This window comes from Nocardia sp. NPDC003693, assembly GCF_053981095.1.
This window is the reverse complement of sequence record NZ_JBSFNO010000014.1, coordinates 56,251-113,921: the sequence shown is the minus strand read 5'-3', so window position 1 is coordinate 113,921 and position 57,671 is coordinate 56,251. Positions and strand designations below refer to the sequence as shown.

Here is a 57,671-nt window from a genome sequence, read left to right as displayed (position 1 = left end):
AGCGGTGTCTCAACGAGGATCCGGCCGCGGACGTGCTGGCTAAGCTCGACACCGGGCTCGAATGGCCTTCGGACACCGCGGATTCCATCCTGCGCGGCACCGAGCTCGCGCGCGCCTGAGCGATTCACGTCCGGGTATCCGGACATCGTGCCGGTCGAGAGCCCGACGACGCGCGGCATCCGCGCCTCGGGCTCGAGGCAGCGTCACCCAGTGATCCCAGCCCCCGATCCGCCCTCCCGGGCGCGTCGGGGGCTCGACCGCGTTCAAACCCGTGACGTCAAGACCGATCGATCGGGTGGGTGCCGCGTTAGGCGTGCCGGAAGCGGGCAAGACCCTCGGCCGACGCGAAATCCACAGCATCGGAAACCGGGCAACGGTGTCCACGATCGCCCCCGACTGCGCGTGATAAAACTGCTCATTCGGTGAGCACTTTGCACGGAATCATGATTTCCATGACCGATAGCAACTACCTCGAGCCGATGCGATTCGAAACCACCGCGCAGTGGGAAACCTGGCTGACCGAACACCACGGCGACCCCGGCGGCGTCTGGCTGCTGATCGCCAAGAAGAACTCGGGGCTGCCGCTGCTGAGCATCGAGGACGCCGCCTACGCGGGCCTCTGCTTCGGCTGGATCGACAGCCACCGCCGCGGCTTCGACGATCACAGCTTCCTGCAACGGTTTTCGCGGCGGCGCCGCAACAGCCCGTGGTCCCGGATCAACGTGGGCCGGGTGGAGTCGCTGATCGCCGCCGGGCGGATGCGCGCACCCGGCCTGGCCGAGATGGCGGCCGCGCAGGCGGACGGGCGCTGGGCGCGGGCGCTCGGATCGGGGATGGCAGCTTCCTGACAAGGTCGGCAGCTTCCTGCCGGATGCGGATCTTCCGGGCGGGGATCGGGACTGACAGGCTCGTTCGCACTGGATGCGCGGCCGCCGAAGTCCAGGAAAATCCCTGCTCCAGAACGGTATTCCCATGGCCTTCACCATCGCCGACCTCTTCGAACACGCCGTCGACGCTGTACCCGACCGGACCGCGGTCATCTGCGGGGACCGCCGGGTCACCTATCGCGAACTCGACGAGCGCGCCAACCGGTTCGCGCACCACCTCGCCGCCGGGGGTATCGGGCGCGGCGATCACATCGGCATCTACTCCCGCAATTCCATCGAAGCCCTCGAGGTCATGCTGGCGACCTACAAGCTGCGCGCGGTCTCGGTGTGCGTGAACTACCGATACGTGGCGGAGGAGGTGCGCTACATCATCGACAACGCGGATCTGAAGGCGCTGGTGCACGAACGGCGGTACGCGCCCGTCGTCGCCGCCGCGCGCACCGCGCCGTCGCGACTCACCCAGGCGGTGGTCATCGACGACGGCACGGACGTGGAATGCGAAGGCACCCGGTACGAATCGGCATTGCTCCAGCACTCCGCCGCCCGCGACTTCCCCGAGCGCAGCGGCGACGACCTCTACATCCTCTACACCGGCGGCACCACCGGCATGCCCAAGGGCGTGATGTGGCGGCACGAGGACGTGTGGCGCGCGCTCGGCGGCGGCATCAACCACGTCACCGGCGAATACGTCTCGGACGAATGGGAATTGGCGAACGGCGCGGCCGCGGCGCCCGCGGGTATCGTCATGGCCCCGCTCTCGCCGCTCATTCACGGTGCGGCCCAGTGGGCGGCGTTCATGATGCTGAACGCCGGTGGCACCCTGGTCTTCCTGCCGCAGTTCGATCCGGCCGAAGTGTGGGCGGCCGTGGCCCGGCACGGGATCAACGTGCTGACCGTGGTCGGCGACGCCATGGCCAAACCGCTGCTCGAGGCGTATCGGGAGGGCGAGCACGACATCTCGACGCTGTGGGCGCTGAGCAGCCACGCCGCGCTGTTCTCCCAGTCGCTCAAACAGCGCTACGTGCAACGGTTTCCGAACCTGTTCATCACCGACGTGGTCGGCTCCTCCGAGAGCGGCGGCAACGGCCTGGCGGTGGTCACCGTGGACACCGATCACTCGCGGGGCCCGCGGGTGCGGTTCAACGCGCAGACGGTGTTGATCGGAGAGGACGGTGAGATCCTGGACCGGGTGCCGGGCGCCACCGGCCGGGTCGCGCGGTCGGGGCACGTGCCGCTGGGATACTACCGGGATACGGTGAAGTCCGACAGCATCTTTCGCGAGATCGGCGGGGTGCGCTACGTGATCCCGGGCGACTACGCGCGCTACGAGGACGACGGCACGGTGACCCTGCTCGGGCGCGGATCCGAATGCATCAACACCGGCGGGGAGAAGGTCTTCCCGGAGGAGGTGGAGGGCGCGCTCACCGCGCACCCGCGGATCGCGGACGCGCTGGTGATCGGTGTCGCCGACGAGCGGTTCGGTCAGCGCGTGGTGGCGCTCGTGCAGCCGCGTCCCGGTGCGGATCTGGACCTGCGCGAGATCGACGCGCACGTGCGCACCGCCGTCGCCGGTTACAAGGCGCCGCGCGGATATTGGCTGGTGCCGCAGGTCATGCGCCAGCCCAGCGGTAAAGCGAACTACGCCGCCGCCAAGCGATACGCGGCCGAACACGAAGGCGCGCTGCGGGTTCCCCGCTGAACCCGTAGCGGAGAACCCGCGAGAACGCTCAGCCCAGCAATCCCAGCTCGGCGGCCCGGACACCGAGCTGGAAACGACTGGGCGCGTGCAGCCGCACCATCAGGTCGGCGACGTGCCGGCGATAGGTGCGCAGCGACATCGACAGTCGCCGCGCCGCCGCCTCGTCCTTGAGCCCGGCGGCGAGGCACTCGAGCACGGACTGCGCGGTGGCGTCCGAGAGCTGTACGCGGGCACGGTGATCGCGGAACACCGGCGCGGACGACCATGCCCGCACCGCGAATTCGTGAATCGCGCCGAGCAGCATCGGTTCGGTGACCAGGTAGCCGCGGGGCGAGCGCGCGGTCGCCCCGGTCCACAGGACCGCGACCCGGCGGTCGATGACCATGGTGTTGCAGAAGTCCGCGGCCGCCACCCGGACCTGCGATTCGAGCGGGTACGCCGTGGAATACAGGTCGGGTTCCCGGGTTTCGGCGTAGCCGGGCGAGAGCAGCAGGCGCACCTGCTTGCCCGCGCCGTGCAACTCGTGCAGCAGGGTGCCGCCCGTCGCGTAGCTGTGCCGCCGGCGGATCGGACTGGATATGGCCAGGGTGGCCTCGCTGCGCGCGTCACCGAGCATCCGCTGCAACCGGCCCGCCCAGTCCCGGCCGGGATCGACGGGGGTGATGCCCGCCGCCGCGTGCCGGGACTCGGCCACCGCGAAAAGCGCGGTGTCCAAGAGCCTTCGGGACTCGGCGAGCAGGGCGCCGATATCGGCGCCGGGCGGAATCGAATCGTCCATGCCGCCCCCTCGCCGAACCCTGCCGAATCACAAGCTACCCAGCGGGATTCGCCCGGACAAGAGCGAACCCCGCCGGTGCGGTCAGCTCAGGCGGATCGGCAGGGCCGCCACGTCGTTCTGGGTCAGGACCGGGAGATTGCCGATCTCGCTCAGGGGCGCAGCGAGATTCAGGCCGGGGAAGCGGTCGAAGAGCGCCGGCAGGCCGATGGCCGCCTCGAGGCGCGCGAGGGCGGCCCCGGGGCAGATGTGCGGGCCGTAGCCGAAGGAGATGTTGCGGGACGCGGTCGGGCGGGTGATGTCGTACGCGTCGGCGTCCGCGCCGTGGATCTGCGGGTCGCGGCCCACCGCGCGGTAGGAGATCACCACGCCCTCACCCTTGTCGATCACGGTGTCGCCCACGGTGATGTCCTCGGTGGCGAAGCGCATGAGCAGGTGGGTGACCGGGCCGTCGTAGCGCAGGGTCTCCTCGATGGCCTGCTTCCACTCGACATCGCCCGAGCGCAGCAGCGCGAGCTGTTCGGGGCGGGCCAGCAGCGCCCGGGTGGCGTTGATGATGAGGCTGACCGTCGTCTCGTGCCCGGCCGCGACCAGCGCCTTGAGGTTGCCGACGACCTCTTCCTCGGACAGCGGCTCGCCGCCCTCGTCGGCCAGGATCAGCGCGCTGGTGAGATCGTCGCCCGGTTCGGCGGTCTTGCGGCGCACCATCTCGGTGAAGTAGACGTCCAGCTCGTCGATCACGCGCAGCCGCTCGTCCTGCGGGGTGAGCATGGAGAAGAACGCCTTGTACCAGTCCAGCAGCATGGCCTGGTCCGAGCGCGGCACGCCCATGAGCTCGCTGACCACCTGCATGGGCAGCGGGTAGGCGAAGACCTGCTTGAGATCGACCACCGCGCCGTCGCGGCCCGCCTCGTCGAGATCGTCCAGCAGTTCCTTGGTGAGCCGTTCGATGGTCGGCCGCAGCGCCTCCAGCCGACGTGGAGTCAATGCCTGGGTGGTCTTGATGCGCAGGCGGCGGTGCTCGGCGCCGTCCGCGGTGAACATCGAGGTACCGGCGTCGATCATGCCGATCAGCGGCCACTGCCGGGTCACCACGCCCGAGGTCCACAGTCCCCAGGCGTTGATGTCCTTGATCAGGCGGGTGTCGGTGAGCAGTTGCCGGGCGATGCTGTGATCGGTGACGGTCCAGGCGGGTACGCCGAGCAGTTCGATGCGGCTGATGGCGCCCGCCTCGCGCAGGCGGGCGGTCTCGCCATCGAGGTCGCTCACCATGAAGTCGATGGGCATGGCATGGGGGCATGAAGTCACTGGAAACCTCCGACGGCACGAACTGGGCTGAAAACAACTGGCAGGGAAGTCATTCCGCGCAGGAAGGGTGACGGCCGCCGGACCAGCTGCGTGACAGGCACCGCCAGGTCGATGTCCGGCAGCCGGTCCAGCAGCACCTCGATGCCGGTCCGGGCGATCACCTCGGCGATCTCCTGCGCGGCGAAGGGGCAGCGGTATTCGCCGTGGCTGAACGCGAAATGCGCGCTGTTGCCGTTGTGCACCGCGGAATCGGTGACGCTCTGGCGCACGTGCGGATCGGCGTTGGCCGCGGCCAGGCCGAGCAGCAGCAGGTCCCCGGCGCGAATCGTCCTGTCGCCCAAGCGGGTGTCGCGGGCGGCCCAGCGGCCGGCGAGGATCTGGGTGGGGGTGTCCTCCCACAGCACCTCGTTCATGGCCTGCCCCACGCTGCGGCGGCCGCCGCCCAGCGCGGCCGCGAAGCGATCGTCGGTGAGCATGAGCCGCACCGAGTTTCCGATCCAGTCGGAGGTGGGCAGCTGCCCGGCGGCGACCACCGCCATGAGGTCCAGCACGTATTCGGTGTCGGTGAACTGATCGTGGTGCGCGAGCATGCGCGAGACCAGGTCGTTGCCGCGCACGGCCTTGCGCTCCATCAGCAGCTGCTGCATTTCGCCCATGAACACGGCGTAGGCGGACTGCGCGTCCGCGCCGCCGTCGGCGAGGGTCTTCATGACCCGGGCCAGATGCGGGCCGCGCTCGTCGGGCAGGCCGAGCAGCCAGGCCAGCGCCAGCACCGGCAGTGGAACGGCGAAGTCCGCGACCAGGTCGGCATGCCCGCGACCGCAGAACTCGTCGATCAGGCGATCGGCCAATTCCTCGCAGTGCCTGCGCAATTCGAAGGGATCGACCGATTCCAGCGCGGGTTCCACCATGGCCACGTGCCTGCGGTGCTCGGCCCCGGCGGTGCTGTAGATGGACGGCATGGGCGGCCCGATCATGGGCAGCAGCGGCCAGTCCTCCGGGATGTTGACCCACTGGTTCCACAGGCTCGCGTCGCGCGGGAACAGCTCCGGGCTGTTGGTGACCTGGTGGATCTCCCGGTAGCCGATGACGAGCCAGGCCGGGATGCCGCCGGCCAGCTCGACGGCCGCGACCGAACCGTGCTCGCGGCGCATGTCGTTGTAGAGCGCGCGGGGATCGGTGTGGAAGCGCGGCCCGCTCAGCGGCACGACCCCGGGCGGGGTGGTGATCGGGCAGCCCGAGGCGGTCATGACGGGGTCTCCGAGCTGTAGAGGTACTCGACCAGGCTGATCAGCACGCGCTTGGACGAATCACGTTGACGGGCGTCGCAATCGACGAGCGGGACCCGAGGATCGAGGTCGAGGGCGTCGCGCACGTCCTGATCGGTGTGCGGGGTGTCGCCGAAGTTGTTGCAGGCCACCACGAACGGCGTGCCCTGATGCTCCAGGCGGTCGATGGCGTACCAGGAGTCCGAGATTCGATGCGGATCCACCAGCACGATCGCGCCGAGAGCGCCGGTGAAGAGCCGGTCCCACAGGAACCAGAACCGCTCCTGGCCCGGCGCGCCGAACAGGTACAGCACGTGCTCGTCGTCGATGGTGATGCGCCCGAAGTCGAAAGCCACGGTGGTGGTGGACTTGTCGGGCGCGCCGGTGGGGTCGTCGATGCCGTGCCCCACCTGCGTCATGGTGGCCTCGGTGTCCAGCGGGCGAATCTCGCTGACCGAACGCACCATGGTGGTCTTGCCGACGCCGAACCCGCCGACGATGACGATCTTCAAACCCTGGCTGGCGGAGGCGTGCAGGGGTGCGTCGGCCCGCGCGGGACGGGGATCAGAGATTGCGGAGTCCAACGAGTACCTTCTCGAGGGTGGTGGAGTCCGGCAGCGAATGCCATTGCGCGGCAGGGCTGTGCCGCGGATGCCGGACAGTGATCTTGCCCGCGAGCAGCAGGTCGGAGAGCAGAATCGTGGTGATGCCGACCGGGAGCCGCAGTTCGGCGGCGATCTCGACGACCGCGGCCGGGGTGCGGCAGATCTGCAGGATCGCCGCGTGCTCGGATTGCATGCCCGGCGCCGGATCACATTCGCTGACAACGAGGGTCACGAGATCGAAGGCGTCCGAATCGGGCCGGCTCCGTCCGCCGGTAAGGGTGTAGAGCCGGTCCGGATCCTCCTGTGGCCTGGTCACGACACGCTCGCGCCCCGGACCCGCGGAGCGGCGGCCAAGTGCTCGCCGAGCTGCTCGACCAACTCCTTCATGTTGTGGCCGACCAGCCCCGCGTCGGCGTCCTCGGCGGCGACGACGGCGATATGGGCCCCCACCCCGGCCTCGACGATGAACAGGATGCCGCCGTAGAACTCGGTCATCGACTGGCGCACCCCACCGCGCCCGTCCCCGAACTCGACCGACGCGCCGTGCGAGAGACTCTGCATGCCGGCGGCGATCGCGGCCAGCTGATCGGCGCTGTCGTTGCCCAGCTCGGAGGTGTGGCAGATCTTCAGCCCGTCACCGGACAGCAGCAGGGCGTGCCTGGTGCGCGGGGTACGGACGAGCAGCTGCTCCAGCAGCCAGCCCAGCTGCGTTGCCGAGAGGGTCATCGATCGGTCTCCAAGGGCGGGGGTGGGTTCGCCGGACCGGCGTTCTCGCGCCCGGTCACCGCACGCTGGAAGGCGCCCAGCGCGGCGGGTGAGGGGGTACGGGACGAGATCGGATACGCCGGTGCGGCGGGTGCGGACAATCCCTGCGGATGAGCCGCGGCCAGCGCACTGCCCCGCTGCCGCTTGGGCAGCCGGGTGGTTGCGGAAGCCGGTGGGCTCGCAGGGTTTTCGTCACCGGCCGGATCGCGTCCGGGCAGCGGCGCGGTGCTGCCCGAGAAGCCGGCGGTGGGGTTCGGGGGCGTATTCGCGGCCGGGGAGCTGTTCGCGGCGTGCGAATCCGGGACCGGGGACTGCCAATAGTCCTGGGCCGGTGCGGGGTCGGCGGTCCGGGGCGGTTCGAGCGCCGGCGGGGCCGCCGCGAAGCGTTCGGGCGCGGAACCGGCCAGGGCGGCGGTGGAGCCCAGCATGCCGGTGGTGTTGTCCGAGAGTGCGCGCGCGGCGGCGGTATTGGCGGCGGGCTCGGCCGTCAGCGCGGCGGGCAGGGTGAAGAAGTCGTGCGAGGCGCCGGGCGGCAGCGCTTCGGGTTCGGCCGCCGACGCGAGGGCGGTGCGCCGGGGCAGGACGATGGGCAGGCCCGGGGACGTGGTCGTGCCGCCCGCGAGCACGGGGATCGACGGACCGGCGGGGCGCGCCGGCTCGGGTGCGGGCGGGCGGGGGCGCTCGAGCCGGGTGGTCAGTTCGCGGGGGACGACCACGACCACGGCGGTGCCGCCGATGGCGGACGGGCGGAACGACACGGTGAGATCGTGTTTGCGGGCCAGGTGGCCGACGACGGGCAGGCCGAGGCGGGTGCCCGAGAGCGAGGACAGATCCGACTGCTCACCGCGACCGCCGGACTTGGATTCCCCGCCGACCGCGAGTTCGGCTCGGCGCAAAGCGGATTCGCTCATGATGAGCCCGCTGTCCTCGATGGTGATGACCACGCCCGCGGGCACCTCCGCCGCGTACACGTGCACCTCGGTGGTGGGCGGGGAGAAGTTGCAGGCGTTGTCCAGGAGTTCGGCCAGCACGTGCATCACGCCCTCGGCCGCGTGCCCGGCGACCGCCAGTTCGGCGACCGCGCGCAGGCGCACCCGCTGATAGCCCGCCACGCGGCCCATCGCACCGCGCAGAATCGATTCCATGGCAATGGGTTTGGCCCAGCGGCGGCCCGATCGCGCGCCACTGAGCACGGCGATGCTGTCCGCCAGGCGGCCGGCCTGCGCGGTGCGATGATCGAGTTCCAGCAGGTCTTCCAGCACGCGGGGGTCGGCGTGCCGGTGCTCCATCTCGCGGAGCTCGGCGAGCATGCTGGTGCTCATCGCCTGCATGCGGCCGGCGGCGCCCGCGAAGGCGGCCATGGCGGCCGCGCGCCGGTTCTCGCTGTCCCGCACATCGCGCGCCCGCTTGGCCAGGGACTCCTCGAGTGCCTGAGCGCGGTTGTGCACCTCGGTGATTCGCGCGTTGGCGCCCGCGACGCAGTCGGCGATCCGGGCCCGGGTGTCGGCGATCGCCGCGGCCTCGCCGAGCCTGGCGCGCTGGGCCTGGAGCCGGAAGTAGACCGCGGTCGTGACCGCCGCGCACAGCAGTGCCCCGGCGATCGATCCGCCGATGGTGAGGACGGTGCGTGATTCTTCGGGTGCGGTGAACACCACCGCGACCACTCCGGCTGCGGCAATCGCCGCGCACGCCAACAGCGTTCCGACCAGCTGCCCGATACCGCGAACGGTATCCGGCCGGCCGCCCGGCGGATTCGATGACTCCGACAAGCTTCGCACTTCCGCACTCACGTTCACCGAGGCGAACGCCCCGGCGCGACCGAGCCCCGCGGCGGTGCGCACGAAATGCGCCTACCGGCAATCGGATTCGGATCTCGCGGAGGAGCATAGGCGTCTGAGAAAGTTGGCGCTACCCGAGAGCGAACGCCCCGGCAAACGGCTGTCCCGCTCAGTGACGGGGCGCTGGCGGCGGGGCGAAAGCTACTGGGGAGTAGGGGATCACACGAGGTGGGGACGGCTCGCTGCCGGATCTATCGGCTCCTACTCGGCCGGTGATCGCGTCCCGCTCGGTTCGCCGCCGCGCCTTCGATGGGGACGCCCCGAGCTCGCCCGTCCCGGCGTCGGGTTCGGCCGGCTGCGACGTTCACCCGTCGCTCCCGGATGACGCCGCCCTGCGGGCATCCAGCACTCGCTGCGAGCCCGGCGCAACGTTCTCCACGACAACGGTATTCGCCCCCGGCGTGATGTCGGCGCTGCGTGACGGCTCTGCTTGCGGGCGATCGGGGCGTCGAACCGCCGCAGGTCGCGGCGGGACAACGCTGTTGGCGTGCGCGGCTATCTACGCGGCCGGAGTGGGGACCGGATCGGGTTCGGCTCGGCGTGCTACGGGTTAGGTTCTGGCGGGTGAGTCGCACGGTAGGTGCCCGCCGACGGTGATTCCGCAGGCGGAGCTCGGTCGCTGCACTCGTACACGCCGTCTCGAGGTCCGGGGCGATCGTGCAACGGGCCGCCGGAGCACGGGGCCGGGGCAGTGGCGTGCGGAGACCGTTCTGACCGGCGGGACCGTTCGTGGAGTGCCGGGCGACCGCGGCTCGGTGTGCCGCGTTCGGCGTGTCGGAGGTGCGCGGGCGGGTCTCGCGGGCGAAAAGGGGGGAAGCTGGGGGTTTGCACGACGTCCGACGCGGAGGTGGCTGTGGGCTATCGAGCAGGGTTGATCGGGGCAGTGGTGGCGGGCGCGTGCCTCGGGGTCGCCGGGGAGGCGGCGGCCGCGCCGGAGATGCCGCAGGGGGAGGTGCCGTCGCGCACGTCCATCTCGGTGCGGTCGGTGGTGCCGGGGGTGCAGTGGGGGACCGCGAACGAGCGCGAATCGCGGGGCGGGCTGTCGATCGTCAAGCTCTACATGGTCGACTACGCGCTGCGGCACGGGGACGGATCTGCCGAGGATAAACAGTTGGGGGAGCGCATGATTCGCTACTCCGACGACGGGGCCGCCGACGCCATGGCGGCCAAGTATCCGCAGGCGATCGACGCGGTGGCCGCGGAGTATCAGCTGTCGGCGACCCAGGGGGCGGGCGGCTGGGCGGTCTCCTCGACCAGCACCGCCGACGTCTCGGATTTCCTGGCGGACAAACAGCGCACCGATCCGGAGAGCCCGGTGCTGACGTGGATGTCCGAGGCGAGCCCGGTCGCCGCCGACGGGACCGTGCAGGACTGGGGCACCTCGCGGCTGCCGCAGGTGCAGGGCAGTAAATGGGGCTGGGCGGACGTGGGCGTGCCCGAGGTCGCCTCGGCCTCGTACGGACCGGGATTCACCGTCGCCGCGCACACCTACGGCACCGCGGACGAGCAGACCGAGGACGTGCTCGGGGCGGTGACCGGGCTCGTCACCGAACTCTGGACGGCCAACTCCACGCCGTGCCTGCTGCCGCAGATCGGCTGGTGCGGTCCGGCGTGAGCGGCGTGCCGGTTGCCGTGACCGCGGACACCCTTGCCCGCGCGATGCTTGTAGTTTCACAATAGTTGCATGACGACAACCATCGGCGAGCTGAGCGGGCGTCGCAAGACGATCATCCTGGTGACCTGCTGCCTGAGCCTGCTCATCTCCTCCATGGACGCGACCATCGTCAATGTCGCGATCCCTGCGATCCGGTCGGATCTCGGCGCGTCCATGTCGAGCCTGCAGTGGATCATCGACGTCTACACCCTGACCCTGGCGAGCCTGCTCATGCTCTCGGGTGGGCTCGCGGACCGCTTCGGGCGCAAGCGCTTGTTCCGGATCGGGCTGCTGATCTTCGCGGCCGGCTCGCTGCTGTGCAGCCTCGCGCCCAGCATCGAGGTGCTGATCGGCGCGCGGTTCCTGCAGGCCATCGGTGGGTCCATGCTCAATCCCGTCGCCATGTCGATCATCACCACGGTGTTCACCGGGCGCGTGGAACGTGCTCGCGCCGTGGGTATCTGGGGTGCGGTGGTGGGAATCTCCACGGCCCTGGGGCCGCTCGTGGGCGGTGGGCTGATCGATTCCCTCGGCTGGCAGTCGGTGTTCTGGATCAACCTGCCCATCGTGGCGGTGGCCTTCGCGCTCACCACGCTGTTCGTGCCCGAGTCCAAGTCCCTCGTGCCGCGCGGAATGGATTGGCCGGGGCAGCTGCTCGCCATGGTCGTGCTGTTCACGCTGGTGTTCGGCCTGATCGAGGATCAGCCCCGCATGCTGATAATCACCGCGGTGGCGCTGCTCGCGTTCCTGTGGCACGAGGCGCGGCACCGCACGCCGTTCATCGATCTGCGCTTCTTCCGCAGCGTGCCGTTCGCCTCGGCCACCGTCATCGCGGTGTGCGCCTTCGCCGCGCTGGGTGCCTTCCTGTTCGACATGTCGCTGTATCTGCAAGGCACACGCGGATTCTCGGCCGCGCATACCGGGCTGCTGTACCTGCCCATGGCGCTGGGCATGCTCGTCTTCTCGCCGCTGTCGGGACGGCTGGTCGGGCAGCGCGGGACGCGGCCGTCGCTGCTGGCGGCGGGCGCGCTCATGGCGGTGGCGGCGGCCGGGCTCACCCGGCTGACCCCCGACACCGCGCTCTGGCAGCTGGTTATCCTGTTCGCGCTCTTCGGGATCGGCTTCGGCATGGTCAATGCCCCCATCACCACCGCCGCCGTCAGTGGCATGCCGCTGGACCGGGCCGGCGCGGCCGCGGCGGTGGCCTCCACCAGTCGCCAGGTCGGTGTGAGCCTGGGTGTGGCGCTGTGCGGTGCGGTGAGCGGCGCCGGACTGTGGTGGACCATAGCGGCTTTCGGGATCGTCATCCTCGGCTTGGGGGTCGCCGCCAATACCGAGTGGGCGTACCGTTCCCGGGATCGCGTCGCCCCGCTGCTCGAACAGAAGGTTTCCGCCCATGCCGGATGATCCGAACCCCGACGAGGTCTGGCAGTCGCTCGCCCAGGTCGTCATGGACACGCGGGACGGGTGGAAGCGGGCGGTCATCGAGCGAACGGGGTTGCCGTTCAGCAGGATTCGTATCCTGCGGCGGCTGCGGTCGGGGCCGCTGACGGTCAAGGGGCTGGCCGACGCCGCGACCATGGACGCCCCGGCGACCACGGTCGCGGTCAACGATCTCGAGGAACGCGGTCTGGTGGTGCGCGAGGTGGACGCGGGCAATCGCCGGCGCAAGCTCGTCTCGCTCACCGCGGCCGGGCGGGAGGTGGTCGCGGTCGCGGTGGCGACGCCCGATCCCGCGCCCCGCGCGATCGCCGAACTCGGGCCGGACGAACTGCGCGTACTGCGCGATCTGGTGCGCAAACTCGAGCAATGAGGCGACCCCGTCGCCCGGCCGCCGTAGGGTGGCCGGGTGCGATACCGACATCTCCGGGCTCTCGCCGTGGTCTGCGGCGCATTCCTGATCGGCGGTAGCGGGCAGGTCGCCGCCCCGGTCGCCGCCGCCCGCCCCGCGGCCGATCAGCTCGCCGGACTCACCGAACTCGCGGCGCGGGACCCCGGCACGCGCTGGCCCGCGGTACCGGGGTTCGCGCGCACGGTGGTTCTGGATCCCGGCCACAACGGCGGCGGCGCCGCGCATCCCGAGGTGATCAACGCCCAGGTGCCCGACGGCCGCGGCGGCAGCAAGCCCTGCAACACCAGCGGCACGAGCGCGAACGACGGCTACACCGAACACGAGTTCAACTGGGATGTCGCGGTCCGGGTTCGTGATCTGCTGACCGCGCGCGGAATCCGCGTGGTCATGTCCCGCGACAGTGACGACGGCGCCGGCCCCTGCGTGGACGAACGCGGCACCCTGGGCAATCGCGTGGATGCCGCCGCGGTCGTCTCGATCCACGCCGACGGCAACACCGCCGCCGACGCCCACGGCTTCCACGTGGCGCACTCCTCACCCCCGCTCAATCCCGCCCAGGCCGAGCCCTCCACCCGCCTGGCGACGGCCCTGCGCGACGGCCTGCGCGGCGCGGGCTTCACCCCCTCCACCTACATGGGCACCGACGGCCTGAACCCCCGCCCCGACCTGGCCGGCCTGAACTTCGCCGAACGCCCCGCCGCCCTGGTCGAGTGCGGGAACATGCGCCACCCCGGCGACGCGGCTCTCCTCGAATCCCCGGACGGCCGGGCGCGTTTGGCCGTCGCCCTGTCGAACGCGATCGTGGCGTATCTGGGCTGACCGCCCGGTCGTAGCGGCCCGGTCCGGGTGCTGGCAGCAGCGGTCCATCGCCACTCCAAGGGGAGACTCGCCCGCGCCGAATCTCGCGTATCGAGGGCTCCGGCGCCGTGCCGACCGTCGGGCTGGTCCAAAGTCGTTCAGGCTGAGGGAGACTTGCTGACATGGCAGCGGATGAACTCGTAGACGTGTCGATCGCGGGGCCCGACGAAGAGCAGCTCGCGGCGTTCACGCGGCTGCTTGTTGAACAGGGGCTCGCCGCGTGCGGGAACATCATTCCCAGGATCCGATCGATCTATCGGTGGCAGGGGGAGATCGAAGACGAGGGCGAGGCGCTGGTAATCCTGCACACCCGGCGTTCGCTAGTTCCCGCCATCATCGACGCCGCTAACGAGCATCATCCGTACGACGTGCCGCAGGTGATCGCGGTGCCTATGGTCGGCGTGCACGACGGATACGCGCGGTGGGTCATGGATTCGACCCGCCCCGACGGGCACGCCTAGCGCGCAGTTCCACGAAGTAGTCGGCCGGGATCACCCCCGTCTGTAATCCGGACGACGGCGTCCTTCCCCCCGCGACTCGCGAGGTGAAACACCCTCCGCTCCGGCGTCGCGTGAGAGCATTTGCCTCAACGTTGCCGAGTCCGGGACGCCGGGCCAGTGGGTGCGGAGGGCGCTGTGACCACGACCGACGGCCGGGCGCGCGGCCGGTTCGCCAACTGGCTGCTGGCCGACATCAGTGAGCCGCACTCGCAGCTGCCGGGGCCGCTGGCCAAGCCGGCGCCCAAGGACCAGCGGCATCCCTGGTGGAAGGTCATGTGCCTCACGGGGGTCGACTACTTCTCCACGCTCGGGTATCAGCCGGGCATCGCCGCGCTCGCCGCGGGAGTGCTCTCGCCGCTGGCCACGCTGGTGCTGGTGGCGCTCACCCTGCTCGGCGCGCTGCCGGTGTACCGGCGCGTCGCGGGGGAGAGCCCGCACGGCGGCGGGTCCATCGCCATGCTCGCGAGCTTCCTGCCCAACTGGTGGGGCAAGATCCTGGTGCTGGTGCTGCTCGGCTTCGCCGCCACCGACTTCACCATCACCATGACCCTGTCGGCGGCCGACGGCGCGGCCCACATCGTGGAGAACCCGCTCGTCCCGGACGCCCTGCACGGGCACAACCTCGCCATCACCCTGGTGCTGCTCGCCCTGCTCGCGGCGGTCTTCCTCCGGGGCTTCTCCGAGGCGATCGGCATCGCCGTCGTCCTGGTCGGGGTGTTCCTGTCGCTCAACGTCGTGGTCGCGGTGACCGGCATCGTCCAGGTCATCGAGCATCGACACCTGGTCAACGACTGGGCGCACGTGCTCACCGCCCAGCACGGCAACCCCTTCCTCATGGTGGCGGTCGCGCTGCTGGTGTTTCCCAAACTGGCGCTGGGCCTTTCGGGCTTCGAGACCGGCGTCGCGGTCATGCCGCAGATAAAGGGCGGCCCGTCGGACACCGAGGAACACCCGCGCGGGCGCATCGTCGGCGCGCGCAAACTACTGACCATCGCCGCGCTCATCATGAGCGGGTTCCTCATCGTCACCAGCTTCATCACCACGATCCTGATCCCCGAGGCGGCGTTCGAGCCCGGCGGCGCGGCCAACGGGCGTGCCCTGGCGTACCTGGCGCACGAACACCTCGGCACCGTCTTCGGCACGATCTACGACATCAGCACCATCGCCATCCTGTGGTTCGCGGGCGCCTCGGCCATGGCCGGCCTGCTCAACCTGGTGCCGCGCTACCTGCCGCGCTTCGGCATGGCGCCGGAGTGGGCGCGCCAGATCCGGCCCCTGACAATGGTTTTCGCGGCCATCGCCTTCCTGATCACCTGGTACTTCGACGCCGACGTCGACTCCCAGGGCGCGGCCTACGCGACCGGCGTGCTGGTGCTCATCACCTCGGCCGCGGTGGCGGTGACCCTGTCGGCGGCGCGAGCGGGCGAGCGCCACAAGGTCGCCGGGTTCGGCGTGGTGTCGGTGATCTTCGTGTACACCACCATCGACAACATCATCGAGAAGCCCGAGGGCGTGCACCTGGCCGTGCTCTTCGTACTCGCGATCGTGCTGGTGTCCTTCACCTCCCGATTCCGGCGGGCGTTCGAGCTGCGCGCGATCGAGGTCCGCTTCGACGACGAGGCCGGGCGGCTCATCGACGCGCTGGCCGCGCGCGGCGAGGTTCGCATCGTCACCCACGAGATCGGCCGGCGCACGCCGCGGGAGTACGCGGAGAAGGAAGCCGATCAGCGCCGGGAGAGCCATCTGCCCCCGGACGAGCCGATCCTGTTCCTCGAGGTCATCGTCAAGGATCCCTCCGAGTTCAGCACCGATCTGCTCGTGACCGCGATCGCGGTGGATCAGTACGACATCCTGTCGGTGGAGGCCGCGGCCGTCCCCAACTCCATCGCCGCCATCCTGCTCGCCATCCACGATCGCACCGGCCGGCCGCCGCACGTGTACTTCGAATGGTCCGAGGGCAGCCCGCTGGCAAACCTCGCCCGCTTCTGGTTCTTCGGCGAGGGCGAGGTCGCCCCGGTGACCCGCGAGGTCCTGCGCCGGGCGGTCCCGCGCCGTTCGCAACGGCCGCACGTACACGTCGACAGCTGAGTCCCGCGCGGATCACCCCGTCGTTACACATACGGCCGCGAACCGGGCAAGATCGTCGTTCGGCAGGTCGTCCGGCGTGTCCGGCCGGTGATTCATCGGTCGCCGAATCTAGATGTAACTAGCAGTCCCATGTATGCGTAGAATTTTGCTACGCTCATGCAGCAATCCGTGGGACCCATCACAACGGACCCAGCACGACGCTGTGCCGACAGAACAACCAGGAGTATCGATGAAGCTACTTCCGAAGCGGGGCCGCCGACCGGTGACCGAACCCGGTGAGGTGGCGCTTCATGCCCGTAACGTGCGATTCGACTGGTCCAACACCAAGCCGGTCTGGATGGCCGAGGAACCCATCGCCTCCCACGTCCTCAATGCACTGAGCATGCTGCTGCCCGAGGGCGAGCGCATGTTCCTGGTGACCTACGGCGAGGCCCTGGAACTGGTGCGCGACGAGAAGCTGCGCGAAGCCATGATCGGCTTCATCGGCCAGGAATCCATGCACGCCGAGAGCCACCACGGCGCCCTCGAAGAGGTGCTCGAAGCACACGGCATCGACGTGGAACCCTATGTGCGCCAGGCGGAATACCTGTTCCGCAAGACCCTGGGCCCGCGCGAGGGCGACTCGGAGGCGCGGCGGCAGCAGGTGCTCGTGGAACGACTCGGCGTCATCGCCGCGCTCGAGCACTTCTTCGCCTTCCTCGGCGACTGGATCCTCAACGCCGACCTCGAACAGTTCGACGCCGATCCCCAGATGCTGGACCTGTTCCGCTGGCACGGCGCCGAAGAGGTCGAGCACCGCATGGTCGCGCACGACGTGGCCGAGTACTTCGGGGTCGGCTACGTCCGGCGCGGGGCGCTCATGCTGATCATCTTCCCGGTGTTCATCGCGCTGCTGCTGCGCGGCACGAAGTACCTGGTGCACCAGGACCCGGCGCTGCCCAACCACAGATATCCCATGCTGGTCGGGCGGATCTTCGCCTCGATGTGGCGCGGCGCCGTCCCCGGCATCCCGTCCTTGCTGATCAGCGCGCTGTCCACCTTCAAGCCCGGCTACACCCCGGAGCCGGTGGGGTCGAGCGCGCAGGCCATCGCCTACCTGGCCCAGTCCCCGGCGGCTCGGATCATGGCCTCGTGACCATGACACGACCGGTCCCGCTCGACCCGCCGCGCGATCTCTACGGCAAGGCACGGCCCGACCGCACCACACGGGTTTTGGACGCGATCGCGGAAACGCGGCTGCGCTGGACCACCCTGGTGAACCGCAAGCAACCGCCCGCCCCGATCGACGACCGGCGCATACCGCTGGTGCTGGTCGAGCGCCGGATCGAGGCACACGACAACGACGTCGTCAGCCTCATGCTCATCGCGCCCGACGGCCGCGCGCTGCCGCCGTGGCGGCCGGGTGCGCACCTGGACGTGGAACTGCCCTCGGGACGGGTGCGCCAGTACTCGCTGTGCGGTGATCCCGCCGATCGGCACAGCTACCGAATCGCGGTGCGGCGCATACCGAACGGCGGCGGCGGATCCATCGAGATCCACGACGCGCTGGCGGTCGGCACCCGGGTCACCGTGCGCGGGCCGCGCAACGCGTTCCCGTTCGTGCTGCCCGGCTACGGATCCTCCGCCGCCCGAGTGCATTTCGTGGCCGGCGGCATCGGCATCACCCCGATCCTGCCCATGATCCGGATGGCGGAATCGCTCGGCGTGGACTGGTCCATGGTGTACGCCGGGCGCTCTCGCGACACCATCCCGTTCCTGTCCGAGCTCGAAGCCTTCGGCGACCGGGTCACCATCCGCACCGACGACGAGCACGGTCTGCCCACCGGCGCGGACCTGCTGCCCGGCGTGGGCGGCGACACCTCGGTGTACTGCTGCGGGCCCGTCGTCATGACCCAGGTCATCGCGGACCGGGTGCGCGAGATGCCCGGCGTGGAAATGTATTCCGAGCGCTTCTCACCACCGCCGGTGGTCAACGGCACCGCCTTCCAGGTCGAGCTGGCCCGCACCGGCGTCACCATCGAGGTGCCCGCGGACAAGTCGGTGCTCGAAGAAGTGCTCAAAGTCCGCCCGGACAGCCCGTATTCGTGCCGTCAAGGTTTCTGCCGCACCTGCCGGGTGCGGGTGATCGACGGCGATGTGGACCATCGCGACACCGTGCTCACCGCCAAGGAGCGGGACGCCGGGGACGCGCTCATCTGTGTATCCCGCTGCGCCGGGGAACGTTTGGTGCTGGACCTCTAGCCCTTTCGCGTTCCCCACCCTCTTGCCCAGGAGAAGATCGATGACCGATCAACAGCCCATCATTCCCGCGAGCGAGCGCGTCGTGCGCAGTGGCGAATTCGATATCGCCGTCTACGAGTACGGCGAGCCGTCCTCGGAAACTATTGTGCTGGTGCACGGCTGGCCCGACGACAACCACCTGTGGGATCGCGTGGTGCCGCTGCTGGCCGACCGCTTCCACGTGGTCACCTACGACACCCGCGGGCACGGCCGCTCCACGCGCACCGATCGCACCGAGGACTACCGGCTCGAGCACTTCGCCGCCGACTTCTTCGCCGTGGCCGACGCGGTCAGCCCGGATCGGCCCGTGCACGTGCTCGCGCACGACTGGGGCTCGGTCGAGATGTGGGAGGCGGTGTGCGAGCCCCAGGCCGCCGACCGGGTGAAGTCCTTCACCTCGGTGTCCGGGCCGAACCTCGATCACCTGGGCAAGTGGGTGCGCGGCGACCTCTCGCGCGGCAAGGTCTGGGGACCGTTCACCCAGCTGCTGTCCTCGGCCTACACCGGCCTGTTCATGACCCCCGGCCTGCCGAAGGTGGTGCTGCGCCCGCTCGGCACCGAGAAGGTGTGGTCGCGCTTCGTCGGGCTCATGAACGACACCGCGCCCGCCAACATCAAGTTCGGGCCCGAGTTCCGGCGCGACTTCTTCGACGGCATGCGCATCTACCGCGCGAACATCCTGCCCCGCCTGACCGATCCGCGTGAGCGCCGCACCGAGGTGCCGGTGCAGCTGATCATCGCGCGCCGCGACGTGGCCGTGCGCCCGGCCGGCTACGCCGACACCAAGGACTGGGCGCCCAACCTGTACCGCCGCGAGGTCGGCGGCGGGCACTGGCTGCCGTTCTCGCATCCGGAACTGCTGGCCACCTCCACCGCCGAACTCATCGACTCGCTGCGCACCGGGGAGACCACGCGCGCGCTGCGCCGGGCCGAAGTCGGCCGGGAGCTGCGGAGTTTCGAGGATCAGCTGCTGGTCATCACCGGCGGCGGCAGCGGCATCGGCCGGGAAACCGCGCTGGCGTTCGCGCGGCGCGGGGCCGAGGTCGTGCTCTCGGACATCAACCTGGACTCCGCCAAGGAGACCGCGGAACTCATTGCGCGCGAAGGCGGTACGGCGCACGCCTACCAGCTCGACGTGTCCTCCGAGGCCGCGGTGAACGAGCACGCCGCCACCGTGATCGCCGCGCACGGCGTGCCGGACATCCTCATCAACAACGCCGGCATCGGGCAGGCGGGCGACTTCTTCGACACTCCCGCGGCCGAATTCGATCGCGTGCTGAACATCAACCTGTACGGGGTGGTGAACGGCTGCCGGGCATTCGGTAGGGCCATGGCCGATCGCGGGCTCGGCGGGCACATCGTCAACCTGTCCAGCATGGCGGCCTACACCCCGCAGCGCGGGTTCTCCGCGTACTCCACCAGCAAGTCCGCTGTCTTCATGTTCTCGGACTGCCTGCGAGCGGAGCTGGCGGGCAAGAACATCGGCGTGCACACCATCTGCCCCGGCATCGTGCACACCAACATCGTGGCCACCACCCGCTTCGCCGGGGTCTCCGCCGAGGAAGAGGCCGCCAAGCAGGAGAAGTTCGACAAGCTCTACGCCGCACGCCGATACGGGCCGGACAAGGTCGCCGAGCAGATCGTGAAGTCGGTCGAGAGCAACCGCGACGTGGTGCCGGTGACGCCGGAGGCGTGGCTGCAGTACCGGTTCAACCGGTTCGCGCCGGCGGTGGCGCGGTTCTTCGCGGCCCGGGTGAAGCTGACCTAGGAGTTCACCTGTTATTCCGCGCCCGCTGCGAAACGCAGCGGGCGCGGTTTCGTATATCAGGGCAATGGGAACCTGACGGTCGGGTCGCTTCTCGGAATACAGGTTGGTCCGGCCGGGCGGCGGCCAGTAGTTTTCGGCTACGACGAGGATGACCCGGCGCACGAGGCGTCGGCGAGAGCACGGGGGTACGTATGGAACTCATCCTGGGCCTGGTGTGTATCGGGCTGGTTCTGGTGTTCGTGGTCGGCATCATCTTGGCGATCGCCAAGGCATCGACGCGGCGGCGCGATGACCGCTGGCGGCGCGGCGGGTACTACGGGGGCGCGGGCGGCGGTACCTACTACCACGGCAGCAGCGGGTGTGGCGGGGGCAGTCACGATCACGGCTCCAGCGGGTGCGGCGGTGGCTCCTCGTCGGACAGCGGCGGCAGCAGCGGTTGCAGTGGAGGCAGTAGCAGCTGTGGTGGAGGCAGCAGCAGTTGCGGTGGTGGAGGCAGCAGCTGTGGCGGGGGCAGCAGCAGCTAGCCGGGGTCTCGCCGACCTAACGGTCGGGAGTCGTCTTGGAATATGTGTTGTCCGATCCCCTTGCGTGCCAGTAGCTTTCCGCTAAGGGGAAAGTGCCGGCGTCCGATGACGGCGGCAACAGCACGGGGGACAACGCTATGGATTTCATCTTCGGCCTGGTGTGTATCGGGCTCGTCGTCGCGTTCGTGATCGGCATCATCGTGGCCATCAGCCGCGCGTCCGGTCGGCGACGCAACGATCGCTGGCGGCGGGGCGCGTCCTACGGGGGCGCGGGCGGCAGTAGCGGATGCGGCGGTGGCGGCAGCAGTTGGGGTGGCGGGAGCAGTTGCGGGGGTGGCAGCAGTAGCTGTGGCGGCGGCGGAAGCAGTTGCGGTGGCGGCGGTGGTGGTGGCGGCTGCGGGGGAGGCGGCGGCTAGGCCCCCGCACAACGAACCCGAGCCGAGATGGGATACCACCTCGGCTCGGACGTTTTCTCAGTGCGCGGCTTCGGTTTCCGAGCGCAGCGCCTGCTCGATCTCGGCGACCCGGGCCGCGGGAATACCCCACGGCCGCTCGACGCCGACCACGGTGTCGATATCCCACAGCACGCACTGCTCACCGGGTCGCGCGACCATCGACCACGCCACCACGGTGCGGCGCAGTTGTTCGGCGACGGGATCGGGGGTGCCGCCCTTGCCGGTGGCGAACCCGTCGCCGTCCGGGAAGTGGTGCAGGAACTTGCCATAGGCGTCGTGGCAGAACCGCTCGTACCGCTGCGTGCACAGGATCAGTCCGTGCCACGCCTCGTCGACCGAATGCGACGGCATCCCGATCACCTGACCGTCGCGCATGGCCGCCCCGCAGCACCGCAACCACTGGCGCAGACCGGTTTCCACCAGGTCGCGGGGCTGCCAGGGGCAGGTCTTGAAGACCGCCTCGGACAGTTCGAGCGAATCGACGGCCCGGTTCATCTCGTCGAGGCCGGGCCGTCGAAAGCGTTGCAGCAGCATGACTCACGGTACGTCGGCGGTCTGCTTACCGCGAGTGGCGCGCAGGCTCGTCAGGGTGACGGTCGCCAGCACCACCACGATCACCACCAGCGAGGCGGCGGTCGGGATGGTCGGCACGCCCGCCCAGACGCCGTGCGCCCAGTGCAGCACCAGCTTCACGCCGATGAAGGCGAGGATGATCGCCAGGCCGTACGCCAGGTGCACCAGTCGCGAGAGCGCGGCGTGCAGGACGAAATACAGTGCGCGCAAACCGAGTAGGGCGAAGGCGTTGGTGGCGAACACCAGGAACGGGTCGCCGGTGACGCCGTAGACGGCCGGCACCGAGTCGACGGCGAAGACCAGGTCGGTGGCCATGACGGCCGCGACCACCAGCGCCAGCGGGGTCAGGGCGCGGCGTCCGGCCTCCCGGACCGTCATGCGGGTGCCCCGGTAGTCGTCGGTGACCGGCATGAAGCGGCGCAGCAGTTTGACCGACCTCATCTCCGAGATGTCCACGGACTGTTCGTGTCCGCTCATGGCGTCGGAGAGCAGCTTCACCGCGGTGATCAGCAGGATGACGCCGAACAGCAGGAACGCCCAGTCCAGGGTGGCCAGGGCGGCAGCGCCGAGGGCGATGAAGATACCGCGCAGCACCAGCGCGCCGGCGATGCCGTAGAGCAGTACGCGCTGGGCCAGGGCGGCCGGGACCGCGAAGGCGCTCAGCAGCAGCATGAACACGAACAGGTTGTCGACCGAGAGCGATTTCTCGAGCAGATAGCCGGTGAAGAATTCCACGCCGATCGTGGAACCGTTACTCGCCCACAGGTATACGCCGAACGCGACCGGGAGAGCGATGTAGAAGACGGTCCAGCCGATCGCCTCGCGCATGGAGACTTCGTGCGGGCGGCGGGTCAGGGCGAAGTCGAGCACGAGCAGCGCCAGCACGACACCGATGGTGCCCGCCCAGAGCCAGGGCGTGCCGATGGATTCGACGGCGGCGGAACTCGCCAGCAGGGATACGGAGGTACTCAAAACGGGTCTCCTCGAGCGCAGTCAAGTGGCTCGAGGTCTCCTTCACCCGTATTTCAGGGCAACCACCCGGGGCTCGCGATGGCGCGATCCGTATTGACCGGAATGATTCGTGGGAAGTACTCCCCTCGGGGGACAGGGTAGCCGAACCTTAACTCAGCTGTCCAGTTCGAGGGGATTGTCCTGGTCGACGCGCGGTCTAGCGCGGCGTCAGCACCACCACCGCGAGCTGCCGCGTGGTCTTCTTCTGGTATTCGGCGTACCGGCCCTGGTTGACCTTGTCGACGATCGCGAAGCGCCGCGCGTAGTCCGGATCGTCCGGGTAGGTGGCCGTCGCGGTCACCGGGATCCGCTTGGTCCCGACCTGGATCTCGCACTCCGGCCGCGCCTTGACGTTCGCCAACCACCCAGGTGGGCGCGATGATCCGCCGTTGGAGGCCGTCACCAGGTAGGCGTCCCCGTCCCGCCCGTAGGTGAGCGCCGAGGTTCGCTCCTGCCCCGTCTTCCTGCCGATGGTCCGCAGCAGCAACGTCGGGTTCCCGAACAGCAACCGGTGCCCCACCAGCCCCCGGCTGTTCTCGTACAACCACTGATGTCCCCGCAACACGTTCACGAAGAGCGAAGCCACAGCAACCTCCAATCCCTCGATCCGCCTACGACACACTAGGTTCCCCCGTGGCCGAGTAGGCAACGCCACACCCGAAGCGGTACCATCCCAACGCCCGCGGCTTCCGTCGCGGTCAGGGGCGGTAGCTCAGTCGGTTAGAGCCGTGGACTCATAATCCATTGGTCGTGGGTTCGAGCCCCACCCGCCCCACAAACGCCCTCTGAGCAGGGGGCTTCCTTATTTCTGGAGACGTTTTCGCGCGCAGCCAGTACCGGAGGTTCCAGCAGTTCTGCAAGTACCTGACAGCCGAGGAGATTACCACCGGCGATCCGTTCGGCAGGCTGGGTCTTCCGGACGCCCCTGACAAGCTGGTGCTTCTGCCGAGTCTCTGAACACGCTGCTCGACGAGCGCTCTGGAACGGATTTCATCTCGCGGCGGGACAACGCGATCATCCGATTGTTGCCGACACTGGTGGCGCTGTGGGGAAGTCGCCAACTTCTCTGTCGATAATCTCGAGGAAGACTCTGCACTGGTCGTTGGGAAGAGGAACCGGCCGCGCTCGCCTCCGTTCAATGACCAGACGAGAATCGTTCCGCGTCGGTACCTGCAGGTCAGACCGCAATATCCGTTCCCGACGAGGAGTAGTCGACTGTAGCTAGGCAGGCGGAGGCCAATGACCGATCACAGCCATCCGGCAGATGCTGGAACGCCGCGCGGAGGCGGTCGGTATCGAGCACATCCATACGCACATGCTTCCGGCACTGGTTTGCTCACAACTGGCTCGCCAATAGTGGCCAAGAGCAGGATCTGATGATGCTGCCTGGGTAGCGATCACGGCAGATGTGACCGCTATGGCAAGTCGGTTGCGGACGGACGGCCAAGGTGGCACGTCGTCGTGCACGGCTCGGCGACAAGCCCTAACGCCAAATCGGTCGGAACTGATATCCGGAGATCCTGCTTTCATGGCCCGAAACCAGGAACCTGCGACGCTGGGATAGGTGATGCCAGCACCTGGGGGTTACCGGCATGGCCCATCGTGCTGGGTGCTGTCGTCGGGCGCTCACACTGACAACAGACTCGGCTGGGCCTGCATTTCGGGATGCGGACAGTGGTCGGGGCCGTGGCCCTGTGCCTTCGCTGCAGACCCGTCGATTGCATCGTGGCAAGGGTGTTTCGTTCTCTCGCTCTCTGTTTTGATTCGATAGTTGGTTCGCGCAGGATCATTCAGCTGTCGGCGCCATCCTTGCGACGTAGCATGGCCTGTGTTCCTAGAACTCGATGGCGGGATCCCGGATAATCTGGTATCACAACAGTTGTGGCGAAACGTGAGCTGGTCGCTCCAGGGTACATCTGTTGCCCAGACCCCCGAAAAGGTGTAATCCAGTCGTCTCATGCCATTTTGTGTCATGAAACCGATGAGGAACTCCAGGCTGTCTATTCGTGGCTCATAGCCGAGCCAGTCGTCGACAAGCTGCGCAAGGCGGTTGATGACGCGATCCGATATGTTCTCGATGGCGCTCGGACCTGGCGGTTCGACCTTCATGATCCGAAGGTTGACTCGGACGAGCGGTCATCTGTCGGTACGAAGTTGCAATACCATGTTATCGAGCAATTCGGCCTTAAGAAGGAACCGCCGCTTGATACGAGGGTTTGTGGAATCGCAGTGGAGATTAAAGGAACCGTCGGGAAGACGTGGATGATTCCACGTGAGGGGCAATGCGAGATCACGCTAATGATCCAAGTCGATGCGCGGAAGCATCAGTTCAGGGCGCTTCTTATGCGCACACATCGTGCTTGGCTGACCGGGGGGAAGGGTAACCAAGATCTCAAACGCTCACCAATTGCTGATGCCGTTCGCGCCCATGCGATAGTAGTTGCACCGTGGACAAGTCTCCCGTCGGAGCCGCTTCGACAGCTTAATGATGATCAGCTGTCCATTGTTTTCGGTTCGCAAGGTTTGGTGAAACGAATGACTGCTCTATTTGGATATTTGCCCGAAGTGGTCATTCCTCGGTCGAGTATCGAAACGGTTGGCGCTAATCTCAAGGACGCAATGAGACGCGCACGGCAAGCGAAACCCCATGTTCTCGCTGAACACGGACTCATTGTCCTGGTGGGAACTTGGACGGATGAATTCGCCGCCGCCGCCAAACTTGGACACGACCTCAGCAATGAGGCCTGGGTTGCTGTGCCGGTGGCTAAGCTGAAGGAGCGCGGATATAGCTATTCCGATTTCGGAGTCTGACCGAAACCCTCTCTTATCTCCCACAGGGAGTAGTGCTACCACCTGATCGTCGGCGAGGAAGACGACCGTTTCATGGAGTGCCCGAGGTGAACCGGTCGGCATCTTCTACCATTTCACTACGCGGACATCGATTCCGATCTCTTCCTTTACCTCCCGCACAACTGCTTCTGAAATCGTTTCTCCAGCCTCAATTCAGCCGCCCGGGATTGAGTACAGGTTGTTGTCGGTTCGGTAGATCATCAAGATCTGACCTTCGGCACCCTGCGCGATCGCGCTATTGCGACTTGGATGCTGTTCGGTGCGGGCGCAGATGGTTCGTGCAAGTGGAAGTAAGCGGTTCTTGTCACGGGTGAACCTCTCTGAAGTTGCCCGGTTGAGCTCATACCCTTCGTATTCAAAGCCCGTTGTGTGTTCAAACAAGTCCCGTTTAGGTAAACGGCGGAGATGGAGCGTGGGTGCGTGTGCTCCAGGTTGCACGTAAACGTGTGCGTTGACGATCATCGCGTCCTCGATGAGGGTGGTCTCGTGGAAACCAACCGTCGAGACAGGCTCGTTCCTCTGTGCTTCGTATGGATGCCTCAATGGCATTGGGATCGCCAAACAGCATTCGAACCTTGAGGCCCTCGCGGGTTTTCTGGCGGATCAGCCTGCCGAAGGCGGGTTCCTCTGTGAGGAAGAGGTCGACCAGCACAAGGATGTCCAGTTCGGAAGTTGTGCTGTCAAGTAATCGGACCCACAGGTCTGCAGAATCCGGGCACCGAGTACTGCCCGCGACCACCGCAGCGTTCGACGCCGGCGCCGCACCGGTATTCGGATTGGCTGCTACCACGGACTCACCGCCCTCATCGAGGTCCCGCGCCGCCCGCAGGCTGACCAACGGATCGGACGCGGTGGGCGTTCATCCGATTCCACACGGCTGGAAAGTGATTCGAGTCGACAGGACAGCGAGTGGACAGGGCTGGACGGGACTGGACGATGGCCGTCCAGTCTTGGACAGAGCATCGCCTGGACTGTCGAGATGGTGGACACCGCGTCGGTGCCAGGCCGCGACGCGGAGATCCGGCGCCGGCACACGGCGGGTGAATCGATGCGGGCTATCGGTGCCGCAATGAACCTGTCCAGCTCCTGAGTCGGGTTGATTATCGCCGACCCCGACCCCGACGGCAGGGAGGTGCTGAATTTGGTTCGCTGTCCGATCGCCACCAGGGGCAGGACGCACCCCCGTTGATTCCATTACGTATCAAACCTTTTGGAGGACTTCACGACCAACGCACTGACCGACATCGACCAGATCAACGCCGAGCTCATGGCTCCGGGGCCCGCAACCCGTTCAGCAAAGACGTGCAGCCCGGCAACGGGGCCATCGGCGAGATCGTGGCCATGGTGCGTCGGCACCGCCACAACAGCCAGGGCCAGCCGCTGTTCTGGGTCAACTGAAACCGGCAGTCGCCGCGGCCGGGACCCAGTGATCGACTCGCAGCTGATCCTGGAAACCGAAACCCGCGCTCCAATAGGCCGAAAGAAGCCCTCGCGCCGGTCTCGGGTCGAGGGCTTCGTGGCGTTCGCCCGGTGTTTCCATGGCGAAGCTGGCTGGTGCCGGCGGTCGGAGGTGTGCTGGGCGCGCAGGCAGCGGAGGGCTGGACTCGCGACTAGCGACGTCAGAAAGATGTCGGCCGTCCGATCTATTGTATTGCGCGACAAAGGATTCAGCGAGAGCTCGTGCTGAAGGTGCGGTATGTAGATGACGAAGACAACCAGCAGTCTAGAAGTGGTGCGGCAGTTCACCGGCGGTGAGATCGCCCGGAAAGAGTTCGACTGGTGGACTGGCCGAGACGGCTGTGACCACGTGATTCAGACCGTTATGGCCCACACCACATCGGTCCCTTATGAAGTTGCCGCGGACGACATTGTGCGGCTGCAAACCAAACATCCGCTCGGCAACGCGCGGCGCACAGAAGCTGAAGCGGTTGCCTCGATCCGAGACTGGTTCCCGGACTTCGCATTTGCTCATCTCTTCCATCTCATGCTGGAAGAGTACAAGCGCCTGTTTACTTGGCAGGAGTTCTACGAATGGGCTCAAAGCGCCCCTGTGCGTGGATGGCTGTGGATGCCTGCTCAAGAGGCAGTGGCGCGTGCGAAGGCCGAGGGCTTCAGCTCGCAACAGGCCCACGACGCGATGCGCTGGCGCGTCGGCAACTTCTACTACTCGTTCCTGAGAGAGCTCCATGTGCTGGCTGCGCTCCGCGAGCGAGGGCTGCCGATGCAGTTCCACCCGCTTGCCGATGCGCTGTTCCGAGCGGATGCATGGTGTGGGAATGCGTTGCTGGAGCTGTTCATTGGTAACCCCCGGTACAAGTCTGGGAGCCACGGCGGCCGCAAGCGCAGAACCGAGGACTATTTCGCTGACCAGCCCTCGTTCAAGGTGGTCCGCTTCGAGATGCAGCTGCAGCGCACGTACGGTCGCGTTCATGTGCCGTCCGTGGACCAGATCGATCGATGTGCCACAGCAATCCGCCGGGCGATTAGCATCTGACGACCAGCTCCGATGAGAAGTGTTCGGCCCAAACTGTTTTCAAAGTCTGAGGGAAGCGGAATACGGAGAGGCCAGCGGCAAAAGGTGAGTTGCCGCTGGCCCCAATGCTTTAGGCGCTCAGCGTAGTGTCCGCGTCCTCGGTGTCCTGTTCACGGACAGTCGAAGCCGACGCGGCAGCCTGCGCCTGCTCCCATACCGAGGCCGGGGGTTCTGCTGCAGATGACCAGTATTCGACACCGCGCTCGAACCAATCGTCGATATTCTCGCGGATGTCGACCAGCGCCTTGCGCCATCCCTTGGCGAGGCGGGGGATTACACCTTGTGCATCGACGGTGGGAGTGCCGTCGTCATCGGTCATGGTGGCCAGCACGACCATGGCTTCCTGCAGCTTCAGGACGGCGATGTTGACCTCTGCCTGGGCCTGGAGGAACGGGTCGATCTCTTCCTCGCTGTTCGGATCGGGCACGCGGCCCTTCGAGAACTGTTCACGCAAATAGGCATTCGTCAGCGTGACCGGATTTCCGTCGCTGCCGAGAATTGGCTCACCGAGGTCGTCGCGGCGAACCGGCCTGATGCCTGCGCGGCCGTCCTCGACGATCCGGATCAGAGTGTCGATCCCGGCGGGAATGCCGAGCATGGTGGCCAGGACATCGCCAACGGCGCGGCGATCACTCCGGTCATTGCGCGGCACGCGTAGCAAGTCGTGGAGCGCGATATAGTACAAGGCCCGCATAGCCAGCTCCACGCCGTCCGGTCCGATCTGACCGTTGGAGTTCTCCTTGTGCACCGCCTTTGCGAGCGTGTTGATGCGCCGATCCATTGGTGTCAGAACGGTTTCAGCCGTCGCGGACAACAACGCGCCGTTGACCATCGCCTTCATGATGCGGTCGACAGCCGTGTCCTGATACCTTGGGTTGCCACGCAACTCGCGGGCGGCGAGTTCGACAGCCAGGGGGACCTTGGTCTTGCGGCGCACCTGGGCGCGCGTCCTGGCCGCGTCCTTGAGAAGTACGAAGGCAATCGGACGGCGGATCACATCGTGGACGTGCTTCTCGGGCGTGGTGAACAGATAGATCAGGCGCGCAAAGCGATCGTCGGGGTGATGACCGAGGCCGGCAGCCAGCGCATCGCTGCGGCTCATCTTGCCCAGCAGCCACTGGTATTCGTCGCTGCTATTGAGCAGCGAACCGTTGAACACAGCCTGGAGGCATTCGTCGGCCAGCACCGAATGCTGTGCCGGCACAGACCAATCCTGCTTGGTGTTGAGATGCTCCTGGGCGACCTTGACCTTGATGGCCTCGGCGAGGTCGAGATCGTCCTCGGTGCGATCGGCTTCGAAGCCGACGATCAGGGTGAACGGGGCGATCGCGCAGCGGATCTTGCCGCGGGTCTCGTCGGACTGGTCGCTCTCGGGCATTGCGACCAGCTCATTGATCAGCTCGATGAACCTGGTCATCGGAGCGGCGCTGCCGGGCAGACGCATGACCGTATCTTCGGCACTCACGTCGAGGATTTTGTGCGCATGGCTGATCCGCGTCGACCCTTCCTTCACGCATGGCACGGCAATCGGCGCCGAGCCGTCCTGGAACTCCATAACGACCATTACGCCGAACGGAGCGTCCATGATTCCTTGGTCGCCGATCGGCGGATAGGGCGTGTTGGCCTTGCGGGTCTTTTCCATGGCGATATCGAGATCCTTCAGCAGCGCCTCGGGAGAGGCGGCCGAACGAATGAGCTCGGCCTGGTCACTGCGGATACTGCTAGACACCGCCGAATCACCGGAGCCGGGCAGTGCACCTGCCATGGCATACAGGTACTCGGCTGCGTTGCGGGGGTTCTCGGGGTCGGCCATCAGTCGAGGCGTCCACACATCCCCGTCGATGTAGATGAGATTGCCTCCCGGAATCCGCATCCGGCGCGGATTCTCGACCTGCTGGCGAACCTGATCCGGCCGCACCCACATCGTGGACATCGCTCCGGCGGCCCGGTCGCTCATGCCGAGGAACTTCTTGGCCGCGGCGCGAAGCTCGCGAATATCGGCGGGGTCGGCGAGCGAGGGGATCCGCTTGAGGGGGCGCGGCATTTCGGTGTTTTCGCCGACTACTCGGCTGCTGGGCTGCGAGGCCCTGGACTTGCTGGTCAACTGACTGTCCTTTGATTCCGTCACTGCGGAAGTCGTTCTCCCGCAGTCGAACTTGCGGGAGCTGGACGCCGACCAGCCCTCGCTCCGGCCGCATGCGGATCTGGCCCGCGTTAAGCCTGAGCGGCACGGATTCGCCTCTCGCGAACAATGGACGGGCCTCTGAGCGTGAACATTCCGCGCACCTGGGCACTGCCTGCCCGCCTGCAGATCGGCGTCTGCGCTTGGGCTCGTTCGCGACGCAATCCGCGTCGTCGCCGACGAATGTAGCAGCTGGCCATGGCGCGGCGGTAGTGGGTTCTTGCCGAAATAACAAGCAGTCCAGTCGGTTTGATCGGCTCCGGGTTGTATCCGTCAAGGCTGGGCTTACCGGCGCCATGGTTTGATGCTCGATCCTCGGATGGTCCCCGGACGGTGTTACACGGTCGTCTTCCCGTCTGGCGTCCGTGTGCCCCTGGGTGGTGGCGCCTGCATGGTCTTCCCGCGCGCGGCGCCCCTCAATGGCGCTCCTTCGTTGCGTCGCCTACGACGATGGCGCACGCGCGACCCTTGACCGTCAGCCCTGCGCGAGAAGAGCAGGCGTTAACGGTCAGGCCGGGGCCCTGCCCGGGCGGAGGTGCGAGCGCCACAACTCCGGTTCGGACACCCAGCCGATGACATCGGCGACGTGCGGCACGGCAGAGTTGCGGTAGCCGCATCAGCAACGAACTTGTTGACGAGGGCTTTGAACCCGCGGGGAAGACCGTCTCGACACGATCTGGCGGGGAACAAGAATCCTTGTCCAAGGGTTGTGAATGAGTGTTTAGTGACGTGCAGGTGCTTTGCCGGCCTGCACAGAGTGATCTCATATCCACTGGTCGCGGGTTTGAGCCCCACCGCCCCACACATGTGCTGTTCCGCATTGCATATCTGTTGCTTGATTTTCGCATTGCGCTGCCGCTCGGCGGCGGCCTCCACTATTCGGCAAGGGTCGAATCCAGGACCCACTGCCGGTACCCGGGGTGTGCCTCGGACACCGGTACGGCGAGAACCTGGGGCACGTCGTACGGATGGTGTTCGTTCGCCGCCTCTCGGGCGCTGCTTGCGGACCTTCCCCGGCAACGACCCGGGGTGAGCGACAGTCTCGGTCGATGCGCCGGTGCGGGCGTATTACTGGCCGATCCGGGCTGGTGATGGCAGCGCATCGAATTCGCCTTCGAATGCGGCCGAATCCTTTTCGCCGCGGATCCCTCTTATGAGTGCTCGGGCATCGAAGCCCATGCATCGACGAGAGGGATCTGATGACCGTCATTATTGTTGCCGGGGTGGTTGCGGCGGTTGCGGCGTGCAGCTGTGTCGTGGTGGTGCGGAAGCGGAGGGGGTCCCGTGGGTAGCGCGTGGCCGGCGGCGGAGATCGTTGTCGCCGCGCAGGGCGGGGACGAGGCCGCCGTCGCGGCTTTGGTTTCCGGTGCGCACCCGCATGTTCGGCGGTTCGCGTTCGCGTTGTGCGCCACGAGCCAGGACGCCGAGGACGCGGCGCAGGACGCCATGATCGTGCTGTTTCGCAAGATCGGGACCTTGCGGGCCACCGCGGCGCTGGCCTCTTGGATGTTTCGGATCGTGCGCAACGAATGTCTGCGGCGCGTGCGCGAGATGGCAAGCCGGAGTGAGCAGTTCGTCGACGTGGCGACCTCCTCGGCGGAGGACGACGTGCTGGTTCGGCTCGAGGTCGAGCGGGTCGCCGCGGCCATCGCGGCCCTGCCGGCCGATCAGCGGCGGGTGCTGATCATGCGGGACGTGCAGGGATTGCCGGGGAGTTTCGTGGCCCGGGCCACGGGACTGAGCACGGCGGCGATGAAGTCGCGACTGCATCGGGCGCGGGCGGCGGTGCGGGCCGAGCTGAACGGTCAGGGGGCGGTGGAGTGAACGGGTCGAACGCATCTGGCGCGACGTCGTTCGCGAGCGCATCCCTGACCGCGCACCTGGTGCGCGGAATCGTGGGATTCGGTTCGCTCATCGCGTCATTCGCGCTGATACCGGTTGCCGGCGTGGTCGCCCTGCTCCTGCTGCCGGTGGGTGTGGTGGCACTGAAGGGTTGCCCGGCCTGTTGGGCTATCGGGCTGATGCAGACGATCTCACGCGGGCGGCTGCGGCGATCCTGCTCGGACGGCGTCTGCCAGCTGACCGCGCGGCCTGAATCAGATTAGGAATGCGGCGCCTCGGATAGCGGCTCGGGGCGACGTCGCGGCCGCAGCGTCGAGCCTGATCCGACTGCGCGGCCTGCGGCAGATCAGGAAGCGGCACTTCGGATAGGGGTGCGGGCGACGTCGCGGACGAGCCATCGCGCGCAGCCCGTTTCCCTTGCCGGACCTTCTCGATAACTCGGCCGTGGGACCGGGCGGAATCCGGCGTCAGGGCACCTCGCTGATCCTGATGTGATTCCCCGCCGGATCGCGGAACGCGCAGTCGCGGATCCCGTACGGCTGATCGGTCGGCTCCTGGATCACCTCGGCGTCGGCGGCCACCAGGCGGTCGAACAGGGCGTCCACATCCTTGGTGGCGAGCACGACCGTCGCGTAGGTGCCCTTGGCCATCATCTCGGCGATCGTCCGGCGCTCCTCGTCGGTGATCCCGGGATCGGCGGCGGGGGGATGCAGGACTATCGCGGTCGAGGGCTGGCCGGGCGGGCCCACGGTCAGCCAGCGGAGGTCGCCGTACTTCACGTCATTGCGGACCTCGAAACCGAGGGCGTCGCGGTAGAAACCGAGCGACGCCTCGGGATCGGTGTGGGGTAGGAAACTCGAATGAATCGTGATGTCCATGGCATTCACCGTATGTCCGGGAGCTGGGGTTACTTGTTTCTGATCGGGCGAGTCACCTTTTTCGTGACACACGACGGCATTTCCGGGCCCGCGGGGGCGTGCCGGTCGCGATAGACGCTGGGCGGGACCCCGACCAGTTCGGTGAAACGGGTACTGAAGGTGCCCAGCGACGAACAGCCCACGGCGAAGCAGACTTCCGTCACGCTCTGCTCGCCGCGGCGCAGCAGGGACATGGCGCGCTCGATGCGGCGGGTCATCAGGTAGCTGTAGACCGACTCGCCGTAGGCGGCCTTGAACTCGCGGCTCAGATGCCCGGCGGAGATGTGCGCGTCGCGCGCGAGGGCCTCGACGTTCAACGGCTGGGCGTACTCGCGGTCTATCCGGTCGCGGACCCGCCGCAGGCGCGTCAGCTCGCGCAGGCGTTGCTCCTCGGGGGATATGCCGCTCACCTGCGCGATCCTACCGGGACGGACCTTGCGGGCCCGTCCCGGCGCTGGTCAGCGCTTGCGCGCGGGCTTGCGGGCCGGGGCGCCGACATAGGCCGCCAGATGCTCACCGGTCAGCGTCGAGCGCGCCGCGACCAGGTCCGCCGGAGTGCCCTCGAAGACGATCTTGCCGCCGTCGTGGCCGGCGCCCGGGCCGAGGTCGATGATCCAGTCGGCGTGCGCCATGACCGCCTGGTGATGCTCGATCACGATCACCGACTTGCCCGCGTCCACCAGGCGGTCCAGCAGCCCCAGCAGGTTCTCCACATCGGCCAGGTGCAGGCCCGTGGTCGGCTCGTCGAGCACGTAGACCCCGCCCTTGTCGCCCATGTGCGTGGCCAGCTTCAGGCGCTGGCGCTCACCGCCGGACAGGGTGGTGAGCGGCTGCCCGATGGTCAGGTAGCCCAGGCCCACATCGGAGAGCCGCTCCAGAATGGCATGCGCGGCAGGCAGTTTGGCTTCGCCGTCGCCGAAGAACTCCAGCGCCTCGGTGACCGGCATGGCCAGCACCTCGCTGATGTCCCGGCCGCCGAGCTTGTAGTCCAGCACCTCGGCCATGAAGCGCTTGCCCTCGCACACCTCGCACGGGGTCTCCACCCCCGCCATGATCGCCAGATCGGAGTAGATCACCCCCGCGCCGTTGCAATTGGGGCACGCGCCTTCGGAATTGGAGCTGAACAGCGCCGGTTTGACGTCGTTGGCCTTGGCGAACGCCTTGCGAATCGGTTCCAGCAGACCGGTGTACGTCGCCGGATTGCTGCGCCGCGAACCCTTGATCGCGGTCTGATCGACCGAGACCACGTTCTCACCCGCCGGGATGGAGCCGTGCACCAGCGAACTCTTGCCCGAACCCGCGACGCCGGTGATCACCACCAGCACCCCGAGTGGAATGTCGACGTCGACGTTCTGCAGGTTGTTGGCGTCGGCCTTGCGGATCTGCAACGCGCCCTTGGGCTTACGCGGGGATTCCTTGACCGCCGCGCGGTCGTCGAAGTGCCGCCCGGTGATGGTGTCACTGGAACGCAGGCCCTCGACGGTGCCCTCGAAGCACACGGTTCCGCCACCCTTGCCCGCCCCGGGACCCAGATCCACCACGTGATCGGCGATGACGATCGTCTCGGGCTTGTGCTCGACGACCAGGACGGTGTTGCCCTTGTCCCGCAGGCGCAGCAGCAGCTCGTTCATGCGCTGGATGTCGTGCGGGTGCAGGCCCACGGTGGGCTCGTCGAAGATGTAGGTGACATCGGTGAGCGCGGAGCCCAGGTGCCGAATCATCTTGACGCGCTGGGCTTCACCGCCGGACAGCGTGCCCGACGGCCGATCCAGGGACAGGTAGCCCAGGCCGATCTCCACGAAGGAGTCCAGCGTCTTGGACAGCGCCTCCAGCAGCGGCGCGACGGACGGTTCCCGCAGCGCCCGAACCCATTCCGCCAGATCGCTGATCTGCATGGCGCACGCGTCGGCGATGCTGATCTTCTTGATCTTCTTGATCTTCGACGAGCGCGCGCCCTCGGTGAGCCGGGTGCCGTGGCAGTCGGGGCACACGCTGAAGGCCACCGCGCGCTCCACGAACGCCCGGATGTGCGGCTGCAGCGCCTCTTTGTCCTTGGACAGGAACGACTTCTGGATCTTGGGGATCAGGCCCTCGTAGGTCAGGTTGACCCCGTCGACCTTGACCTTGACCGGCTCCTTGTAGAGGAAGTCGTTCATCTCGCGCTTGGTGAACTTGCGGATCGGCTTGTTCGGATCCACGAAGCCCGATTCGGCGTACACGCGCACGGTCCAGAAGCTGTCGGACTTCCAGCCGGGAATGGTGAAGGCGCCCTCGGCGAGGGATTTGGTGTCGTCGTAGAGCTGGGTCAGGTCGATGTCGGAGACCTTGCCGCGGCCCTCGCAGCGCGGGCACATACCGCCGACGATGCTGAAGCTGCGGCGCTCGCGCGTGGTGCGCCCGCCCTTCTCGATCGCCACCGCGCCCGCGCCGCTGATCGAGGCGACATTGAACGAGAACGCCTGCGGGGAGCCGATATGCGGCTTGCCGAGGCGGCTGAAGAGAATGCGCAGCATGGCGTTGGCGTCGGTGGCGGTGCCGACGGTGGAGCGCGGATCCGCGCCCAGGCGCTGCTGGTCCACGATGATCGCGGTGGTGATGCCGTCGAGCACGTCGACCTCGGGACGGGCCAGGGTGGGCATGAAGCCCTGCACGAAGGTGCTGTAGGTCTCGTTGATCAGGCGCTGCGACTCCGCGGCGATCGTGCTGAACACCAGCGAGCTCTTACCCGAGCCGGACACGCCGGTGAACACCGTCAGGCGGCGCTTGGGGATCTCGATGCTGATGTCTTTGAGGTTGTTCACCCGCGCGCCGTGGACGCGGATCATGTCGTGACTGTCGGCCGGGGGCAGCGCAGCCGTCTTCGTGGACCTGCTCATCGTCTCTCCATCCGTCTCGCGGGCCGCCTGCGCGGTCTCGTCGGAGTCGCCCGGCTCGATTCAACCATTCCGGAACCGGGCGCTTCGTCATCGACAACCGTAGGGGCGGGCGAGCGGGGGCGGCTTCTCGATTCCTGACCGGTCGGCCACCTCGCGCGTGGGATCAGAGGACGGCTTGGGTCTGGGTTACCTTGGCGATCAGCTTGCCCTCGTCGTCGTGGATCTCGGTCTCCACCACGATGAACTTGCGGCCCGCGTGCAGCGGACGGGCCGAGGCCGTGGCATGCCCGGACCGCAGCCCGCGCAGGAAATTGGTCTTGGACTCCACGGTCGTGGTGCCCTGCGCGCCCTCGGGCAGGTTCAGGTACGCGCACACCGCGGCGGTCGCGTCGGCCAGTGACATCAGGGCGCCGCCGTGCAGCGCGCCGCCGAGCGTGCACAGCGAGGCATCCCAGGCCAGGCGGGCGCGCACGAGCTTCGCGTCGTGTTCGAGGACCTCGAGGCCGAGGCGCTCGCTGAAGGGCATGGTGGCGAACAGCTGGGCGCCGACCGGATCGATTTCGCTCATGGATCGAGGGTGCCGCACGGTGGGCCGGTGGTCGATTACCCGCGAGGTAAAGCGGCGGCCTCCGGGGATCGCGGATAACACCGAAACGTCCGATTCTGCGAGACTCCCCCGGTGCGGGTTGGTGTGCTGGGTCCGGTTCAGGTGTGGACCGATGAGGGATCGCCGGTCGAGATCGGCGGGGTGCGGGTGCGCATGCTGCTGGCCAGGCTGGCGCTCGAAGCCGGCGGGACGGTGCCGGTCGGTGCGCTGATCGACGGGCTGTGGGGCGAAGATCCGCCCGCCGAGGCGGCGGGTGCGCTGCAGGCGTTGGTGTCCCGGCTGCGCAAGGCGCTGCGGGGGACCGGAGAGGTGGAACTGGCCGCCGGGGGCTACCGGCTGCCCGGGGTGCGGGTCGACGCCGCGGGCTTCGAGGAGCTGGTGCGGCGCGGGCGGCAGGAGCTGGCCGCGGGCCGGGCGGCCGCGGCCACGGCAGCGCTGACCGAAGCCCTGGCACTGTGGCGCGGGCCCGCCCTGGGCGACGTGCTGGACGCGCCGTTCACGGACGCGGTCGTGGCCCGGCTCGACGAGCTGCGCGCCGCGGCGCTCGAGGACCGCTTCGACGCCGAACTCCGGCTGGGCCGGCACGGCGCCGTGCTGGCCGACCTGGACGCCGCCGGGGCCGCGCATCCGCTGCGAGAACGGCTGGCCGCGTTGCGTATTCGCGCCCTCGCCGCGGCCGGACGGCAGTCCGACGCGCTGGCGGTCTACGAGGACATGCGCGAGCGGCTCGGCGAGGAGCTCGGCATCGACCCGTCGGCCGAGCTGCGCGACACCCATCTGGCGCTCTTGCGCGGGGAACTCGAAACACCGGCCACCCGTAGGGAACCCACCGGGAGCGCCTTGCCCGCGCGGCTGACGAGTTTCATCGGCCGCGAGCGGGAACTGACCGCCCTGGGCGAGCAGCTCGCGACCTCCCGGCTCGTCACGCTGGTCGGGCCGGGCGGAGCGGGCAAGACCAGACTCGCCCTCGAAGCCATGTCGCGGCGGGCCGGCGAGCCCGTGTTCTTCGTGCCCTTGGCCGAGGTCGGCACACCCGACCAGCTCGCCGACGCCGTCTCCGGCGCGCTGGAAGCCGCCGCGGGCGGAATGACCGGCGCGGGGGCCACCCGGCTCACCGAACTGCTGGATGTCGGTGCGGCCGTGCTGGTTCTGGACAACTGCGAGCACGTGATCGCCGCGGCCGCCGAACTCGCCGCGCACCTGCTCGCCCGGCTGCCGCTGCTGCGCGTGCTGGCCACCAGCCGCGAGCCGCTGGCGATCGACGGCGAGACGCTGTGCCACCTGGGTCCGTTCCCCGTACCGGCGGCGACGCTGGAAACCGAGGCGGCACAGCGTAACCCGGCGGTCCGGCTGTTTCTCGACCGCGCGGCGGCGGTCCGGCCCGGCTTCGCCCTCGACGAGCGGAACCTGCACCCGGTGCTGGAGATCTGCCGCCAACTCGACGGCATCCCACTGGCATTGGAACTGGCCGCCGCCAAACTGCGCGCCATGAGCGTCGACCACATCGCCCGCCGCCTGGACGATCGCTTCCGGCTGCTCACCTCCGGCAGCAGAACCGCGCTCCCACGCCAGCGCACCCTGCTGGCTCTGGTGGAATGGAGCTGGGACCTGCTCGACGAACCGGAACAGCTGCTGGCCCGCAGGCTCTCCTACTTCCCCGCCGGCGCGACATTGGAAGCCCTGGAAGCGATCTGCGCCGACCCGGCCCTGCCCGCCGGCGACATCGTCTACCTCCTGGGCGCCCTGGTCGAGAAGTCCCTGGTCACCGTCACCGACGAGGAGCACCCGCGCTACCGGATGCTCGAAACCATCCGCGCCTACGCCGCCGAGCACCTGGCCGCCGCGAGCGACGACCTCGCCCCCCGCTTCCGGTCCCACTACCTGGCGATGGCCGAGACCGCCGAGCCCCGCCTGCGCACCCGCGAACAACTCACCGCCATCGCCTTTTTCGACGCCGAACACCCGAACCTGGCCTTCGCCCTGCGCACGGCTCTCGCCGCCGCGACCGAGTCGGGGGCGGACGAGGTCGTGCGATTCACGCGGGCGCTGTTCTGGTACTGGGGGATTCGGGGGATGAGCAGCCAGTTCGAGAGCGCGGTGGGGGATGTGCTGGGGTTGGAGCTCGCGGAGGACGCGCGGGCGGCATTCCGGGTGATCCGGTTGATGGCGGGGGCGCCCACGGGGGAGGCGGGGGCGGTGCGGGAACTCATCGAGGACTGTGTGCGGACGGGGGCGCTCGAGTTTCATCCGGCGTTGCCGTCGTGGACCTCGCTGGTCGCCTCGGGCGCGGGGGAGCGGGAGCTGGCCGAACGGCAGCTCGAACTGGCGGTGGGATGGTCGGACCCGTGGGTGCGGGCCAGTGCGCACATGGCGCGGGACCTCGCTTTCACCGGGCGCGGGGAGCCGCGCGCGGGGGCCGTCGAGCGGCGGGAGGCGTTGCGGGCGTTCGAGATCACCGGGGACCGGTGGGGGCTGGGTGTGGTCCTGCTCGGGGTCGGGCGGGCGCACGGGCTCGCCGGGGCGCACGAGCAGGCCATCGCCGCCTTCGGCCGGGCGGTGGCGCTGGCCTCGGAGACGGGGATGGAGGACGATCTGTTCGTCAGTCGCTCCGAACTCGTGCACGCGCGCATGCGCGCCGGTGACCTGGACGGCGCGAGCGCCGATATCGAAGCGGCACAGCGGCAGTCGGAGGAACTGGGCCACGCCCGGCTGCGGGAGGTTCTCGGTTTCAGCCGTGCCGAAGCGTATCGCCGGGCCGGGGACGCCGAGCGCGCCGACGCCGAACTCGACCGGCTCGAACAGCGGATCGACCGGCTGCCGCTGCCCGAGAGCATGGCGGTCAATCGGATCGTGTTCGCCCGCACGGCCGTCCGCCTCACCGCCCGCGACCCGAAGCGGGCGCGCGAGCTGCTGCCCGCCGTGATCACGGGCGCGTTCCACGTCGGTGATGTCGCCGCCGTCACCCAGGCCCAGGCCCACGCCGCCGAGCTGCTGGCCGAACTGCTGTGCCAGGAGGGGGAATTCGCCGAGTCCGCCACAGCACTGGGCCTGAGCGAAGCCATTCGGGGCGAATACGACCACGGCGAACCCGAGCTGCACACGCTCACCGCGGAACTGACTGCCCGGCTCGGCTCGGAGGCTTTCCGTGTCGCGTACGACCTGGGCGCGAGCGAACCCCGCGACGAGGCGCTCGACCGGCTGGGCTCACACGCCCGGGAGTGAATCCCGAGAGCTGTGGGCCTTTCCGTCCGGTCACCGTGGCAGGTGGTTCGCAGGTGAATCCCGAGCGCGGAGCGGCGACCGTTCCTGTCCGCGAACGCGTCGATTCCCGGGCGGGTGTGTCCGGGAACCGATGTGCGAGGAAGGTTTCCAGGTCGATCAGACGCGGGTGAACAGGCGGCCGGCCAGGTCCAGACCGGTGATCGCGCCCGTCGTGTCGCGGCTGAAGTAGCCGCGCTGGCCCTTGAACGAGCCCTCGGTGATGATGTACTCGTCACCGTCGCCCGGCAGCAGGCCGAAGGGGAAGGGCGGATGATCCTGGGGGAGGTCGGTATCGGCGGCGGCGCGGATCTCCGGCTTGATCCGGCACTCCAGGGACAGGCCCGTGCCGTCGGTCAGCACCGTCATCGTCATCGCGTCGATGTCGTAGGTGCCCAGCAGTTCTCCCGCGCGATCCGCGTCGAACGGCAGCGGCTCGGGATCACCGTCGACCAGGCCCAGATAGTGCTCCAGCGCCCAGCGCACCACCGCCTGATTGGACGGGATCCCGTCGGGGCTCGCGTTCGACAGGACGATGATCGCGAAATCGTGCTCGGGGACCAGCAGCAATTCGGCGAACTGGCCGAAGGCCGAACCGCCGTGACCGAAGGTGGCCGCGCCGCCGATCTCGCGCAGGAACCAGCAGCGGCCGATGGCGTCACCGAGGCTGCTGGCCCGCAATTCCACGGTGGGGCTGCGCATCTCACGCAGCACCTCGGCGGGCAGAACCATCTCGCCCGACTCGGCCCGGCCGTCCCCGAGCTGGAAACGGGCCCAGCGCAGCTGTTCCGCCACCGAGGAGACCAGCCCGCCGCCGGGGTTGTTGGCGCGGGTCCCGGTCCAGGTGCGCGCCACCGACAGCACACCGCTCTCGTCCCGTTCGTGCCCGGCCGCGAACCGCCGCGTCATGATGGCGTCGCGGTCGTAGCCGCTGTGCGCCAGGCCGACCGGATCCAGCACGAGCCGGGTGATCGCCTGCTCGAAGGTGAGCCCGGTGACCTTCTCGACGACCCGGCCCAGCAGATTGAACCCGGCCTGGCTGTAGGACGCCCGCGCCCCCGGCGCGGCGATGAGCGGGATGTCCACCAGCCGCGCCACGAACTCGGCCAGCGCGTCGTCGCCGGCGCCGGTGTCGTTGATCAGGCTCCAATCCAGTCCGGACGTGTGATTGAGCAGCTGGTCGACGGTGATCGCGGCGGCATGCGCCGGGTCGCTGAGCGCGAACTCCGGGACATACCGCTGGACCGGCGCGGCCGGGTCGATCCGGCCCTCGGCGACCAGGCGCATGATCGCCGTGGCGGTGACGCTCTTGCTCGTCGAGCCGATGGTGAACAGCGTGTCCCGATCCACCGGCAGCGGGTTCTCGATGCTGGTCACGCCGTACTCGGCGAAGATCTCGCGGCCGCCGGCCCACACGCCGACGGTCATGCCCGGGATCCCGAACTCGGTGGCGGTGGCCTCGAGCATCTTCGACAGCGCGCTATCCGACATTGCCCTACCTCTTCCGTGGCTGGTGTCCGTGCGGCTCGTGTTCGGGCCGCTCATCCGGTGTGAGACCACGGTCGCCGGTCGCGCTGACAACGCGCCGACAGGTCGCTGACAGCCCGGGGAGCGCCGGTAATCCGGGCCCTGACCGGGACCTCTCAGGTGTCACTAAGTATCAGGTCAGCAAACCATCAGTAAACTGCGGCAGGGTAGGTGACCTCGATACTTCAGCTCGAAAACATGACTTCTACCGAGGAGATAGACCGCGTGCGTGCAAAGAAGATCTGGGGCGGCGCGGCAATGGCGTTGGCCGCAACTGTTCTGCTACCGATCGCCGCGGGCACCGCCGCCGCAGCACCCGCGCCGCCGACCGCCGAAGTGTCCGCGAACGGCTCCAGGATCGTCTCCACCACGAGCATCGACGACCGCACCCTGCGGCTGCAGGTCTACTCCGCCTCGATGGACAAGAACATCGAGGTCGACGTCCAGCGCGCCGCCGACACCTCCGCACCGCGCCCGGTGCTGTACCTGCTCAACGGCGCGGGCGGCGGCGAGGACACCGCCACCTGGCAGAAGCAGACCGACGCGCTGAACTTCCTGCGCGACAAGGACGTCGAAGTGGTGCAGCCGATCGGCGGCGCGTTCAGCTACTACACCGATTGGCGCGCCGAGGATCCCAACCTCGGGGTCAACAAGTGGAAGACCTTCCTCACCCGGGAGCTGCCGCCGCTCATCGACGGCGCGCTGAACACCAACGGCCGCAATGCCATCGCCGGTCTGTCCATGGCCGGCACGTCGGTGCTGCAACTACCCATCGCCGCGCCGGGGCTGTACAGATCCGTTGCGGCGTACAGCGGTTGCGCGCAGATCAGCGATCCCCTCGGCTACAACTTCGTCAATCTCGTGGTCGCCGCGGGCGGCGGCAACACGATGAACATGTACGGCCCCAGGGACGATCCGATGTGGGCCGAGAACGATCCGTACGTGCACGCCGATCGGCTGCGCGGACTCGACCTGTACATCTCCAGCGGCACCGGCCTGCCCGGCCCGTGGGACACCCTCGACGGTCCGCACACCCTGCCCGGGGTCGGCGGTCTGGTGAATCAGACCACCCTCGGCGGTGCGCTGGAGGCCGCCACCAACTACTGCACCCGGAACATGCAGGTCAAGCTCGATCAGCTGGGCATCCCGGCCACCTTCGACTTCCCGCCCTACGGCACCCACTCGTGGGGGTACTGGCAGGACGAGCTGAAGAAGTCGTGGCCCGTGCTGGCCTCGGGGCTGGGCCTGCCCGCCTGACCGCGGAGCCGCCCGGACGGGCGGCGGCCGCGTCGACGGCGCTTATCGGGTGAGTTCGAAGCTCGGGTAGCCGCTGTCCCGCTCGGTGTCGCAGAAGCGGCGGTAGTTGCCGAATCCGCCGATGTAGGGCATGAACACGCGCTTCTTGCCCTCCACGTTCGCGCCCATGTACCAGGAATTGGCGCGCACGAACAGCGTGCCCTCGGCGACCTCCATGAGGTGATCGGTCCAGGTCGCGGCGGCCTCCGCGCGCGCCTCGGCCTGCCGGATGCCCTGCGCCCCACAGTATTCGATGAGCGCGAGCACCCAGTCGAGCTGCTGTTCCGAGTGCAGGACCATGTTCGCCATGACCGATGGCGTCCCGACGCTGTTGATGCTGAACATGTTCGGGAAGCCGTGAATGCCGAAGCCCAGGTAGGTGACCGGGCCGTCGGCCCAGGTGTCGGCGAGCTTCGTGCCCCGCGCGCCGGTGATGTCGATGCGCAGCAGCGCGCCGGTCATGGCGTCGAATCCGGTGGCGTAGACCAGGGTGTCGATCTCCACGAACTTGTCCGCGGTACGGATGCCGGTGGGGGTGATCTCCTCGATCGGCTCGCGCCGCAGGTTCACCAGCGACACGTTCGGCCGGTTGAACATCTCGTAGTAGCCGGAGTCGGTGCAGATGCGCTTGGTGCCGATCGGGTGATCGGTGGGGATCAGGTCGTCCGCGACGGACTGGTCGTCGATCTTGGCGCGAATCTTGGCCACCGCGAACTCGCGCACCAGCTCGTTGGCCGCGATATCGCTGTTCTGGTCCGGGAACACCTTGTTGAACAGCACGCCGCCGCCGTTCCAGCGGTCCTCCATGGCCTGTTCGCGCTCGGCGGCGGACAGCTCCAGCGCCTTGGTGGTCAGGCTCGGATGCGGGGTCGCGGCCGGGGCGTAGTACGACTTCTCGCGCCGCGCCGGGTAGGTGGCGCGAATCTGCTCCTGCTCCTGCACGGTCCAGGGCCGATTCGGCACGGGCACACTGAAGTTCGGGGAGCGCTGCACCACCGTCAGCGCCTGCGCCTCGCGAGCGATGATGGGCGAGATCTGAATGCCCGAGGAGCCGGTGCCGATGACCGCCACCCGCTTGCCCTCGAAGGACACGCCCTCCTCGGGCCAGCGCGCGGTGAAGAACTCTTCCCCGGCAAAGGTTTCCACGCCCGGGATGTTCGGCTTGATGGGCGCCGAGAGGCAGCCGGTGGCGAAAACCACGAAGCGGGAACGGAACTGCGATCCGTCGGCGGTGCGCACGGTCCAGATGCCGGACTCGTCATCGAAAGCCGCCGCGGTCACGGTCTGTTCGAAACGGTAGTGCCTGCGCAGGTCGAAACGCTCGGCCACGTGGTGGATGTAGGCCAGGATCTCCGGCTGCGCCGCGAAGCGCTCGGTCCAGGTCCAGCTCTGCTGGAGTTCGGCGTCGAACGAGTAGGAGTAGTCCACGCTCTCGACGTCGCAGCGCGCGCCCGGGTAGCGGTTCCAGAACCAGGTGCCGCCGACGTCGGAGCCGGTTTCCAGGCCGAGCACGTTCAGGCCGGCCCGGGCCGCCCGGTGAACGCCGTAGAGCCCGGCGAAACCGGCCCCGATGATGATCACATCGTGGTGATCGGCCTGCGCTGCGCTGGCATGCATGCGTGCCCTCTCGACTTCTGCTGGAACTATTTCGATTAGGCATATCGTCGGCGCTGGGACGGGCGGTCGCGAGCACGCGTCCCACTGAACAGGAGAGCGCGCGGATCCGGGGCCGCCGCGCACGCCCTGCCGGGTGGGCGTCGGGGGGTTATCCTCGCGGTATGCGGCGCGGAACGGCGATCTGGACGATGATCGCGCTCGCAGTCGTCGCGCTCACCGCGTGCGGCGGGGCGGATCCGGTGGAACCGGGGTCCACCGTCGCGGCGACCGAATCCGCCGGAGCCCCCGACCTCGATCCCGTGACCGGCCTGCCGCCGTGCGGCGACATCGGTTCGGCCGCAACACCTTCCGACTGCGTGCTGCGGAGTCGCGACGGCAACGGTCTGGTGTTCGAGGTGCGCTACGTCGCGAACGGATCGAGCAGCGTCACCACCGTCATCGTGCGCGACGAGGATGGCGAACAGGTGCAGACCATCACCGAGCGGGGCTGGCGGACGACGGCCGGGGCGCGATTGCGCGACCTCGACGGCGACAGCCGCGACGAGCTGATCATTCCGCTCTTCCTGGCCACCGCGAACGCCGCGTACGCCGTCCACCACGCGGGGAACGGGTCGCTCGAGTACCGGCGGGCGGGCCAGCTCAGCGGAATCGGCATCGACACCTCCGAATCCGGCTACACCGTCGCCTCCGCGCACGCCGGATACGCCGCCTGGGACATCCAGTTCTGGACCTTCGTGCGGGACCGGCTGCACGCGGTCGTCACCGCGCGGGTGCGGCCCATCGAGGGCGGGGACGGCAAGGTGGCCGGAACCACCTGCGCTGTAGTCGATTCCGGCGGACTGACCGAGACCGGGCTGAGCGCGAGCGCGGCCACGGCGCTGTTCTGCGCCGAACCGGCCGTCGTTCGCGTCATGCGGAACTGATCCGGCGCATCGTGCGCGCGGATGACGAACCGCCGCGCGCGTCATCCCGGGGGCTCGGTACCCCTACGTAGTCGCACCCGGAAATCTCGGTGGAAATCCGGATACCGCGCGGCGGTTCGGAAGCGCAGGATGAATGCAGGTCAGCGACCCGGCTTCCCATATCGCCGGCGCAACCACTCGGCATAGTCGAACGACACCGCCTCGCCATCGTCGTCGAGGCACAGCGCAGCGTCGCGCACTCGTCGAACGACACGGCCGATGGGCGGCACCGGCACGGGGAGCAGGGACTGTCCCAGCGCGGTCCGCCGCGCGGCGGCCAGCTCGGTCAGCGACTGCACGCTCGGGCCGCCGATATCGCGGACCCGGCCGGACGGCCCCGCCTCGACCGCATCGGCCAGGCGGGCCGCCACGGCCACCACGTCGACGGGCTGGAACAGCAGCGCGCCGCGCGGGGCCAGGCGGAACTTCGCCGCCCCGGCAAGAATTTCATCGATGAGCTCGTGAAACTGCGTGGCGCGCAACAGCGTCCACGGCACGGGCGCGTGGGTGACCACCCGCTCCTGCGCGGTCTTGGTGCGGTAGTAGCTGAACGGCACCCGTTCACAGCCGACGATGGAGATCTCCACGTGATGGCCGACCCGGGCGCGCTGCTCGGCCGCGAGCAGGGTCCGGACGCCGTCCACCAGCACCCGGTCACTGCGCAGCCCGCGATGACTGGCCGCGTTCACCACGGCCGACACGCCCTCCAGGGCCTCGTCCAGGCCCGCGCCGGTCACCAGATCCACCGGGTGGTGCACGGTTCCGGCCACCGGATCCCGCGGCGCCGAGCGGGTCAGCACCCGCACCGTGTGCCCCCTGGCCGCCAGATCCCGCACCACCGGCGCACCGAGCGTTCCCGTCCCGCCGAGCACCGCAACCTGCATGTCGTTCCCCTCTCCGAGCTGCTCCCCAGGACGCTAGGGCCGTTTCGGCTGCCCCTCAACATGATTGATCACTCGCTGTACGATTCCCCACATTCGTTAGCTCCCCGCGCGCCGGGCTCGTCCCGTCACGCGCTCGCCGGACCGCACCTCGTGCGGGTCAGATGCGGGCGCCCTTCACGCGATTGCACGCGCGGCACAGGATCTGGAGGTTCGGGGCGCTCGTCGCGCCGCCGCGGCTGAGCGGGATGATGTGGTCGAACTCCAGGTAGTGGCTGTCGCCGCACTCGACGCACTTGCCGCCGTCGCGCTGCCAGACCTGGGCCTTGACCTCCTGCGGAATGGTGCGGGTGTCCAGCTTGCCCGGGGTCAGGGCCAGGCGTTTGGCCACCCGCAGCGCGCCCTCGAGGGTCGCGGCCACATGGTGCGGGTCGGCGACCTCGAAGACCGCGCCGCCGCGCGCCGAGGTGGCGGCGACCACCACCGTGCCGTGCTCGGCCGTCACCGAAACCACACGGGACCACAGCATTTCGGTGCCGGTGTCGGCGCCGGTGAAGCGCAGCTTCTTGTTGCTGCACAGCAATCTGCCCTCGGTGTGCTTCGGGCCGCGGGCCAGCTGGCGGATGTGGATGGCGGGGACGTTGAGGTGCAGGGTTTCGGCCGGGTCCAGGTGCAGGCCCGTCGCGCTCACGGTCGGGAGTTCGCCGTCGCGCAGCCGGGTCAGCGTGCGCACGCGCTGCATGCGCCGGCGCAGATCCTCGATCAGCGGGCCGGTCAGGGCCAGGGTGGCGACCGTGTCGTCGAAATCGTCCATCTCGGCCTGATCTACCCGGCCGTCGGCGAAGGCGAAGGCCACCAGGCGTTCCACGTGATCGTGAGCCTGCGGGCGCAGCAGGGTCAGGGCCTGGGCGCGGTCGATGCGCTGGAAGCGCAGGGCCGTGAACAGCGCCTCCCAGTCGTCGCCGTGCGGGCCGACCGTGCGCAGGGCGCGTTCGGCGCGGCCGCGCCAGCCGGACAGGTACGCCTCGACCTCGGTCGCGCACTCGCGGCAGGGGGCGGGCGCGCCGAAGAAGCGGCGGCGGCGCGGCCGGCCGCAGCGCGCGCAGTGCTTGGCGTCGCCGGGCGGGCGCGGGCGGGTGGCGTCGGTCCACTCCGTGCCGTCCCACCAGCGCAGGCGCGCGGGGGCGTCCGGGTGCGGATGCCAGTCGGCGCGTTCGGGATTCGGCGGGCGGACCGGCGGGACCGGACGGGTCTCGCGCTCGAGGGAGAAACCGCGGCGGGGGACGGTGGGCAGGGGAGCCGGTTGGCGCACGGCCGTCGCCGACGCGGCGCCGGTGCGCTGGGCGGTGCCGGCCGATCGCGCCGCGGCGGGAAGCTCGGCGGTGTGCTGGGTCGCGGCGGCGCGCGGGGTACCGGCCAGGGGGGAACCGGTCGCCGCGCCGGGCCGCTGTGCGCCGCCCGGTTGCGTGGCGGACTCGCTGTCCACCGCATCGCGCGAGGACCGGTCCGATGTCGCCGGATCATCCACCCGCACACCGAATTCGCCGACGAGACCGGCCAAACCGACCGCCCAGCCCTGTCCGACCGCGCGGAACCGCCAGGTGTCCTGGCGGCGGTAGAACTCGCCGAACATCATGGCCCGCACGGACTCCGCGTCCGCGACCTCGAACCAGGCGACCGGGCGGCTGTGGTCGAAGACGGTGAGAATCAGGCCGGGGACGTCGCCGAACGCGCCCGCGTCCAGCGAGCCGGTGAGCACGATCCGATCCACCTCGGATTCGGTGCGCGGCAGCGAGACCGACAGCCGCGCGGTGCCCGGCGCGGGCTCCTGATCCAGGGTGACCGCCTGCGACGGGTGTCTGGGCGCGTTGAAGAAGATGAAATCACGATCCGAGCGCACCCGGCCGTCCCGGGCGAGCAGTAAGGCGTGCGCATCCACCTCGTGATCGGATTGCCACGAAAGGACAACCGTCAGAAGCGATGTCGGAACAGGCGCGTGGCCACCCTTGGTCAGTTTCATCGACCACGAACTATGCCATGCGACTACGACAGGAAATCCGCCCGGGAAAACGCCCGGTCGCGAACCTGATCCCGTTTCGCCCCGGCCTGCGGCACAGTGGATACATGACCGATCCCAAGGGGTCCGCCCGCAAGCCCCAGCCCCAGCGGGCCAAATCCGGCGCCCCGCGCGTCCCCAACCCCGCGGACATCCTCGCCGCCGCCCAGGCCGCGGTCGAGGCGGCCCAGGCCGCCGCCGGCCAGGCCCTCGACTCCGCCCAGGTCACCGCCACCTCGGCCTTCGACACCGCGGTCCGCCTGCCCCCGGCCTCGATCCAGCTGGCCGCCCAGCTCCCCGACCTGATCGAGAACCTCACCGTCGCGGTGAACCGCCTGAACTCCACGATCGACCGCCTCGACCGCACGCTGGCCCTGGCCGAACCCGCCTTCGTGGCCTACGACAAGCTCCTGATCCGCCTCGAATCCCTCACCGCCCTGGGCGAAGAGGTCCTGACCCGCCTCGACAAGCTCCCCGGCGTCTCGTTCCTGACCCGCCTGACCGGCCGCGACAGCACCCCGCCGACCGAACCCGAATCGCCCCCGCGCGCCCGCCGCACATAGCGTCGGGCGGTCATCGCCGCTGACCGTTCCACCCGTGGCCGGGCGAGATCGCGCCCTGCTCGATACACGGTGCTGTGTGCTCCCACGCGGGCTGTGTCGGCCGGTACACCCCCCATGCCCCGTGTGGCTGAATGCCGGTGTGGCTGTTCGCGAGCGGAGGCAAAGGTACGAGGGCGGCGAGGCTGCGGCGGCGTTCCAGACTTCTCGAGTGTGGCCGGCGCTCGCGGGCCGACCTGCCGCTCGCGTTGTCCCGCGCGGACCAGGATGCGCCACTGTGGGGTGCAGCGACGAACGGCGCCCGGCCGCCCTGGACGTTTGCCACGAGGTTGGCTCGCCGAATGCCGGAACAGCGGCGTGCGTAGCGGGTCGGGTCAGCCTCGACCCTTGTCGGTACCGCGGTCCACGACCTGCCGCTCGCGGTGTCTCGCGGACTCGGACGTGTCGTGTAGCGACAGTCGCACCGCGATCGTCTGCCACGATGTCGGCCGGCGAATGGGCGGGCGTGCCCGGCGGGTCAGGCCGAGGGCAGGGGAGCGGACGGGGGAACGCCGAGGTGGGGGAGGGCGCGCAGGGCGGCGGCGGCCTTCCAGACCATCTCCTGGTACTCGGCCTCGGGGTCGGAGTCCAGGACCACCGCGCCGCCCGCGCCCACGCGCCAGCGGCCGTCGTGGCGGACCGCGGTGCGGATGACGATGTTCAGGTCGGCGGTGCCGCCGAGGCCGAGGAACCCGATCGTGCCGGAGTAGACCCCGCGCGCCTCGGTCTCCAGGGCGTCGATGATCTCCATCGTGCGGAGCTTGGGGGCGCCGGTCATCGAGCCGCCGGGGAAGCAGGCGCGCAGGCAGTCGATCACGTCGAGATCGGGGCGCAGGCGGCCGCGCACGGTCGAGACCAGTTGGTGCAGCGTCGTATACGTCTCCACGGCCATCAGATGGGGCACGTGGACCGAACCGACCTCGCAAACGCGCCCCAGATCGTTGCGGAGCAGATCCACGATCATGAGGTTCTCGGCGCGGGTCTTGGGATCGCGGGCCAGATCGGCGGCCAGGCGCTCGTCCAGCTCGGGGGTGTCACCGCGCGGGGCGGTGCCCTTGATGGGCTTGCTCTCGACCGTGCGGGTGCGGTCGATCTTGAGGAACCGTTCGGGGGAGGAGCACGCCACCTCCAGCTCGCCGAAACGCAGGAACGCCGCGTAGGGCGCGGGATTACAGCGGCGCAGCGTCCGATACACGCTCAGGCCGTCGCTGCTCGCGGGTAGATACGCGCCGTCGGTGATGCAGATCTCGTACGACTCGCCCGCCAGCAACTGCCGTCTGCACTCGCGCACATCGGCGAGGTAGCGGTCCCGGCCGCGGGTCAGCAGCGGGGCGACGGTGGCCTCGTCGGTGCGTAACCGTAGCTCCGGGGGATTCTCCCAGGTTCGCAATGGGGCGATGGTGGCGCGCGTGGTCGCGAGCCAATCCTGCGCGGCGGCAACGTCATCGGGGTAGGCCAGGGCCAGCAGATAGGTGCGGCCCGCCTCGTGATCGACCACGACGAGCCGATCGGCGAAGAGCCACTGCGCATCCGGGGTATCCGCCCGGTGCGCGGCCGTCGCGCCGCAGTCGGCCTTCATCTCGTAGCCCAGGTAGCCGACGTACCCGCCGACGAAATCGAATGGCACCGCCGGGAATTGGATCTGCCGCCGCTTCAACTCACCGGACAGGTAGTCCAGCACGCCGCCCGGCACCGTCCGCAGGCCCGCCGCCGACTCGATCTCCACGTGGCCCGCGCCGACCCGGTACCGCACCAGCTCCGCCAGCGGGCCCGAACCGTCCCCGAGGAAGGAGAAGCGGTCCAGCCCCGGCTCGACGTGCTCGCTGTCCAGCCAGAACGCGCCGGGCGAATCGCGATACAGCCGCTCGAACACCGCCTCGGCGTCGACGGCCCGCTCGATCACCTCCTGCAGCACGCGGTAGACGATCGGCTCGCCGTCGCCGTGCGGCGGCGAAACCCGGTGCTGCGGAACAGCGTTCACGCCGACCGGCGGGCGGGATCTATGGTTCGCCCGCTGATGCGCGCGGGTCAGCTCCGCGAAATTGCGCAGCAGTGCCGCGCCGAACTCGCTGGCGACCGATTCGGGATGGAACTGCACACCCCACTGCGGGCGGGTCCGATGCCGGACGCCCATGATCACCCCGTCCGCGGCGGTGGCCGTCACCTCCAGCGCGTCCGGCAGCGGCCGGGCGGCGCACAGCGAGTGATAGCGGACCGCCGTGAAATCCTGTGGCACACCGGCGAACAACCCCAGCCCGTCGTGGGTGATGCGATCGGGATACCCGTGCCGGGCGCGCGGCGCGGTCACGACCGAGCCGCCCGCCGCGATCACCAGACCCTGATGGCCCAGGCACACACCGAGCAACGGCAGCTCCGACTCCGCGACGAGCGCGGCCGAGATGCCGAAATCACGCGGCACATCGGGCCGCCCGGGCCCGGGAGAGATCACCACGTTGTCGAAGGAGTCCAGGTTCAGCGCGGACACATCGCGCACCTCGTCGTTGCGCACGACCACGGGTTCGACCCCGTTCACCTCACTGATCAGCTGATACAGGTTGTAGGTGAACGAGTCGTAGTTGTCGATCAGCAGCGTGCGCATTTGACCGGTTACCTTACGCCACAGCCACCCGCTCACCCCGCTCCGACCTGCGTGAACGAGGCCGCCGCCACTAGTGCTGGCGGGTGCCTTCAGTTTCACTGGACAGCTGCGGCACAATGTGGGACATGTCTGAAGTGCAGCCGGTCGACGTGGATCGTGACCTCGTGGATTTCGAGGTCGTCGGTAAGTGGATGGATGAACAGGGCCTGACATCGGGCGAATTCGAGAAGGTGACCCCGCTCGGCGGCGGCACGCAGAACATCATGCTGCGCTTCACCCGCGGCGACCGCGACTACGTGCTGCGGCGCGGTCCCAAGCACCTGCGGGCCGCCAGCAACAACGTCATCCGCCGCGAATCGCGCATTCTCGGCGCGCTGGACGGCACCGGCATCCGCGCGCCCAAGGTGATCGCCGCGCAGGACGACGACGCGCTGATCGGCGCCGCCTTCTACCTCATGGAACCGATCACCGGCTTCAACCCGCAGAACGAACTGCCCCCGCTGCACGCCGGCGACGCCGAGGTGCGGCGGCAGATGGGACTGTCCGCGGTGGAGGCCATCGCGCGCCTCGGCTCGCTCGACCACGAAGCCCTCGGGCTGGCCGATTACGGTAAGCCCGAAGGCTTCCTGGAACGGCAGGTGCCGCGCTGGCTCAAGGAACTCGAGTCCTACAGCGTCAACGAGGGCTACCCCGGACCGGAGATCCCGGGCCTCGAGCGCGTCGGGGAATGGCTCGACCGCAACCGGCCCACGCACTGGCGGCCCGGCATCCTGCACGGCGACTGCCATCTCGCGAACATGATGTTCTCCTTCGACGGCCCGCAGGTCGCGGCCATGGTCGACTGGGAGATGTCCACCATCGGCGATCCGCTGCTGGATCTGGGCTGGCAGATCGCCACCCGCCCGGAACCCGGCACCACCGGCGCGGCGCTCATCGGCACGCTCGGCGCGGTCGGCGGACTGCCCACCGCGGAGGAGATGATCGCGCACTACGGCGAGTTCTCCGATCGGGATCTGAGCCACATACCCTGGTACACCGTGCTGGCGTGTTTCAAGCTCGGCATCGTGCTCGAGGGGACGCACGCGCGGGCGTGTGCGGGCAAGGCGTCCAAGGATGTCGGCGACTTCCTGCACGCGATCACCCTGGAGCTGTTCGGCAAGGCGCAGCAGTTGATGGAGTGAGGTGCCCGGCCCGCGCCCGGCTCGTCCGGGGCGGGCCGGCTCGTCCGGCTGTCGTGTGCGTCGCCGGGGCTGCCCGTGCGTGGTTGGCGTGATCTCGGCGCGGCCTGGCTGGATATTGGTGGACGGCTAAATAATGCCACGCTAGGTTGTTGTCCATGTCGATCGTTCCTGATGCCAAAGACTGGACCTGGGTCCTCGAACGCGCCTGCGCCGAATGCGGCTTCGACCCCGAGGCCGTCGCCTTCGACACCGTCCCGGGCCTCGTGCGCGGGAGCGCCGAGCGGTTGGCGGCGGCGCTGGACCGGCCGGACGCGACCGTGCGGCCCGACGATTCGACCTGGTCCGCCCTGGAATACGCCGCGCACGTGCGCGACGTGTGCCGGATCTTCGAGCACCGGCTCGACATCACCCGGACCGGCGGGCCGCGCCCGGGGCCGGTCATCGGCGGCTACGACCCGGCGGTGGCGGTCGACGCCGGAATTCCCCTGTTCGCCAACTGGGATCAGGACGTCACCGCCGTGGCGGAGAACTATGGCGCGCAGGCGCCCGCCGCCGTCGCGGCCGAACTGCGGGCGGCGGCCGAAACAGTGGCCCGCGCTTTCGAATTCGTGCCGGCGGCCGAGCGCGACCGGGAAGCGCTGCGCGGCAACGGTTCCCGGTTCACCGTCGAGACCCTGGCGCGGTACTTCGCCCACGATCTCGTGCACCACGTCCACGACGTGGAAAAGGTTGGCGCCGAACGCGTCTGACGATCGGATCCGGCTAGGCGGCGGGTTCCTGCTGCGTGGTGCAGTGGATGCCGCCACCGCCGGCGGCGATGCCGTCGATGTTGACCTGCACGACCTGCCGGTCCGGATACAGCCGGGCCAGGGTGGCGCGAGCGGCCTCGTCGGCCTCGGCGTCGCCGAACTCCGGGGCGATGACCGCGCCGTTGCACACGTAGTAGTTGATGTACCCGGCCGCGAAATCGTCGTTGGCGAATTCCTCGCGAACATCGACGGGCGCCTCGAGCACCTCGACCTCGAGCGGGTTGCCGTGCACATCGGTCGCCGCCCGCAGGATGTCGAGGTGCTTGCGGGTGACCGCGTAGTCGAAGGAATCCGGGTCGTTGTCCAGCCCGGCCACCACCACGCCCGGACGGACGAAACGGGCATAGAAATCGGTGTGCCCGTCGGTGATGTCGCGGCCCGCGATACCCGGTAGCCAGATCACCTTCTCGATGCCGAGCAGCCGGTACAGCTCCTCCTCGACATCGGCTTTCTTCCAGCCGGGATTGCGATTGCTGTTCAGCACACAGCTTTCGGTGATGATGGCGGTGCCCTCGCCGTCGACCTCGAGACCGCCGCCTTCGAGCACCAGCTCGGTGTGCAGCAGTTCCGCGCCGGCGCGGGCGGCGACGATCGAGGCGACCTGCGCGTCGCTGTCGTAATCCTGCTTCTCGCCCCAGCCGTTGAAATTGAAGTCGACCGCGGCGCGACCCGCGCCGAGGACGAACACCGGGCCGGTGTCGCGCATCCACAGGTCGTCGAGCGGGGCCTCGATCAGCTCCACGTCCGGGCCGACGAGACCCCGGGCGAGGTCCTTCTCCGCGGGCCGGACCAGCATGGAGACCGGCTCGAAACGCACGATGGCCCGCGCGATGGCGCCCAGCGCGCGCTGGGTCTCCGGCACCAGCTCCGCACCCCAGACGCCGGCGCTCGCGCCGAACGCCATCCAGGTGCGGGCGTGCGGATCGCCCTCCTCGGGCATGAGCCAGGCGCGGTCGTCGTCCGGGTCGATCGGCTTCGTGCCGGGTTGCCCGCCCGGGTCGTCACCGCACGCGGCCGCGAGCACGCCGCCCAGAACGACGGTGCAGGCCTGCATGAATCGACGTCGTCGCATGGCGAAGCTCCTTGGTTCGCGGGCTTTCTGAATATAGCCAGAAAACCCTTGGCAACCACGAACATAATCTTGACTGAAAATTCAGTCAAGGAGAGTGGTGGTGGTCACCCTCGCGCCTATGGAGCGGATTGGGCAGGTGGCATGCCGATGCAAAGGCGCGAGGTCGGTCGCGAGCGGGTGCATCTGCGGGAGTCGTGAGGTAGTTGGGGTGCGCGGGTGCGGACAAGCCGCGGCGCGCGGGAGGCGTTGTGGGAGGTGTGAGGCCGCAATCCTCGTGAGTGAAGCGCGAGCGGGGGCATCAGTAGGTGCCGTGGGGACAAAGCCTGCCGGTAGCGCGGGTAGTACCGGTCGAAATAAACTGTGCCCCAACGTAATCCGTTGGGGCAGCGAGTTTGGTTCCGACTATGAGCCGGTCGCCGTCAGGTGCAGCGCAGCAGGGCGGTGCGGAGATTGCGGCCGCGCACATCGTCGAGCACCGCCATGCCGAGGCGATTCATGATGTAGCCGAAGCCGAGACCCGTTGCGGGATCGGCGAATCCGAACGAACCGCCGTAGCCGGTCGTGCCGTAGGCGCGTTTGTCGGTGCCGAAGCGGAAGCTGCCGCGGGACTTGCGGAAACCCAGGTGATAGCGGCTGGGGGTGAGCAGGACCAGGTCCTCGGCGGGAACGTCGTCGGCGGTGTCCGCGCTGGCCAGGCGGTCGAGAAGGGCCGTGTCGATGGGGAGTTCGCCGGTCTGACCGGCGGCCGCGCCGTAGACGCGGGCCAGCGCGCGGGCGGTACCGACGCCGCCCGCGGCGGGGCTCTCCACCGACAGGAACTCGCGGCGCGAGGCCCGCGCGGGCGCGCCGACCTGCGGGCTGTTCAGGGCGCGGAAGGACAGGCCGCGCTTGGCGTAGAGCTGAACGCCGATGCGCACCGGCAGATCCCGCTCGAAGCGCAGGATGTCCAGGCCCTCGGTCGCGGACAGCGTGGCCACCCGATCGAGCGAGATCTCCTCCGGCATACCGATGTAGAACTGCAGGCCGAGCGGCTTCGCGAAATCCTCGGCGAGCACCCGGCCCAGCGTCCGCCCGGCCGGCTCGACCCGGCGCAACAGCTCGCCCTGATAGAGGCCCGCGGTGATCGGGTGGTAGCCGTGCCGGGTTCCCGGACGCCACAGCGGCTTCTGCTCCGCCAGGGTCACCGCGAGCGCGTCCAGGTCGGCCATGTCCGTCAGGCGCACCGGGCGATCGAGGGCGGCCAGCCCGGCCTGATGGTCGAGCAGCTGGCGGACGGTGATCGACTCCTTGCCGTGCACGGCGAACTCGGGCCAGTACTCGGCCACCGGGGTCTCGTACTCCAGCCACCCGCGCGAGACCGCCGACGCCATGACGAAGGCCGTGACGCCCTTGGTCGAGGACCACACCGGGGTCATGGTGTCGCGCGCCCACGCCTTGGTGCGCTTGCGATCGCGGTACCCGGCCCACAGGTCGACCACCGGCCGATCCCCGTCGTAGACGGTCACGGCCGCACCGATCTCGCCGTGCTGCTCGAAATTGCGCCGGAACGCATCGGCAACCGGCCCGAACCCGCTGTCCACCTCGCCGTGGACCGTGACCCGCTCACTCATGGTGAAACCGATCGTAGCGGTGCCCGTGGACCGGCCTCAGGGGACGTTCGAAGGGTCAGCGGCCCGCCGGGACGGGCAGGTCGAGCTCGTGCCGGGTCAGGAAATCGAGGATCGTGGCGTGCCAGGCGCCGGGATGTTCGAGCATCAGGACGTGACCCGCCGGGATCTCGGCGTACTCGGCGCCGGGGATCGCGGCGGCCAGGTGGCGGGAGTTCGCGGGGTCGACGAGGAGGTCCTCGGTGGCCGCGATGACCAGGGTGGGGACCGAGAGGGCGGGCAGGTCGGCGGTCACGTCGGCGGTGGTCACCAGGGCCGCCTGGGCGAGCACGCCGCCGGGGACGTCGGCCGCGGTCCGGGCGATCATCTCGGTGATCTGTTGCGGGGGAAGGGCATTGGTGAACTCGGCGCTGAATCCCGCGAGGAGCACCACGCGCGCGAAGGACTCGGCGTCGCCCGCGGCCAGCGTGCGCTGCCAGAGTTCGGCCGTCGCCCGCGCCCGGTGATCGGCCCGGGCGAAGCCCGCCGCCAGGACCAGCGCCCGCACCCGGTCCGGATGCCGGGTCGCCGCGCGGATCGCGACCGCCGACCCCAGCGAATAGCCGATGAGGGTGAAATCGTCCGCGCCCGACGCGACGGCGGCGGCCACCAGCGCGTCGGCCAGGACGTCGAGGTCGAGCGGGGTGTCATCGGCCGGGTAGTCCGAGCCGATCACCGTGTGGCGCGCGCTCAGCAGCGGAATCAGCGAGCCGAAATTCGGCTCGATCCCGCCGCCCGCACCGTGCGCGAGCACGATCGCCGGGCCGGATCCGGTCACCTGGGTCGAGAGCGAAATGTTCGTCATGGCACGGACGTTAGGCATTGACATGGATGTGAAGGTCAACCCCGTATGCGGGAGGTCACAGTGCTGATCGGCGAACTCTCCCGGCGCACCGGCGTGCCCACCCGCCTGCTGCGCTACTACGAGGAACAGTCCTTGCTCACCGCGCACCGCGACCCCAACGGCTATCGCTCCTACACCCCCGACGCCCCCGCCCGCGTCGCCCGCATCCGCGAACTCCTCGACGCCGGCCTGCCGACCCGCGACATCCGCGCCCTGTTGCCCTGCACCACCGACACCGGCTTCGAGCACTGCGACCACTCCCGAAAAGTCCTGCACGACGGCCTGACCCGCCTCGACACCCGGATCGCCGACCTGACCCGCCGCCGCGAACTCCTCGCCGCCCACCAGGACACGAACCCGCACTGACCTGTCTCGTCAGCTGCCGATGGGGTCGCCGCCCATCAGGATCCGAACCCGCGCTGCCCCGCCCCGCCGACTGCCGATGGGCTCGCCGCCCGCCTGCCGCCGAGACCCCGCCCGAGGCAGCCCCGGTGCGGCGGCCTGTGGCGCTGATAAGTGGGCCGGGTGGTCGCCGGGCGAATCGGCCCGGAAAGCTCGCCGGAATCGGGCAGACTGCACGGCACCGCATTACCGGACCTCGGAACCCGCTTCCACCGAGCGGGCAACCGGCGGTCTTCGCCGCGTGCGCACCACCGGTTCGCGTTCGCCGGAAGCCCACGCGGTGTGGTGATGCGCGCGACCGGATGAATGCATGGGCGGATCGGGAACACATGGTGCGCTTGTAGATTGCTGGCGCAATCGTAGTGCGGGTTCGACACGGGGCTTGGGTGCGGGATCGAGGTAGACCA

General features: G+C 68.7%; 50 protein-coding genes and 1 tRNA gene (1 of these 51 running past the window's edge). 25 read left to right on the top strand and 26 right to left on the bottom strand.

The window, feature by feature from the left end:
- The 3 genes from ACWDOP_RS17830 to ACWDOP_RS17820 all read left to right on the top strand — a co-directional run.
- A protein-coding gene (locus tag ACWDOP_RS17830) for a helix-turn-helix domain-containing protein (RefSeq protein WP_456346022.1) crosses the window boundary here: on the top strand, positions 1-119 show its final stretch. It extends 415 nt beyond the left edge of the window; the window shows 119 of its 534 coding nt (coding positions 416-534); the start codon falls outside the window, past its left edge; its stop codon occupies positions 117-119.
- 333 nt (positions 120-452) lie between these two features.
- On the top strand, positions 453-848 hold the full coding sequence (locus ACWDOP_RS17825; RefSeq protein WP_456345971.1) for a YdeI/OmpD-associated family protein: 396 nt from the start codon (positions 453-455) through the stop codon (positions 846-848).
- Between the two features lie 124 nt (positions 849-972).
- Positions 973-2,586: an acyl-CoA synthetase gene (locus ACWDOP_RS17820; RefSeq protein ID WP_456345970.1), complete on the top strand. Its 1,614-nt coding sequence runs from the start codon at positions 973-975 to the stop codon at positions 2,584-2,586.
- Between the two features lie 28 nt (positions 2,587-2,614).
- Here the strand turns inward: ACWDOP_RS17820 and ACWDOP_RS17815 are convergent, their stop codons facing one another.
- The 7 genes from ACWDOP_RS17815 to ACWDOP_RS17785 form a co-directional block, all read right to left on the bottom strand.
- Positions 2,615-3,364, bottom strand: a complete 750-nt coding sequence (locus ACWDOP_RS17815) for a hypothetical protein (protein WP_456345969.1) — start codon at positions 3,362-3,364, stop codon at positions 2,615-2,617.
- Positions 3,365-3,445: 81 nt separating this feature from the next.
- Positions 3,446-4,669, bottom strand: coding sequence for a cytochrome P450 family protein (locus ACWDOP_RS17810; RefSeq protein ID WP_456345968.1), 1,224 nt, complete (start codon positions 4,667-4,669; stop codon positions 3,446-3,448).
- The gene (locus ACWDOP_RS17805; RefSeq protein ID WP_454201228.1) at positions 4,666-5,919 is read right to left on the bottom strand and encodes a cytochrome P450; all 1,254 of its coding nucleotides are present in this window, start codon (positions 5,917-5,919) and stop codon (positions 4,666-4,668) included. Before ACWDOP_RS17805 ends, ACWDOP_RS17810 begins: the two co-directional genes overlap by 4 nt.
- Entirely contained in the window at positions 5,916-6,521 is a 606-nt protein-coding gene (locus ACWDOP_RS17800; protein ID WP_456345967.1) for a GTP-binding protein, read from the bottom strand. The genes ACWDOP_RS17805 and ACWDOP_RS17800 overlap by 4 nt, the downstream gene beginning before the upstream one ends.
- On the bottom strand, positions 6,502-6,858 hold the full coding sequence (locus tag ACWDOP_RS17795; RefSeq protein ID WP_354986970.1) for a DUF742 domain-containing protein: 357 nt from the start codon (positions 6,856-6,858) through the stop codon (positions 6,502-6,504). Before ACWDOP_RS17795 ends, ACWDOP_RS17800 begins: the two co-directional genes overlap by 20 nt.
- The gene (locus ACWDOP_RS17790; protein ID WP_354986969.1) at positions 6,855-7,268 is read right to left on the bottom strand and encodes a roadblock/LC7 domain-containing protein; all 414 of its coding nucleotides are present in this window, start codon (positions 7,266-7,268) and stop codon (positions 6,855-6,857) included. The genes ACWDOP_RS17795 and ACWDOP_RS17790 overlap by 4 nt, the downstream gene beginning before the upstream one ends.
- Entirely contained in the window at positions 7,265-9,076 is a 1,812-nt protein-coding gene (locus ACWDOP_RS17785; RefSeq protein ID WP_456345966.1) for an ATP-binding protein, read from the bottom strand. The genes ACWDOP_RS17790 and ACWDOP_RS17785 overlap by 4 nt, the downstream gene beginning before the upstream one ends.
- A gap of 922 nt (positions 9,077-9,998) precedes the next feature.
- On the opposite strand from ACWDOP_RS17785, the gene ACWDOP_RS17780 reads away from it, so the two are divergent.
- The 10 genes from ACWDOP_RS17780 (at position 9,999) to ACWDOP_RS17735 (ending at position 20,669) form a co-directional block, all read left to right on the top strand.
- Positions 9,999-10,760, top strand: a complete 762-nt coding sequence (locus tag ACWDOP_RS17780; RefSeq protein ID WP_456345965.1) for a hypothetical protein — start codon at positions 9,999-10,001, stop codon at positions 10,758-10,760.
- Between the two features lie 69 nt (positions 10,761-10,829).
- Entirely contained in the window at positions 10,830-12,206 is a 1,377-nt protein-coding gene (locus ACWDOP_RS17775) for an MFS transporter (RefSeq protein ID WP_456345964.1), read from the top strand.
- Positions 12,196-12,612, top strand: a complete 417-nt coding sequence (locus ACWDOP_RS17770) for a MarR family winged helix-turn-helix transcriptional regulator (protein ID WP_456345963.1) — start codon at positions 12,196-12,198, stop codon at positions 12,610-12,612. Before ACWDOP_RS17775 ends, ACWDOP_RS17770 begins: the two co-directional genes overlap by 11 nt.
- Positions 12,613-12,648: 36 nt before the next feature.
- Entirely contained in the window at positions 12,649-13,470 is an 822-nt protein-coding gene (locus tag ACWDOP_RS17765) for an N-acetylmuramoyl-L-alanine amidase (protein WP_456345962.1), read from the top strand.
- A 161-nt stretch (positions 13,471-13,631) separates the two neighbouring features.
- Positions 13,632-13,970 carry a divalent-cation tolerance protein CutA gene (cutA, locus tag ACWDOP_RS17760; protein WP_456345961.1) on the top strand — a complete coding sequence of 113 codons (339 nt, stop codon included), beginning with the start codon at positions 13,632-13,634 and terminating at the stop codon, positions 13,968-13,970.
- Between the two features lie 312 nt (positions 13,971-14,282).
- Positions 14,283-16,097, top strand: coding sequence for an amino acid transporter (locus ACWDOP_RS17755; RefSeq protein ID WP_456346021.1), 1,815 nt, complete (start codon positions 14,283-14,285; stop codon positions 16,095-16,097).
- A gap of 229 nt (positions 16,098-16,326) precedes the next feature.
- The gene (locus ACWDOP_RS17750; protein ID WP_456345960.1) at positions 16,327-17,232 is read left to right on the top strand and encodes a metal-dependent hydrolase; all 906 of its coding nucleotides are present in this window, start codon (positions 16,327-16,329) and stop codon (positions 17,230-17,232) included.
- A gap of 2 nt (positions 17,233-17,234) precedes the next feature.
- Entirely contained in the window at positions 17,235-18,338 is a 1,104-nt protein-coding gene (locus tag ACWDOP_RS17745) for a PDR/VanB family oxidoreductase (protein WP_456346020.1), read from the top strand.
- Positions 18,339-18,378: 40 nt separating this feature from the next.
- Positions 18,379-20,145, top strand: a complete 1,767-nt coding sequence (locus tag ACWDOP_RS17740) for an SDR family oxidoreductase (protein ID WP_456345959.1) — start codon at positions 18,379-18,381, stop codon at positions 20,143-20,145.
- A 191-nt stretch (positions 20,146-20,336) separates the two neighbouring features.
- Positions 20,337-20,669, top strand: a complete 333-nt coding sequence (locus ACWDOP_RS17735; protein WP_456345958.1) for a hypothetical protein — start codon at positions 20,337-20,339, stop codon at positions 20,667-20,669.
- Between the two features lie 473 nt (positions 20,670-21,142).
- On the opposite strand, the gene ACWDOP_RS17730 is transcribed toward ACWDOP_RS17735, so the two are convergent.
- The 3 genes from ACWDOP_RS17730 to ACWDOP_RS17720 all read right to left on the bottom strand — a co-directional run bounded on the left by ACWDOP_RS17730 (position 21,143) and on the right by ACWDOP_RS17720 (position 23,294).
- Entirely contained in the window at positions 21,143-21,658 is a 516-nt protein-coding gene (locus tag ACWDOP_RS17730; protein WP_456345957.1) for a hypothetical protein, read from the bottom strand.
- A gap of 3 nt (positions 21,659-21,661) precedes the next feature.
- A complete protein-coding gene (locus ACWDOP_RS17725) occupies positions 21,662-22,669 on the bottom strand; it encodes a TerC/Alx family metal homeostasis membrane protein (RefSeq protein WP_456345956.1) in 1,008 nt (335 codons plus the stop codon).
- 196 nt (positions 22,670-22,865) lie between these two features.
- Positions 22,866-23,294, bottom strand: coding sequence for a nitroreductase family deazaflavin-dependent oxidoreductase (locus tag ACWDOP_RS17720; protein WP_456345955.1), 429 nt, complete (start codon positions 23,292-23,294; stop codon positions 22,866-22,868).
- A gap of 115 nt (positions 23,295-23,409) precedes the next feature.
- On the opposite strand from ACWDOP_RS17720, the gene ACWDOP_RS17715 reads away from it, so the two are divergent.
- A tRNA-Ile gene (locus tag ACWDOP_RS17715) sits at positions 23,410-23,483 on the top strand.
- 1,106 nt (positions 23,484-24,589) lie between these two features.
- On the top strand, positions 24,590-25,519 hold the full coding sequence (locus tag ACWDOP_RS17710; RefSeq protein ID WP_456345954.1) for a NaeI family type II restriction endonuclease: 930 nt from the start codon (positions 24,590-24,592) through the stop codon (positions 25,517-25,519).
- A 105-nt stretch (positions 25,520-25,624) separates the two neighbouring features.
- Here ACWDOP_RS17710 and ACWDOP_RS17705 read toward each other — a convergent pair whose 3' ends face one another.
- Positions 25,625-25,711: an NUDIX domain-containing protein gene (locus tag ACWDOP_RS17705; RefSeq protein WP_456346019.1), complete on the bottom strand. Its 87-nt coding sequence runs from the start codon at positions 25,709-25,711 to the stop codon at positions 25,625-25,627.
- Entirely contained in the window at positions 25,712-26,020 is a 309-nt protein-coding gene (locus tag ACWDOP_RS17700) for a hypothetical protein (RefSeq protein WP_456345953.1), read from the bottom strand.
- 1,240 nt (positions 26,021-27,260) lie between these two features.
- On the opposite strand from ACWDOP_RS17700, the gene ACWDOP_RS17695 reads away from it, so the two are divergent.
- Entirely contained in the window at positions 27,261-28,052 is a 792-nt protein-coding gene (locus tag ACWDOP_RS17695) for a hypothetical protein (RefSeq protein WP_456345952.1), read from the top strand.
- 109 nt (positions 28,053-28,161) lie between these two features.
- Here ACWDOP_RS17695 and ACWDOP_RS17690 read toward each other — a convergent pair whose 3' ends face one another.
- Complete coding sequence (locus ACWDOP_RS17690; RefSeq protein ID WP_456345951.1) at positions 28,162-30,195, bottom strand: hypothetical protein; 2,034 nt, start codon at positions 30,193-30,195, stop codon at positions 28,162-28,164.
- 953 nt (positions 30,196-31,148) lie between these two features.
- Positions 31,149-31,376 (bottom strand): divalent cation tolerance protein CutA, encoded by a 228-nt coding sequence (cutA, locus tag ACWDOP_RS17685; RefSeq protein ID WP_456345950.1) that lies wholly within the window; start codon positions 31,374-31,376, stop codon positions 31,149-31,151.
- A 181-nt stretch (positions 31,377-31,557) separates the two neighbouring features.
- Here cutA (ACWDOP_RS17685) and ACWDOP_RS17680 point away from each other — a divergent pair, with 181 nt between their 5' ends.
- A complete protein-coding gene (locus ACWDOP_RS17680) occupies positions 31,558-32,097 on the top strand; it encodes an RNA polymerase sigma factor (protein WP_456345949.1) in 540 nt (179 codons plus the stop codon).
- A complete protein-coding gene (locus ACWDOP_RS17675) occupies positions 32,094-32,378 on the top strand; it encodes a hypothetical protein (protein ID WP_456345948.1) in 285 nt (94 codons plus the stop codon). Before ACWDOP_RS17680 ends, ACWDOP_RS17675 begins: the two co-directional genes overlap by 4 nt.
- A gap of 204 nt (positions 32,379-32,582) precedes the next feature.
- Here ACWDOP_RS17675 and ACWDOP_RS17670 read toward each other — a convergent pair whose 3' ends face one another.
- From ACWDOP_RS17670 to ACWDOP_RS17655, 4 genes are all read right to left on the bottom strand, one after another.
- A complete protein-coding gene (locus ACWDOP_RS17670; RefSeq protein WP_454201208.1) occupies positions 32,583-32,993 on the bottom strand; it encodes a VOC family protein in 411 nt (136 codons plus the stop codon).
- A gap of 29 nt (positions 32,994-33,022) precedes the next feature.
- Positions 33,023-33,433 carry a helix-turn-helix transcriptional regulator gene (locus ACWDOP_RS17665; RefSeq protein WP_454201448.1) on the bottom strand — a complete coding sequence of 137 codons (411 nt, stop codon included), beginning with the start codon at positions 33,431-33,433 and terminating at the stop codon, positions 33,023-33,025.
- A gap of 57 nt (positions 33,434-33,490) precedes the next feature.
- A complete protein-coding gene (locus ACWDOP_RS17660) occupies positions 33,491-35,908 on the bottom strand; it encodes an ATP-binding cassette domain-containing protein (RefSeq protein ID WP_456345947.1) in 2,418 nt (805 codons plus the stop codon).
- Between the two features lie 163 nt (positions 35,909-36,071).
- On the bottom strand, positions 36,072-36,476 hold the full coding sequence (locus tag ACWDOP_RS17655; protein ID WP_456345946.1) for a PaaI family thioesterase: 405 nt from the start codon (positions 36,474-36,476) through the stop codon (positions 36,072-36,074).
- Between the two features lie 111 nt (positions 36,477-36,587).
- On the opposite strand from ACWDOP_RS17655, the gene ACWDOP_RS17650 reads away from it, so the two are divergent.
- Positions 36,588-39,737 carry an AfsR/SARP family transcriptional regulator gene (locus ACWDOP_RS17650; protein ID WP_456345945.1) on the top strand — a complete coding sequence of 1,050 codons (3,150 nt, stop codon included), beginning with the start codon at positions 36,588-36,590 and terminating at the stop codon, positions 39,735-39,737.
- 156 nt (positions 39,738-39,893) lie between these two features.
- Here the strand turns inward: ACWDOP_RS17650 and ACWDOP_RS17645 are convergent, their stop codons facing one another.
- Positions 39,894-41,264, bottom strand: a complete 1,371-nt coding sequence (locus ACWDOP_RS17645) for a serine hydrolase domain-containing protein (RefSeq protein WP_456345944.1) — start codon at positions 41,262-41,264, stop codon at positions 39,894-39,896.
- 234 nt (positions 41,265-41,498) lie between these two features.
- Here ACWDOP_RS17645 and ACWDOP_RS17640 point away from each other — a divergent pair, with 234 nt between their 5' ends.
- The gene (locus ACWDOP_RS17640; RefSeq protein WP_456345943.1) at positions 41,499-42,557 is read left to right on the top strand and encodes an alpha/beta hydrolase; all 1,059 of its coding nucleotides are present in this window, start codon (positions 41,499-41,501) and stop codon (positions 42,555-42,557) included.
- A 42-nt stretch (positions 42,558-42,599) separates the two neighbouring features.
- Here the strand turns inward: ACWDOP_RS17640 and ACWDOP_RS17635 are convergent, their stop codons facing one another.
- Positions 42,600-44,213 carry a flavin-containing monooxygenase gene (locus tag ACWDOP_RS17635; protein WP_456345942.1) on the bottom strand — a complete coding sequence of 538 codons (1,614 nt, stop codon included), beginning with the start codon at positions 44,211-44,213 and terminating at the stop codon, positions 42,600-42,602.
- A gap of 161 nt (positions 44,214-44,374) precedes the next feature.
- On the opposite strand from ACWDOP_RS17635, the gene ACWDOP_RS17630 reads away from it, so the two are divergent.
- Complete coding sequence (locus ACWDOP_RS17630) at positions 44,375-45,136, top strand: hypothetical protein (RefSeq protein ID WP_456345941.1); 762 nt, start codon at positions 44,375-44,377, stop codon at positions 45,134-45,136.
- Positions 45,137-45,276: 140 nt separating this feature from the next.
- On the opposite strand, the gene ACWDOP_RS17625 is transcribed toward ACWDOP_RS17630, so the two are convergent.
- Both ACWDOP_RS17625 and ACWDOP_RS17620 read right to left on the bottom strand, forming a co-directional pair.
- The gene (locus ACWDOP_RS17625; protein WP_456345940.1) at positions 45,277-46,059 is read right to left on the bottom strand and encodes an SDR family oxidoreductase; all 783 of its coding nucleotides are present in this window, start codon (positions 46,057-46,059) and stop codon (positions 45,277-45,279) included.
- A 157-nt stretch (positions 46,060-46,216) separates the two neighbouring features.
- Positions 46,217-48,076, bottom strand: coding sequence for a TerD family protein (locus tag ACWDOP_RS17620; protein ID WP_456345939.1), 1,860 nt, complete (start codon positions 48,074-48,076; stop codon positions 46,217-46,219).
- Between the two features lie 104 nt (positions 48,077-48,180).
- On the opposite strand from ACWDOP_RS17620, the gene ACWDOP_RS17615 reads away from it, so the two are divergent.
- Positions 48,181-48,675 carry a hypothetical protein gene (locus tag ACWDOP_RS17615; protein WP_456345938.1) on the top strand — a complete coding sequence of 165 codons (495 nt, stop codon included), beginning with the start codon at positions 48,181-48,183 and terminating at the stop codon, positions 48,673-48,675.
- 514 nt (positions 48,676-49,189) lie between these two features.
- Here the strand turns inward: ACWDOP_RS17615 and pabB are convergent.
- Entirely contained in the window at positions 49,190-51,310 is a 2,121-nt protein-coding gene (gene pabB, locus ACWDOP_RS17610; protein ID WP_456345937.1) for an aminodeoxychorismate synthase, read from the bottom strand.
- 125 nt (positions 51,311-51,435) lie between these two features.
- Here pabB and ACWDOP_RS17605 point away from each other — a divergent pair, with 125 nt between their 5' ends.
- Both ACWDOP_RS17605 and ACWDOP_RS17600 read left to right on the top strand, forming a co-directional pair.
- On the top strand, positions 51,436-52,491 hold the full coding sequence (locus tag ACWDOP_RS17605; RefSeq protein WP_456345936.1) for a phosphotransferase family protein: 1,056 nt from the start codon (positions 51,436-51,438) through the stop codon (positions 52,489-52,491).
- A gap of 155 nt (positions 52,492-52,646) precedes the next feature.
- Entirely contained in the window at positions 52,647-53,240 is a 594-nt protein-coding gene (locus ACWDOP_RS17600) for a DinB family protein (RefSeq protein WP_456345935.1), read from the top strand.
- A gap of 13 nt (positions 53,241-53,253) precedes the next feature.
- Here ACWDOP_RS17600 and ACWDOP_RS17595 read toward each other — a convergent pair whose 3' ends face one another.
- From ACWDOP_RS17595 to ACWDOP_RS17585, 3 genes are all read right to left on the bottom strand, one after another.
- Positions 53,254-54,372, bottom strand: a complete 1,119-nt coding sequence (locus ACWDOP_RS17595; RefSeq protein WP_456345934.1) for an agmatine deiminase family protein — start codon at positions 54,370-54,372, stop codon at positions 53,254-53,256.
- A gap of 419 nt (positions 54,373-54,791) precedes the next feature.
- Positions 54,792-55,982 carry a serine hydrolase domain-containing protein gene (locus ACWDOP_RS17590; RefSeq protein WP_456345933.1) on the bottom strand — a complete coding sequence of 397 codons (1,191 nt, stop codon included), beginning with the start codon at positions 55,980-55,982 and terminating at the stop codon, positions 54,792-54,794.
- Between the two features lie 55 nt (positions 55,983-56,037).
- Complete coding sequence (locus tag ACWDOP_RS17585) at positions 56,038-56,823, bottom strand: alpha/beta fold hydrolase (protein ID WP_456345932.1); 786 nt, start codon at positions 56,821-56,823, stop codon at positions 56,038-56,040.
- Positions 56,824-56,868: 45 nt separating this feature from the next.
- Here ACWDOP_RS17585 and ACWDOP_RS17580 point away from each other — a divergent pair, with 45 nt between their 5' ends.
- The gene (locus tag ACWDOP_RS17580) at positions 56,869-57,228 is read left to right on the top strand and encodes a MerR family transcriptional regulator (protein WP_456345931.1); all 360 of its coding nucleotides are present in this window, start codon (positions 56,869-56,871) and stop codon (positions 57,226-57,228) included.
- Positions 57,229-57,671 lie beyond the last annotated feature (443 nt).

Bases quoted from the DNA above. Each gene is read 5' to 3' on its own strand.
- ACWDOP_RS17825 (WP_456345971.1), top strand. From the start codon at position 453: ATGACCGATAGCAACTACCTCGAGCCGATGCGATTCGAAACCACCGCG.
- ACWDOP_RS17820 (WP_456345970.1), top strand. From the start codon at position 973: ATGGCCTTCACCATCGCCGACCTCTTCGAACACGCCGTCGACGCTGTA.
- ACWDOP_RS17815 (WP_456345969.1), bottom strand. From the start codon at position 3,364: ATGGACGATTCGATTCCGCCCGGCGCCGATATCGGCGCCCTGCTCGCC.
- ACWDOP_RS17805 (WP_454201228.1), bottom strand. From the start codon at position 5,919: ATGACCGCCTCGGGCTGCCCGATCACCACCCCGCCCGGGGTCGTGCCG.
- ACWDOP_RS17790 (WP_354986969.1), bottom strand. From the start codon at position 7,268: ATGACCCTCTCGGCAACGCAGCTGGGCTGGCTGCTGGAGCAGCTGCTC.
- ACWDOP_RS17775 (WP_456345964.1), top strand. From the start codon at position 10,830: ATGACGACAACCATCGGCGAGCTGAGCGGGCGTCGCAAGACGATCATC.
- ACWDOP_RS17770 (WP_456345963.1), top strand. From the start codon at position 12,196: ATGCCGGATGATCCGAACCCCGACGAGGTCTGGCAGTCGCTCGCCCAG.
- cutA (WP_456345961.1), top strand. From the start codon at position 13,632: ATGGCAGCGGATGAACTCGTAGACGTGTCGATCGCGGGGCCCGACGAA.
- ACWDOP_RS17755 (WP_456346021.1), top strand. From the start codon at position 14,283: ATGTGCCTCACGGGGGTCGACTACTTCTCCACGCTCGGGTATCAGCCG.
- ACWDOP_RS17750 (WP_456345960.1), top strand. From the start codon at position 16,327: ATGAAGCTACTTCCGAAGCGGGGCCGCCGACCGGTGACCGAACCCGGT.
- ACWDOP_RS17745 (WP_456346020.1), top strand. From the start codon at position 17,235: ATGACACGACCGGTCCCGCTCGACCCGCCGCGCGATCTCTACGGCAAG.
- ACWDOP_RS17740 (WP_456345959.1), top strand. From the start codon at position 18,379: ATGACCGATCAACAGCCCATCATTCCCGCGAGCGAGCGCGTCGTGCGC.
- ACWDOP_RS17735 (WP_456345958.1), top strand. From the start codon at position 20,337: ATGGAACTCATCCTGGGCCTGGTGTGTATCGGGCTGGTTCTGGTGTTC.
- ACWDOP_RS17730 (WP_456345957.1), bottom strand. From the start codon at position 21,658: ATGCTGCTGCAACGCTTTCGACGGCCCGGCCTCGACGAGATGAACCGG.
- ACWDOP_RS17700 (WP_456345953.1), bottom strand. From the start codon at position 26,020: ATGATCGTCAACGCACACGTTTACGTGCAACCTGGAGCACACGCACCC.
- ACWDOP_RS17695 (WP_456345952.1), top strand. From the start codon at position 27,261: ATGACGAAGACAACCAGCAGTCTAGAAGTGGTGCGGCAGTTCACCGGC.
- cutA (WP_456345950.1), bottom strand. From the start codon at position 31,376: ATGCGCTGCCATCACCAGCCCGGATCGGCCAGTAATACGCCCGCACCG.
- ACWDOP_RS17670 (WP_454201208.1), bottom strand. From the start codon at position 32,993: ATGGACATCACGATTCATTCGAGTTTCCTACCCCACACCGATCCCGAG.
- ACWDOP_RS17660 (WP_456345947.1), bottom strand. From the start codon at position 35,908: ATGAGCAGGTCCACGAAGACGGCTGCGCTGCCCCCGGCCGACAGTCAC.
- ACWDOP_RS17655 (WP_456345946.1), bottom strand. From the start codon at position 36,476: ATGAGCGAAATCGATCCGGTCGGCGCCCAGCTGTTCGCCACCATGCCC.
- ACWDOP_RS17645 (WP_456345944.1), bottom strand. From the start codon at position 41,264: ATGTCGGATAGCGCGCTGTCGAAGATGCTCGAGGCCACCGCCACCGAG.
- ACWDOP_RS17640 (WP_456345943.1), top strand. From the start codon at position 41,499: ATGACTTCTACCGAGGAGATAGACCGCGTGCGTGCAAAGAAGATCTGG.
- ACWDOP_RS17635 (WP_456345942.1), bottom strand. From the start codon at position 44,213: ATGCATGCCAGCGCAGCGCAGGCCGATCACCACGATGTGATCATCATC.
- ACWDOP_RS17630 (WP_456345941.1), top strand. From the start codon at position 44,375: ATGCGGCGCGGAACGGCGATCTGGACGATGATCGCGCTCGCAGTCGTC.
- ACWDOP_RS17625 (WP_456345940.1), bottom strand. From the start codon at position 46,059: ATGCAGGTTGCGGTGCTCGGCGGGACGGGAACGCTCGGTGCGCCGGTG.
- ACWDOP_RS17620 (WP_456345939.1), bottom strand. From the start codon at position 48,076: ATGAAACTGACCAAGGGTGGCCACGCGCCTGTTCCGACATCGCTTCTG.
- ACWDOP_RS17615 (WP_456345938.1), top strand. From the start codon at position 48,181: ATGACCGATCCCAAGGGGTCCGCCCGCAAGCCCCAGCCCCAGCGGGCC.
- pabB (WP_456345937.1), bottom strand. From the start codon at position 51,310: ATGCGCACGCTGCTGATCGACAACTACGACTCGTTCACCTACAACCTG.
- ACWDOP_RS17605 (WP_456345936.1), top strand. From the start codon at position 51,436: ATGTCTGAAGTGCAGCCGGTCGACGTGGATCGTGACCTCGTGGATTTC.
- ACWDOP_RS17600 (WP_456345935.1), top strand. From the start codon at position 52,647: ATGTCGATCGTTCCTGATGCCAAAGACTGGACCTGGGTCCTCGAACGC.
- ACWDOP_RS17595 (WP_456345934.1), bottom strand. From the start codon at position 54,372: ATGCGACGACGTCGATTCATGCAGGCCTGCACCGTCGTTCTGGGCGGC.
- ACWDOP_RS17590 (WP_456345933.1), bottom strand. From the start codon at position 55,982: ATGAGTGAGCGGGTCACGGTCCACGGCGAGGTGGACAGCGGGTTCGGG.
- ACWDOP_RS17585 (WP_456345932.1), bottom strand. From the start codon at position 56,823: ATGACGAACATTTCGCTCTCGACCCAGGTGACCGGATCCGGCCCGGCG.
- ACWDOP_RS17580 (WP_456345931.1), top strand. From the start codon at position 56,869: ATGCGGGAGGTCACAGTGCTGATCGGCGAACTCTCCCGGCGCACCGGC.